Genomic DNA, 57,671 nt, shown 5'->3' on the forward strand with positions numbered 1-57,671 from the left:
GAGACGGTGTGTTCATCGAGGAGAACGAAGTGATCAGTCACCTCGCGGAGCTGGCTGCCTTGGCTCGTACCGCCACCGACGAGGGGAAGCGGCTTTACTGCTCCGTCCGGTGACGGCCCGAGAGACACCACATCGTGCTCGAGGACATGTCCCTGCCACGTCGCTCCAACATCGAACTTCGACAATGTGGTCCGTGTAGACCTGCCTGCCGGGGCCGGTACAGGTCAGCGGGCCCAGCCAGGCATAGAGCAGCATCTGCCACTCTCTCAGGGCGCGGACGAATGGCGTGAACACCCCGGACCGCGATACAGCTTCTTTGCGAAGTCCTGACCAACAAGAGTGAGGACAATGTTCTTGGGTGGGATTTTTCCGAACTGCCAGTTGAGTTCGTTCCCTCGATCACTCAAGGCCGGCGGCGGCTCTTGGATTGCGGTGTTGCCGGCTTCGGCTGCCCGGGAACTCGCCTCCGATGGGCCCGGCATCGCCCGAATCCGGCGAGGACGCCTTCTGTGTCGACACCGATTCACCAGAGGTTCAGCCGAAGACCGGCTCGAACCCGCCGTCCCCTGCCACGAAGCGGGAAGTGTCCCACTACCAACAAGCGGCCGCTCAGGCAAGCGACGATAGTCGGGTGAACGGCGTCTGCTGATCCGTTACAGGCAATCGGGTGAAAGTGCGAATTTCCGCATTTTTCAAAGTTCGAGTTGATCGATAACGTGTCGAAAGCAAGGTTATTCCGACGGCGCACGAGCCGGTGCACGTGCGCATGGCCGTGCGGCCCGAAACGTGAGAATTTCGGTCGGCAAGATCATGTTCTTGTTTACGCAGTTGGTGGCCCCGCTGACGGGAAGAAGATGATCTGCGACCACCTCTTCCTGGGGTTTCACGTTTGAGCCGCCGCCCTCGCGGGAACCAGCAGGCGCCACCTCGAAGCGATGTGCGACGCGAGGCGGCCTGAACTGGAAGAATTCGAAGAGAGGGGGTTTGCTCGATTGTTCAGCCGGGCGCCTGCCCGGTAAGTGAAACGACTGGTGTTATTCACGCTCCTGCGTGTCTGGCGATCGGCAGGCACGTTGCACTGTTCTTGCCTTCTGCGGAGTGTGGTGCGCGCCACCATTCCACGATATGCGGCGAATTGACATCTGTTCAATGAATAATCGCGGTTGAATTGCTACCTTGTGTGACGTCAGGGTGTTCTCCGGCCGGCCGGGCGTTCCCACCATTGGCGGTACTGACGATCTCCGGTGCCCGGCAGCGTGTTGTTTCCAGCCCGATGTGGACTCAGAAGTCCCGCGGGCAGGGGGAGCAAGGAACGTGACGCGGCTGAAGACCGCGGTTATCCACCTCGTAGTTTCCTGTTGATTTTGGAGGATTCATGCCGTCCGTACGAGAACGCTACGAATGCCCGAGCCCGCAACTCGTGCGGGCAGGGGATCTTCAGAATGTGCTGAACCGCCTGGCGGCTCAGCACGGCGTCCCGGGAGCTCAGCTCGCCGTGCTGCAGGACGGTGTGAAGACAGTGGTCCAGACCGGTGTCGAACACCAAGACAGACAGAGACCGATGAGAGCGTCCTCCGCTGTGCCGACCGGTTCCGTCACCAAGCTGGCCACCGCGACGGTCGTGATGGTGCTCGTCGCCGACGACGATCTGGAACTCGATCAGCCCGTCAGTGAAGTGCTCGGTGTCTCCGGTGTCTCCGGCCGGATCACGCCGCGGAACCTGTTGAGCCACACCAGTGGCCTGCCGTCCGATCCGGCCGACGTCACCAGCGCGTGCCTGCGGGAAATCCGCGCGGCGGTGCCCGTCTGCCCACCGGGGACGGCGTTCTCCTATTCGAACCTTGGCTACGCGTTGGTCGGTTCGCTGATCGAGGCGGTGACCGGGATGACTTGGCGTGAAGCCGTCGAGGCGATACTCCTGCGTCCACTGGAGATAGAGCCCGCCTACGACGGCGGCGCACGCACCGTCTCCGGGCACGCGACGGGACCGGGCGGTGCCCGTCCTGTCGAGCAGGCACTGCCGCCGATGCTCGAACCCGCCGGCGCGCTGGCACTCAGTGCCGATGACCTGATCGAACTGGGCCGGGTCCATTTGGGAAAGCCGGGCCTGCTCGACGTCGTGACCGCCGCGGACATGCATCGCCGGGTCCCCGCCGCGGATCCGTTCGGCCTCGCCGATGGCTGGGGCCTCGGAATCGCGCTTTACGAGGGCGATGACGACCTCTGGCTCGGCCACGATGGCACCGCCGACGGCACTTCTTGTCACCTGAGGATAGATCAGGCCGGTGCCTGCGTGGTCGCGTTCACGGCCAACGGCGCCGCGGGCACGGGACTTTGGCAGGACTTGCTTCCCGAACTGCGTGCACTCGGCCTCGCGCTCCCGGTCCAGCGCCCCCTCACCGTGACCCGGCCGGTGCCGTTCCCGGCCGGTGACTTCGGCACCTACCGCAACGGTGCCATCGACTACACGATCCGCCCCGACGACCACGGCGGTGCCGTCCTCGTCGTCGACGGCGAGACCTTCGCGGACTGCACGCTTCACGAGGACGCCGCTTTCACGGTCCGCGATCCGGCCACCGGCCGCGTCACGCCCTGCGGCCGGTTGCGCGGCGCGCTCGGCGCGGCGACCGCGATCGAAGTCGGCGGCCGCCTCGCCCGGCGCCGCTGAGTGACGTTCCCCCACCCCGTTTTCTCGCCCCCGGGCGGGACTCCTTGTTGTGCCTGGAAGGTGCGAAAGACGATGACCGTGCAAGACACGACGGACGGCGCCCCCGACGCCGAGAGAACCGCCGCCCTGCCGGAACTGTTCGCGGCCAGGGTGCGCTCGGCACCGCAGGCGATCGCCGTCGACGGTGCCGACGGCCGCCTGACCTATGCCGAGCTGGCGGAGCGGGCCGAGCGCCTCGCGGCTCACCTGATCCGGCTGGGCGTGCGCGCCGAAGACCGGGTCGGGCTGCTGGTCGACCGGTCGGCCGAACTCGTCGTGGCGGAATTGGCGATCGTGATCGCGGGCGGGGCCTATGTCCCTCTCGACCGGCGGGCTCCCGATGCCAGGTCGCGGTCGACACTGGCTTCGGCGGGGGTTTCGGTGCTGATCACCGATCAGCCCGAACGGGCCGCCGGTATCCACGGTGGACAGCTCGTCATCGCCGGGCAGCCGCTTCCGGAGCGGAATTCGGTTCCGCCAAGGGTGGACGCGGACCAGCTGGCGTACGTGATGCACACGTCGGGGTCGACCGGGACGCCGAAGGGGGTGGCGGTGCGGCACCGTGACGTGGCGGCGCTGGCCTCCGACAGCCGGTTCGCGGGTGACGCGCACCGCCGTGTGCTGCTGCATTCCCCGGCCGCGTTCGACGCCTCCACCTACGAGCTGTGGGTTCCCTTGCTCAACGGCGGGACGGTGGTGATCGCGCCGCCCGGCGACCTGGACGTCGAGGCGCTGCGAGGAATCCTTGTCCAGCACCGCGTCACCTCACTGTGGCTGACCGCGGGTCTGTTCCGCGTCGTGGCGCAGGAGGCACCGGACAGCTTCGACGAGGTCCGCGAGGTCTGGACCGGTGGTGACGTCGTTCCCGCCGGCGCCGTGCGGCGGGTACTGCGCGCCTGTCCCGGTCTGACCGTCGTCGACGGCTACGGCCCGACGGAGACCACCACGTTCGCGTCGGTACACCCGGTGTCCTCTGTGGACGGTGTGCCCGACGTGATGCCGATCGGCCGCCCGCTGGACGACGTCCGCGCGCACGTCCTCGACGACGTCCTCGACCCGGTGCCGTCGGGGCAGCCGGGGGAGCTGCACCTCGCCGGGGCAGGGCTGGCGCGGGGCTATTGGGCCCGGCCTGGCGCGACCGCGGAGAGGTTCGTGGCGGATCCGGACGGCGAGCCCGGCGAACGGATGTACCGCACCGGAGACCTGGTGCGGTACAACGACGACGGGGAGCTGGAGTTCCTCGGCCGCGCTGACGAGCAGGTCAAGATCCGCGGCTTCCGGGTGGAACCCGGCGAGATCGAAACGGTGCTCGCCGCCGCTCCCGGGGTGCGGGAGGTCGTGATCGTCGCCCGCGAGGAGCGGCCGGGCGTCAAAAGGCTGGTCGCCTACGTGGTCGCCCGGGCCGGGGAGGCACTCGGAGATCTGGCGGAGACGGCGGCAGCGGCGTTGCCCGATTACATGGTGCCGTCGGCGTTCGTCGTCCTCGACGAGCTTCCGTTGAGCGCGAACGGAAAGGTCGACCGCCGCGCGCTGCCCGCGCCGCCGGAGGAAGTCCGTGCGGGCGTCGCACCGCGGACGGAAACAGAACGCACCGTGGCCACGATCCTGGCGGACGTGCTCGGGGTGACCGGGATCGAGGCCGGCGACGACTTCTTCGCTCTCGGTGGCGATTCGATCCTCGCCGTGCAAGCTTTGTCGCGCCTGCGCCGGACTTTCGGCGCGGACCTGTCCGCCCGGACGGTGTTCGACGCCCCGAGCGTCGCAGAGCTGGCACGGTTGCTCGACGAGGCGCCCCAGCGCGAAGAGGCCGCCATTCCGATCACGGCGCCTTCGAACGTCCTTCCGCTGTCCCCGGCCCAGCGAAGATTGTGGTTCCTCGACGAACTCGCCGGAGCCAGCGCGGAGTACAACACCGCCGTCGGGCTCCGGCTGTCCGGCCCGCTGGACCTCGAAGCCCTGCGCGGCGCGCTCGAAGCACTCTGCGCCCGCCACGAGTCACTGCGGACGACCTTCGCATCCCTTGAAGGCCAGGGTGTCCAGCGGATCGCCGAGACCGGCGAGATCCCGTTGCGTGTCGCGGAATCACCCGCGGACGACGCCACGCTCGCCGCTGAGCTCAGCGCGCCGTTCGATCTGCGCACCGGACCGCTGACCCGGGCCGTGCTGTACCCGCAGGCGCCCGGCGAGCACCTGCTCGTCCTGTGCCAGCACCACATCGTCACCGACGGCCGCTCGATGGGGATCCTGACCGCCGAGCTGATGGACTTCTACGCCGGGATCACCCCGCCGCCCTTGTCACTGGGCTACCGCGACTACACACTCTGGCGCGAGCGTTCCGACGACGACGGTCAGCTCGGGTACTGGGGCGAGGCGCTCGACGGTCTCGAGCCGCTCGCGGTGCCGACCGACCGGCCGCGGCCCGCTCAGCGCTCCACCGAAGGCGCTGTGTACCGCCACGATCTGCCCGCCGACCTGGTCCGCGGCCTCACCGCCGCCGGACGTCCGCACGGCGCGACGCTGTTCATGACGCTGACCGCGGCCGTGCAACTGCTCCTGTCCGCTTATGGTGGCCAGCACGACATCGCCGTCGGCACGGCCGTCGCCGGTCGTGACCGGGCCGAATGGGAAGCCCTGACCGGCTTCTTCGTCAACACCCTCGTCCTGCGCTCCCAGATCGACCGGGCTCAGGCGTTCCCGGAGTTCCTCGCCGGGCTCCGGGAGACGGTGCTGGAGGCGTTCGCGCACGGCGACGTGCCGTTCGACCGGGTCGTCGAGGAGGTCCAGCCCGAACGCGATCCGTCGAGAACACCGTTGGTGCAAGCCGTCGTCGTCTTGCAGAGCCCGCTGGTCCGTCCCCGTGAAGCCGGTGGCCTGCGGGTGAGCGAATACGAGCTGCCTCGCCCGTCGGCCCGGTTCGATCTGGTGATCGAGTTCTGGCCGCACGACGACGGCCTGCGGATCACGGTCGAATACGCCACCGCGCTCTTCGACGGCGAGACGATCGAGCAGCTGACAGCGAGCCTGGATGCCCTCCTCGCCGGTATCGCCGCCGACCCCGCCCGACGCGTGGGTGACCTACCGCTGCTCACCTCGGGTGATCCGCTCCCGCCGGACGCCGCCCCGGCGGAAACCCTCACGCGGCTGTTCGATCGCCAAGCCGGACTTCGGCCGGACGCACCGGCCGTGCTCTTCGGTGACGAGCGGCTCGGCTACGGCGAATTGCGCTCCCGGGCCGACAGGCTCGCCGGACGGCTGGTCCGTCTCGGCGTGCGGCCGGAAGACCGCGTCGGCGTGCTCATGGACCGCTCGGCCGACCTGGTCGTGGGGGTACTCGCGATCCTCAAGGCGGGCGCCGCCTACCTGCCCCTGGATCTGCGTGCCCCGGCGGACCGGCTCCGGCTGCTCCTCGACGGCACGTCGGTCCTGCTCACCGACGAGACCTGGCAAGGCACCGCGAGCACCATCCACAATGGACGGATCTTGGTCCTTCCCGACCAGGGGGAGGAGCCCGCGCCCGGCCTCGCGATCGACCCGGCAGGCCTGGCCTACGTCGAGTACACCTCGGGGTCCACCGGGGAGCCGAAGGGCGTGGCCGTCCGGCACGCGGACGTGGTGGCGCTGGCCACCGACCCGCGCTTCACCGGCGGCGCCCACGAACGCGTGCTGTTGCACTCGCCGCTGGCCTTCGACGCCTCGACCTACGAACTGTGGGTCCCGCTCCTGAACGGCGGCACCGTGGTCGTCGCGCCTCCGGGGGACGTCGACGCCGACGTCGTCCGCGAGCTGACCGCACGGCACGGCGTCACCGCTTTGTGGCTCACCGCCGGACTGTTCCGGCTCTTCGCCGTCGATACGCCGGAGTGCTTCCGAGGTCTGCGCGAAGTCTGGACCGGCGGAGACGTCGTCCCGCCCGAGGCGGTGCGCCGGGTACTGGAAAGCTGCACTGGCGTCGCGGTCGTCGACGGTTACGGCCCGACCGAGACCACGACTTTCGCGACCGCGTTCCGCATGGCCTCGCCTGCCGGGGTCCCCGACGTGATCCCGATCGGGACGCCGCTGACCGGCATGCGCGTGTACGTGCTCGACGAAGGCCTGCGACCGGTACCGCGCGGCGCGCTGGGCGAAATCTGCGTCGCCGGACCGGGGCTCGCCCGGGGCTACGTCGACCGGGCGGGCGCGACCGCCGACCGCTTCGTCGCCTGCCCGTTCGGCGCTCCCGGCGAACGCATGTACCGCACCGGCGACCGCGGACGGTGGCGCACCGACGGAACCCTCGAGTTCGCGGGCCGCGGCGACGATCAGGTCAAGATCCGCGGCTTCCGGGTCGAACCGGCGGAGGTGGAACGTGCGCTGACCGCCGAACCCGTCGTGGCGCAAGCGGTGGTGCTGGCGCGAGCCACCGGCGGCCGCAAGTACCTCGTCGCCTACGTCGTCGCCGCCGAAGCCTCCACAGTGGACACTGACGCTCTCCGCGGCACGCTGGGACGAACCCTGCCGGACTACCTCGTGCCGTCGACGATCGTCGTTCTCGACGCGCTTCCGCTGAGCGCCAACGGGAAGGTCGATCGGCGCGCCTTGCCGGAACCGCGGTTCGAGTCCGCGAGCGCCCACGGTGTCGCGCCCCGGACCGAGCGGGAAGCCGTGCTCGCGGGAATCTGGGCCGAGGTGCTCGGCCTTGACCGGGTCGGCGTCGAGGACAACTTCTTCGCCCTCGGTGGTGACTCGATCCTCAGCATCCAGGTCAGCGCCCGCGCTCGGCGGGCAGGATTCGCGCTGACCACGGCCGATCTGTTCCGCCATCAGACCATCGCGGCCCTCGCTCCGATCCTGGCCGACGCGGTCGCCCTCACCGACCATGGACCCGTGTCCGGCGACGTCGTCCCGACCCCGATCCAGCGCTGGTTCTTCGACACCGTGCGGGTCCCGGACCGGTTCGACCAGGTCATCGCGGTCGACCTGGCGGACTGCGCCGACGAGTACGCGCTCGCCGCCGCCATCGCCGCCCTGACCCGGCACCACGACGCGCTGCGGACGACGTTCACCCGAGACGGCGACCAGTGGCGACTGCACAACAACGGCGTCGAGGACGGCCACTCGCTGTTGCACTGGTCGCTCTCCGGCCCGCCCGAGCGCCGGGTGCTGCGCCTGTCCGCCCACCACCTTGTCGTCGACGGGGTGTCGTGGCGGATCCTGCTCGAAGACCTCGACCAGGCCTATCACCAGGTCCTCCAGGGAAAACCGGCCGACCTCGGGCCGCGGACGACCTCCTTCCTCGAGTGGGCCGCGCGGCTGTCCGCGCACGCGGAGGCCGGCGGGTTCGACGACGAACTCGAGCACTGGCGCGGGCTGACCGCCGCCCCGATCCCCGTCGACGGAACCGGCACCAACACGGTCGCGCGGTCGCGCGCGGTCACCGTCCGGCTGACCGCCGCGGAGACGCGGTCGCTGTTGCGGGAGGTGCCGGAGGTCTACCGGACGCAGGTCAACGACGTCCTGCTGACGGCGCTGGGCCGGACGCTGCGGGACTGGACCGGCCAGGTGCCGGTGATCGATCTGGAGGGCCACGGCCGCGAGGAACTGTTCGACGGCGTCGACCTGTCCCGGACGGTCGGCTGGTTCACCAGCCTGTTCCCGGTGGCGCTGGACGTGCCCGAAGAGTGGGGCGCGGCGCTCAAAGCCGTGAAGGAAAAGCTACGGGCGGTTCCGCGGCGGGGAATCGGTTACGGCGCCCTGCGGTACCTGACGGGTATGCCCTCGGCCGTCGACCCGCAGATCAGCTTCAACTACCTCGGGCAATTCGACCTGCCTGGTGACCTCTACACCGGCTTGCACGGTGAGCTGACCCTGGACGCCGATCCCGGCGACACCCGCCCGCATCTGCTGGAGGTGGTCGGCCAGGTCAACGGCGACACCCTCGAATTCACCTGGCACTACGCGGAAGGCGTGCACGACGACGCCACCGTCACCCGGCTGGCCGATGACCTGTTGGAGAACCTGCGCGGAATACTCGGGCACTGCGCCGAACCCGGCGCGGGCGGCCGGACTCCGGCGGACTTCCCCCTCGCCGGACTCGACCAGTCCACTCTGGACGAATTGGTCGGCGACGGCCGCGACGTCGAGGACGTCTACCCGCTCACCCCGATGCAGGCGGGCATGGTGTTCCACGGCCTCGCCCAGCCCGGCGACCGGAACTACTTCGAACAGATCTCCTTCACCCTCGACGCCGTTCCCGATCCCGAAGCGCTCGGCGCGGCCTGGCACCGCGTCGTGGCGCGGACGCCGGTGCTGCGCAGCCGGATCGTCTGGGACGGCGTACCCCAGCCGTTGCAGATCGTGCTTCGCGCCGCCGACCTCCCAGTGTCCTATCCGGACTGGTCCACAGTGGACGCCGACGAGGCGATGCGGCGAAAGCTGGCCGAAGACCTCGCCGTGGGGATCGAGCTGACCCGCGGGCCACTCATGCGGCTGGTCATCGCCAAGGATTCGGCCACTTCGGTCCGGGTGATCTGGACCTTCCACCACGTCCTGCTCGACGGCTGGAGCGTCTTCGGTGTCCTCTCCGACGTCCTCGCCCTGCTACACGGCGACGAGCTGCCGAGCCGTCGTCCGTTCCGTGACTACGCGGCCTGGCTCGCCGACCAGGACGACGCCGCCGCCGAATCCCACTGGCGGGCCGAACTCGCCGGGGTGACACCGACCGCGTTGCCCGGCGACCGTGGCGCCCGCGCCCACTCGGCCAGCTCGACCGCCCGCGTCCCGGTGGAACTCGACGACGCCGCGACCGCCGGACTCCACGCGTTCGCGCGGCGGCATCGCCTGACCGTCAACACGATCGTCCAAGGTGCTTGGGCGACTTTGCTTTCACGCTACAGCGGCGAGTCCGAGGTGTGTTTCGGCGCAACGGTGTCCGGCCGCCCGGTCGAACTGCCGGGCGCGGACGACATCCCCGGCCTGTTCATCAACACCCTGCCGGTGCGGGTGAAGCTCGACCCCGAACGCGGTCTCGCCGACTGGTTGCGGGACTTGCAGGCGGCACAGGCGGAATCGCGCCGGTTCGGGCACGTCGGCCTGCCCCGGTTACAGGCATGGAGCGAGACCGGCGGCAGCCTGTTCGACAGCATCATCGTCTTCGAGAACTACCCGGTCGCGGACCTCCCGGGGCTGCGCGACGTCCGCGCGGCCGAACGCACCAACTACCCGCTCGGTGTCGTCGCCTATCCGGGGCAGCGGCTTTCCCTGGTGCTCAACCACGATCCCGAGCTCATCAGCCCGGAGCTGGCCGAACGGCTCGCCGCGCATCTCGAAACGCTGCTCCGCGAATTCGCCGTGGCACCGCATGAGCCCGTGACGCGGGTACCGATGCTGTCCGAACCGGAACTGCGGCACCTCCTCCGTGAGCGCAACGCCACGGCTCCCGAGGTGCCCGCCGGGACGGTGCCCGAACTGTTCGAGGCACACGCGCGCCGGAACCCGGACGCGATCGCGTTGGTGACCGACGAACAGACCGTCACCTACGGCGAGCTGGACGTCCAGGCCAATCGTTTGGCCAACCGGCTGCGTGACCTCGGCGTCCTGGCCGAAGACCGGGTCGCGGTGCTGATGGACCGTTCGCCCGCGCTCGTCGTGGCCGAACTCGCGATCGTGAAGGCAGGCGGCGCCTACCTGCCACTGGACCTGCGCGCACCGGCGGAACGACTTCGGCTGCTCCTCAGCGAAGCCGGGGCGGACGTCCTGGTCGCCGACCAGACCTGGCTGGCCACCGCCCGAGAAGTGCACAGCGGGGTGATCGTCACCGAAGCCGACGACTTCCCGGCGACCCCGCCCGCCGTGACCACCGATCCCGAGCAGCTGGCCTACGTCATCTACACCTCGGGGTCGACAGGAAAGCCGAAGGGCGTCGCGGCCCGGCATCGCGACGTCCTCGCCCTCGCGGCCGACCAGCGTTTCACGGCACACGACCGGGTGCTGCTGCACTCGCAGCAGGCTTTCGACGCCTCGACCTACGAACTCTGGGTGCCGTTGCTGAACGGCGGCACGGTCGTGCTGGCCCCGCCGGGCGACCTCGACGTCCACACTCTCGGCCGGATCCTCACCACGCACGCGGTGACCGGCGTCTTCATGACCACCGGCCTGTTCCGGCTCGTCGCGCAAGAAGCACCGGAGATGTTCGCCGGCGTGCGGGAGGTGTGGACCGGCGGCGACGCCGTGCCCGCCGTCGCGCTGCGCCGGGTGCGGGCCGCGTGCCCGCGGACCTTGGTGGCCGACGTCTACGGCCCCACCGAGACCACCACCTTCGCGACCGTGCACCCGCTGCCCGGCGAGATCCCCGACGTCGTCCCGATCGGCGGCCCGCTCGACAACACCCGCGTCTACGTCCTCGACGACGACCTGCGGCTCGCCCCGCCCGGCGCACCCGGTGAACTGCACATCGCCGGGGCCGGGCTGGCGCGCGGCTACCTCGGACGGCCGGGGTCAAGCGCCGAGCGGTTCGTCGCGGATCCCTACGGGCCGCCGGGGGAGCGGATGTACCGCACTGGCGACCTCGTGCGCTGGAACGACGAGGACGTCCTCGAATTCGTCGGCCGGGTGGACGAACAGGTCAAGATCCGCGGCTTCCGCGTCGAACCGAGTGAGATCGAGGCCGCACTGGGCGAGCATCCCGGCGTCGAGCAGGCGGCCGTGCTGGCCCGCGCCGACGGCGGCGTGAAGCGGCTGGTCGCTTACGTCGTCGGCGAAACCGGAGGACTGGCGGACTTCCTGGGGCGGACCCTGCCGGACTACATGGTCCCGGCCGCGTTCGTCCGGCTGGAGAAGTTCCCGGTCAACGTCAACGGCAAGCTCGACCGCACCGCGCTGCCCACGCCCGACTTCGGCGTCCGGGACCACGTGGCGCCGCGCACCGACCGCGAACGTCTGCTCACCGGGATCTGGGCCGAGGTGCTGGGTGTCGAGCGGGTCGGCGCCACCGACGACTTCTTCGAACTCGGCGGCGACTCGATCCTCAGCATCCAGGTGGTGTCCCGTGCCCGCCGCGCCGGGCTAGAACTCCTGCCCGGCGACCTGTTCGATCACCGCACCCCGGCGGCGCTCGCCGTCGCGGCGCGGACCGCCACCGAGGCCGTCGAACGCGGCCCGGTCGGCGGGCCTGTCCCGTTGACCCCGATCCAGCGCTGGTTCTTCGCGACCCAGACCGCCGATCCGGAGCACTTCCACCAGTTCGTCCACTTAGGACCTGATCAGGTGGACCCCGACGCGGCACGCAAGGCCGTGGACGCGCTGCTGGAGCACCACGACGCCCTGCGGATGCGCTTTACCCACGACAACGGCGGGCAGCACCAGGAGAACGGTCCCGTCGGTGCCGAGACGCCGTTGATCCGGCTCGACATCTCCGAACACGACGTCACCTTCGCCGTGCACCACCTCGTCGTCGACGGCGTCTCGTGGCGGGTGCTCGGCGAGGACTTCGATCGTGGCTACGCCCAGGCGCTGAAGGGCGAGCCGATCGACCTCGGCCCGCGCACCACGTCCTTTCAAGAGTGGGCGAACCGGCTCACCGAGCACGCCGCCGATGGCGGGTTCGACGACGAACTGGACCACTGGCGCGGCCTGCCCGGCAGCACCTCGATCCCGGTCGACGGCGAAGGCGAGTCCACGATCGCCTCGATGCGCGAGGTCACCGTCCGCCTGCCCGCTCACGAGACCGAAGCGTTGCTGCGGGAAGTGCCCGCGGCCTACCGCACGCAGGTCAACGACGTCCTGCTGACCGCGCTCGGCCGCGTGCTGCGCGACTGGACGGGCGGGATCCCCGTCATCGACCTGGAAGGACATGGCCGTGAAGACCTGTTCGACGGCGTCGACCTGTCCCGGACGGTCGGCTGGTTCACCACCGTCTTCCCCGTCGCGCTGGACGTTCCCGACGACTGGGGCACCGCGCTGAAGTCGGTGAAGGAACAGTTGCGCGCGGTGCCGCGGCGCGGAATCGGTTACGGCGCCCTGCGGTACCTGGCCGGCACCGCGCCGTCGATCGATCCCGAGGTGAGTTTCAACTACCTCGGCCAGTTCGGCTCCGGTCGGCTGGAATCCGACGAGAGCGAGCGTTCGGCGCGGGCGCATCTGCTCGACGTCGTCAGCCGGGTCGAAAGCGGCGAACTCGAACTGACCTGGTACTACGCCGAAGGTGTGCACCGAAAGTCCACTGTGGACCGGCTCGCGGCGGACATGCTGGCGGCGCTGCGCGAGATCATCGGGCACTGCACGCGGCCTGGCGCGGGCGGCCGGACCCCGTCCGACTTCCCGCTGGTCGAGCTCGATCAGTACACAGTGGACTCGCTGGTCGGCGACGGGCGTGCCGTCGAAGACGTCTATCCGCTCACCCCGATGCAGGCGGGGATGGTGTTCCACTCCCTGTCCCAGCGGGAAGAACGCCTGTACTTCCAGCAGGTCTCGTTCGTGCTCGAGGGCGCCGGCGACGTGGGGGCGCTGGCCAGGGCGTGGCAGCGGGTCGTCGACCGCACTCCTGTCCTGCGTACGCGGATCGCCTGGGAGAGCGTGCCGGAACCGGTGCAGGTCGTGCGCCGTCAGGTGACCGTCCCGATCACCGAGTACGACTGGCGCTCCCGCACCCCCGCCGAACGCGAGCGGGCCTGGCAGGACGCCCTGGCGGAAGACCGGGCCGAAGGGCTGGACCTCGCCGGGAACTCGCTGCTGCGGTTGACCTTCGCCCGCCTTTCGGACACGGAAACCCGGGTGCTCTGGACGTTCCACCACCTCCTGCTCGACGGCTGGAGCGTCTTCGGGGTGCTGTCCGACGTCTTCGCCGCCTACGCCGGTGACGAACTGCCCGAGCGGCCGCCGTTCCGCGACTACGTGGCGTGGCTCGGCCGCCAGGACGACGCGGACGCGGAACGACACTGGCGTGGCCAACTGGGCGATCTCGTCGCCCCTGCCCGGCTTCCGGTGGACCGGGCTCCGGCCCAAGCGCACAGCAGCCGCTCGGCGCGGTGGGTGCGGGTGCCGGTCGAACACTCCGCGCGGCTGGGCGACGCCGCACGCCGGGCGGGGCTGACGATGAACACCGTCCTGCAGGGCGCGTGGGCGCTGGTGCTCTCGCGGCTCTCCGGAGAACGCGACGTCTGCTTCGGCACCACCGTGTCCGGCCGCCCGGTCGAACTGCCCGGAGCCGACGACATCACCGGCATCTTCATCAACACGCTGCCGGTACGGGTCGGCGTCGACCGGTCTTCCGTCGCGGACTGGCTGGCGGCACTGCAAACGCGGCAGGTGGAGTCCCGCAGATACGGGCACCTGCCGCTGACGAAGCTCCAGGCGTGGAGCGGCGCCGACGGCAGCCTCTTCGACAGCATCGTGGTTTTCGAGAACTACCCGGTCGACGCCGCCGCCGGTGCGGCGCAAGGATTGCGCTTGCGCGACGTCGACGCCGCCGAGACGACGAACTATCCGCTCAGCGTCGTCGCCTCGCCGGGGGAGCGGCTGACCCTCGACGTCGGCTACGACCCCGACCTGTTCGACACCGCGACCGCCGAGCGGATCACCCGTCAGCTCACGGGCGTTCTCGACGCCTTCGCGGCGGACCTCTACCAGTCGCTCGATGACATCGACCTGCTCACGGCCGAGGACCGTCATCAGCTGCTCGTCACCTGGAACGACACCGCCCAGCCGGTACCGGAGGGCAGCCTCGCCGAGCTTTTCGCCAGGCAGGTCGCGCGTACACCCGGCGCCGTCGCGCTCACCGGCGACGACGTCCGCCTCACTTACGCGGAGCTGGACGAGCGCGCCGACCGGCTCGCCCGGCACCTGGCGTCCCTCGGCGCCGGGCCCGAAACGGCCGTCGGGGTGCTCATGGACCGTTCCCCGGACCTGGTCATCGCCGAACTCGCGATCATCAAGGCGGGCGCGGCTTACCTGCCGCTCGACACCCGCGCTCCCGCGCCACGGCTGAGAACCCTCTTGGACGGCGTGCCGATCCTCGTCACCGGCCAGACCCGGGCCGCTTCCGCCAGTGAAGTCCACAGTGGACAGGTTGTCGTCCCGGACGGCCGGACCGTGGACGCGCCGCTACCCGTCGCGGCGCCGGACAACCTCGCGTACGTGATGTACACGTCGGGTTCGACGGGGAAGCCGAAGGGCGTGGCGGTACGCCAGCGTGACGTCGTCGCCCTGGCCGCCGACCGGCGGTTCGCCGCGCACGAACGCGTGCTGCTGCACGCCTCGCCCGCCTTCGACGCCTCGACGTACGAACTTTGGGTCCCGCTCCTCAACGGCGGCACCGTCGTCCTGGCGCCGCCCGGCGACCTCGACGTGGACACTCTCCGGCGTGTCATCGCCGAACACGACGTCCACGGCGCGTTCTTCACCGCGGGCTTGTTCCGGCTTCTCGCGCAGGAGGCGCCGGAGACCTTCCGGGGCATGCGCGAGGTCTGGGCGGGCGGCGACGTCGTCCCGGCTGGCTCGGTCCAGCGAGTACGGGAGGCGTGCCCTGGCATCGTGGTCGTCGACGGCTACGGCCCGACCGAGACGACGACCTTCGCCACCTCGCACCGGATTCCCGGCGAAGTGCCCGCGGCCGTGCCGATCGGGAAGCCGCTCGACAACATGCGGGCCTACGTCCTCGACACGGATCTGCGGCTCGTACCGCGGGGCGCGTCCGGAGAGCTGCACGTCGCCGGGGCCGGGCTGGCTCGCGGGTACCACGGTGACGCGGGGCTGACCGCCGACCGGTTCCGGCCCGACCCGTTCGGCCCGCCGGGGGAGCGGATGTACCGCACCGGCGACCTCGTCCGCTGGAACGCGCGCGGGGAACTGGAGTACACCGGCCGCGCGGACGAACAGGTCAAGGTGCGCGGGTTCCGGATCGAACCCGGCGAGATCGAGGCCGCGCTGACCGCACATCCCCGTGTCGGCCAGGCCGCGGTGCTGACCAGGGAAGACCACGGGAGCAAACGGCTCGTCGCCTATCTCACCGGCGACGCGGACGACCTCGCCGAATTCCTCGGAAGGACGCTGCCGGACTACATGATCCCGGCCGCGTTCGTCCGGCTCGACCGCTTCCCGTTGAACGCCAACGGGAAGATCGACCGGCACGCCCTGCCTGCCCCGGACTTCGGCCGGACGGCCGTCCGGACCGCGCCCGCGACCGAGGCCGAACGGGCACTGGCCGGGATCTGGGCGGACGTGCTCGGCGTGTCCGAGATCGACGCCGAAGCCAACTTCTTCGAACTCGGCGGGGACTCGATCCTGAGCATCCAGGTGGTGTCACGGGCTCGCCGTGCGGGGCTGATCCTGTTGCCGCACGACGTCTTCCGGCATCCGACGCTCGCCGCGCTGGCCGCTCATTCCGGCGGGGACGCCGGGCCGCGTGCCGAGCAAGGGCCGGTCACCGGGTCGGCGCCGCTGACGCCGATCCAGCATTGGTACTTCGCCACGCAACCGGAACGGTTCGACCAGCGGGTGGTGCTGGAGTTCACCGAGGACATCGACGAAACCGCGCTGCGTCGCGCGCTGGAGACCGTCTGGGCGCACCACGACGGCCTGCGGCTGCGGTTCGGGGACGACGGTGTCCAGCACGGCGAACCGGTGGGGCCGGCGGAACTGCTCACCGACGAGATCACTTTCGACCTCGAACGAGGTCCGTTGCTGACGGCGGTACTCGACGGACGGCGGCTGACGCTGGCCGCGCACCACCTCGTCGTCGACGGCGTCTCCTGGCGGATTCTGTTGGAAGACCTGGAAACCGCCTATCGCGGTGGGGAACTCGGGCCGAAGACGACGTCGTACCTCGCGTGGGCCGAACGGCTCGCCGAGCACGCGGCTTCGGGCGGTTTCGACGACGAACTGGCGCACTGGCGCGGGATTCCAGCGCTATCCGCGGACGAAACCGACCAGGCCACGATCGCCGACGTCGGCGAAGTGACCGTCCGCCTCACCGCCGAGGAGACCCGCGCCCTGCTGCGGGACGTGCCCGAGGTCTACCGCACGCAGGTCAACGACGTCCTGCTCGCCGCGCTCGGCCGCGTACTGACGGACTGGACCGGGCAGATCCCGGTGCTCGACCTGGAGGGCCACGGCCGCGAGGAACTGTTCGACGACGTCGACCTTTCCCGCACGGTCGGCTGGTTCACCAGCATGTTCCCGGTCGCGCTGGACGTCCCGGACGGCTGGGGCGCGGCACTGAAGTCGGTGAAGGAGCAGGTCCGAGCCGTGCCACGGCGCGGGATCGGCTACGGCGCCCTGCGCTATCTGACCGGTACCGCGCCGGAGATCGATCCCCAGGTCGGCTTCAACTACCTAGGCCGCTTCGACGACGCCGAGGACGGCGTGTTCCGGGCCGGCGCTCTCGACGCCGACGTCGACCCGGCTGCCCTTGTCGCCCACAGCCTCGACATCGTCGGCCGCGTCGTGGCCGGGACGCTGGAATTGACGTGGGCACACGTCACCACCCGGCATCACCGTGACCTCGTCGAAGACCTGGCCGGGCGGATGCTGACCGCCTTGCGCGAGATCATCGCGCACTGCGCCGCACCGGAAGCAGGCGGCCGGACGCCATCGGACTTCCCGCTGGCCGCTCTCGATCAGTCCACAGTGGACTCCTTGGCGGGCGACGGCCGCACGGTCGAGGACATCTACCCCCTCACGCCCATGCAGGGCGGCATGGTGTTTCACGGGCTGTCGCAGACGGCCCAAGGCATGTACGTCGAGCAGGCGACCTTCGTGCTCGAAGGCGTCACCGATCCCGCCAGGCTCGCCGAGGCGTGGCAGCGGGTCGTGGACCGGACGCCGGTACTGCGGACGGCGTTCGTCTGGGCCGGGGTGGAGGAGCCACTGCAGATCGTGAGCCGCGCGGTGCGGCTTCCGGTGCGCCATCTCGACTGGACCGGCCTGGACGACCACGGCGGTGCCCTGCGAAGGCTGCTCGCCGAGGATCGCGAACAAGGCCTCGACCTCGCCGTCACCCCGCTGATGCGCGTGACGCTGGCGAAGATCTCGGCGACCGAAGTCCAGGTGCTGTGGACGTTCCATCACGTGCTGCTCGACGGCTGGAGCGTCTTCCAGGTCCTTTCGGACGTCTGCGGTGCCTACGCCGGGCAGCCGTTGCCCGCCCGGCCGCCGTTCCGCGACTACCTCGCCTGGCTGGGCGGCCTCGACCGGACGGACGCCGAACGCTTCTGGCGTCGCACCCTCGACGGAATCGACGGTCCGACCCCGGTCGCCGTCGATCGGACACCGGCGGCCGGGCACATCCCGTGCTCCTCCGACTGGCTGCCCGTCCGGCTGGACGAGGCCGCGACCTCGAGGCTGGACGCGTTCGTCAAACGCCACGGCCTCACCCACAACGCGGTCCTGCAAGGGGCCTGGGCCCTGCTGCTGGCGGCCTACAGCGGGCATGACGACGTCGTGTTCGGCTCCACGGTCTCCGGCCGCCCACCCGAGGTCGTGGGGGTCGACGAGATCACCGGCATCTTCATCAACACGCTTCCGGTCCGGGTCGAGGTCGACCGCGGCGCCCGGGTGGCCTCCTGGCTCGCGGACCTGCAGGCGGCGCAGGCCGAGGCCCGCCGTCACGGCCATCTGCCGCTCGCGCTGGTGCAGGGCTGGGCGGAGCTGCCGGGCGGGGTGAACCTCTGCGAAAGCCTGGTGGTGTTCGAGAACTACCCGATCACCGACGCCGAAGCCGGGCACGGCCTCACCGTGCGCGACCTCTCGGCGCGGGAGACGACGAACTTCCCGCTCACCGTGGTCGCCTCACCGGGCCGGGAGCTGAACGTCGACCTCGGCTACGACCCGGCCTTGTTCGACCCCGCCACGGCGGCCCGCCTGGCCGGCCATCTGCTCACGCTGCTTCGCGAATTGGCCGAGGACGGCGACCGGAAGGTCACCGCGATCTCCATGCTCACCCCGGACGACGAGCGGCAGCTGGCCGAGTGGACGGCGACCGGTGCGGAACCCGCGGCCCGGTCCTTGCCGGACATGTTCGGCGAGCAGGTCCGCGCCCGGCCGGACGCGGTCGCGGCCGTCCTGGACGGCGAGGAAGTCACCTACGCCGAGCTGAACCGGCGCGCGAACCGGCTGGCCAACCGGCTGATCGGCCTCGGGCTGCGGCCGGAGGAACCCGTCGGTCTCGCGACCGGGAGGGCAGGCACCGTGGTGGCCGAACTGGCCGTGGTCAAGGCGGGCGGGGCCTACCTCCCGCTCGACACCCGCGCCCCGGCCGAACGGCGGCGATCACTGCTCGACGGCGTTCGGTTCGTCGTCGCCGATACGGACTATCCGCATCCGCACACCATTCGACTGTCCTCTGTGGACGGCGAGGCGGACGGCGATCCTGATGTCACCGTCGATCCCGACCAGCTGGCCTACGTCATGTACACGTCCGGGTCCACCGGGGCACCGAAGGGTGTCGCGGTGCGGCATCGCGACGTCGCCGCCCTGGCCACGGACAGCCGATTCCGCGGCGGGGCACACGAACGGGTCCTGCTGCATTCCCCGGCCGCCTTCGACGCCACCACGTACGAGGTGTGGGTGCCGCTGCTCACCGGCGGCCGCGTCGTCACCGCGCCGGTCGGTGCTCTCGACGCGCCCGGGTTGAAGGCGCTCATCCGCGACCACGGCCTGACCGCGATGTGGGTCACGGCCGGCCTGTTCCGGGTGCTGGCACAGGAAACCCCGGACTGCTTCGCCGGACTGAGGGAAGTGTGGACCGGCGGGGACGTCGTGCCCGCCGAGGCGGTGCGGCGAGTGCTCGGTGCCTGTCCCGGGTTGCGGGTGATCGACGGCTACGGCCCGACCGAGACGACCACCTTCGCCACGGCCCATCCGATGGACGAGACGGTGCCCGACCGGATCCCCATCGGCAGGCCGCTGGACGGAACCCGCGCCTACGTCCTGGATCCGGGCTTGAGCCCGGTCCCGCCAGGAGTACCGGGGGAGCTGTACGTCGCCGGTGCCGGTCTCGCCCGGGGCTACCGGGGCCTTCCCGGCCTGACCGCCGACCGGTTCCTCGCCGGACCGGACGGACAGCGCAGGTACCGCACCGGCGACATCGTCCGCTGGACCGGTGAGGGGACCCTCGAATTCCTCGGCCGGGCCGACGACCAGGTGAAGCTCCGCGGGTTCCGCGTCGAACCCGGCGAGGTCGAGGCCGTGCTGGCCCGGCATCCCGCCGTGACGCAGGCCGCTGTCGTGGTCCGCGAGGACCAGCCCGGTGTGAAACAACTCGTCGCCTACGTCGTCTCGGACGCCGACGAGGACACCCTTCGCGCTTCCTTGGCCGGAGCGCTGCCCGAATATCTCGTGCCATCGGCGTTCGTCGCACTGGACCGGATCCCGGTCAGTGCCAACGGAAAACTCGACCGGAAGGCACTGCCCGCGCCGGTCGTGCCGGAGTCCGAGCACGTCGAACCGGAGACCGAAACCGAACAGGCGCTCGCCGGGATCTGGGCCGACGTCCTCGGCGTTGACCGGATCGGCGCCGACGACAACTTCTTCGCTCTCGGCGGGGATTCGCTGCGGAGCCTGCACATCGCGGCCAAGGCCAGTGCCTTGTTCGCCGTACGACTCACCCCGGCCGACGTCCTGACCGCGCGCACTGTCGCCGGACTGGCCGGAACGGTCGAGGAACTCATCTTGGGCGAGCTGGAAAACCTCGCCTCCGGAACGGAAGCGTGAGGACATCGCCATGACCTCGTCCCGACAGGACCGCATCGCGGCACTGCCCGCCCACCTGCGGGAGGCGCTGCGAGCGCGGATGGCGGGAACGGCCGCACCGGCGCCGGAGATCCCGGCCGCCGCCGACCGTTCCCGCCCGATCTCGCTCTCACCCGCCCAGCGACGGCTGTGGTTCCTCAGCAGGCTGCGCCCGGACGACTCCGAGTACAACAGCGCGTTCGCCCTGCGCCTGACCGGATCGCTCGACCACGCCGCGCTGGCCACCGCGCTCCGCCTGCTGGTCGCCCGGCACGAACCGTTGCGCACGACCTTCGACGAGGTCGACGGCGAAGGCGTCCAACTCGTCCAGCCGCCGTACGACGTCGCGTTGCCCGTCGTGGACGTCTCGTCCGAAGATCTCGAAGACGTCCTGCGTGCCGAGTACACGCGGCCGTTCGACCTGCGCCGCGGCCCGCTGCTGCGCGCGACCCTGGTGCGGCTCGCCGAGAACGAGCACGTGCTGCTGGTGTGCGTGCACCACATCGCCACCGACGGTGCGTCGATGGGCGTGCTGACCGAGGAACTCGGCCTGCTGTACCGCGACGGCGAACACGCGGCGCTGCCGCCGCAGCCGGTGCAGTACGCGGATTTCGCCGTCTGGCAAGGAAGCCGGTCGCCGCGCGGTGCCGGTCTGGACTTCTGGAAAGAGCAGCTCGCCGACGTCTCCCCGCTCGAGCTGCCCACCGACCGGCCGCGGCCCGCCGTCCGGAGCACCGCGGGCGCGGTGCGGGAATTCGCCGTCCCCACGGGGGTGTCCAAGCGGCTGGCGGAGCTGGCCCGGGAGTCGGAGACCACGCTGTTCACCGTGCTGCTCAGTGCCTGCCAGGCGCTGTTCGCCCGCTACACCGGGCAAGAGGACATCGCGCTCGGCACCGTCGTGCGGGGCCGCGAACGACCGGAACTCGAACGCGTCGTCGGTTTCTTCGTCAACACCGTCGTCCTGCGCACGGCCGTGGACTCTTCAGCGTCCTTCACCGAGCACCTGACCCACACGAAGCGAACCGTCCTGGACGCCTTCGGCCATGACGACGTGCCGTTCGACGCGGTGGTCGACGCCGTGCAGGCCGGCCGCGACCCGGGCCGCAACCCGGGCCGCAACCCGCTGTTCGACGTCATGGTGCTGCTGCATTCGAGCACCGGTACCGGCCTGGAGTTCCCGGGACTGACCGCCGAACCGGCGGACGTCGCGCGGGACGCGGCGAACTTCGACCTGTCCGTGGAGTTCGAGGAGTCCGATGGCGAGCTGGCCGGACTTTTCGAGTACAGCACCGAACTTTTCGACGCCGCCACGATCGAGAAGATCGTCGGGCATCTGCTGCGGCTGCTGGCGGGGATCGCCGCCGGACCCGGCCGCCGGATCGCCGACCTGCCGCTGACCGACGACGCCGAAGAGCGCCGTCTGCTCGACTGGGGGAGTAGCGAGCTGGAAGTACCCGCGGCGACGATCGTCGATCTCCTGGACCACCAGGCGGGCACCCGGCCGGACGCGACCGCGCTGGTGTGCGGCGACGTCCGGCTGACCTTCGCCGAACTCGCCGCCCGCACCGACGCCCTCGCCGGAGAGCTGGCCGCTCGCGGCGCCGGTCCGGACCGGGTCGTCGCGGTGGTGCTGCCGCGTTCGGCGGACGCGATCGTCGCGTTGTTCGCCGTGCTCAAGGCGGGTGCCGTCCATCTGTCGATCGACCAGGGCCTGCCGCCGGAGCGGATCCGGGTGCTGCTGGACGACACCCGGCCGGTGGTCGTGCTCGACGAAACCTTCGACGGCACCACCGGTGGGCCGAGACCGGCCGCGCCTCGGCTTTCCGACGCCGCGTACGTCATCCACACCTCGGGCTCGACTGGCACGCCGAAGGGCGTCGTCGTCGAGCACGCGGCCCTGGTCAACCTGCTGGCCAACCACCGCGCCGTGTTCGGCCGTGACCCCCTGCGTGTCGCGTTGACCGCGACGCTGTCGTTCGACACCTCGTGGGAAGGCCCGCTGCTGCTCGCCGACGGCCACGAGCTGCATGTCATCACCGAGGAAACCCGTCTCGATCCGGCCGGGCTGATCCGCTACGTCCGGGACGCGCGTGTCGACTTCCTCGACGTGACGCCGTCCTACCTGCGGCAGCTGCTGCCGGCCGGGCTGCTCGACGGCGACCACCGGCCGCGGTTCCTGATGGTCGGCGGCGAGGCCCTCGACGAGGATCTCTGGCGCGAACTCGCCGCGTCCGACACTGCTGCCCACAACTACTACGGGCCCACCGAGTCCACTGTGGACGCCACGAGCGCGCCGGTGGCGGGCGAGCGGCCCGTGATCGGCAGGCCGCTCGGGAACGTGACCGCCTACGTCCTCGACGAGTGGTCGCGGCTCGTCCCGGCCGGCGTGCCGGGTGAGCTGTGCCTTTCCGGCGCACAACTCGCCCGCGGGTACCTCGGCAGGCCCGGCCTGACCGCCGACCGGTTCACCGCGGATCCGTTCGGCCCGCCGGGAACCCGGCTCTACCGCACGGGCGACCGCGCCCGCTGGACCGCGGACGGGCAGCTGGAACACCTCGGCCGGGTCGACGAGCAGGTCAAGGTCCGTGGCTTCCGGATCGAACCGGGCGAGGTCGAGGCCGTGCTGCGTGCGCAACCGGACGTCACCGACGCCGCGGTGGACGCGCGCGACGGCCGCCTGGTCGCCTACGTCGTCGGCGACGCCGATCCTGTCCGGCTTCGGACCGCGTTGACCGGAATCCTGCCCGGCCACCTCGTGCCCTCGGCGTTCGTCGCCCTCGACCGGTTCCCGCTGACCCGGCACGGCAAGCTGGACCGGCGGGCCCTGCCCGATCCGGAGCACACCACTTCCACCCCGTACGTCGCTCCCCGTGACGAACGCGAGCGGCTGGTGACCGATATCTGGTCCGAGGTCCTCGGCGTCGAGCGGGTCGGCACCGACGACAACTTCTTCGACCTCGGCGGGGACTCCCTGCTCGGGATCCGGGTTCTCGCCCGGTTGCGGGACGCACTGGGCGCCGAAGTGCCCGCGCGGCTGGTGTTCACTGCGCCCACCCCGGCGCGGCTCGCCGCGCAACTGCCGTCCGCCAGGGCGTCCCGGACGACGATCCCGCTGCTGCCCCGCGACGGGGGCCGCTTCGAAGCGCCGCTGTCCTTCGCCCAGCAACGGCTGTGGTTCCTCGACGAATTCGAACCGGGCAGCACCGAATACGTGTCGCCGACCGCGCTGCGGCTGCGCGGCGAGCTGGACTTCGGCGCGCTCGACCGCGCGCTGACCGCGTTGGTCGCCCGGCACGAGTCCCTGCGCACCACATTCGCGACCGTCGACGGACGCGGCGTCCAGGTGATCCATCCGCCGTACACCGTCGACGTCCCCGTCTCCGACGGCGACCTGGACACCGCGCTCGCCGCCGCGACCGGCCCCGTCGACCTGCACGCCGGCCCGTTGCTGCGGGCGGCGCTCACCCGGCTCGCCCCCGGTGACCACGTGCTCACCCTCGTGCTGCACCACATCGTCACCGACGGCTGGTCCTCGGGCGTGCTGCTGGGCGAACTGGCCGCTTGCTACACCGCGTTCGCCCGCGGTGAGGAACCGCACCTTCCGCCGCTTTCGGCGCAGTACGCCGATTACGCCGTCTGGCAGCGGGAACGCCTGCAGGGCACCGAGTTCGACGCTCAGCTCAGCTACTGGCGCCACCGGCTCGACGGGATTCCGGCGCTGGAGCTGCCCACCGACCGGCCTCGTCCGGCCGTCCGGACCAAGAACGGCGCCCTGCACGAATTCAGCGTGCCCGCCGGGACCACGGCGCGGCTCAAGGAGCTGTCCCGTCGTCAGGGTGGCACCCTGTTCATGACCCTGCTCGCCGCCTCCAAGCTGGTGTTCGCGCGGTGGTCGGGGCAGGACGACATCGCCGTCGGTACTGTGGTTTCCGGCCGTGAGCGCACCGATCTCGAAGGTCTGATCGGCTTCTTCGTCAATACGCTCGTCCTGCGGTCCACAGTGGACTTGAAGCGCGGATTCGACACTTTCCTGGACGACGTGCGCGATACCGTCCTGGACGCCTTCGCTCACCAGGATGTGCCTTTCGACCGCGTCGTCGACGACCTCCAGCCCGAACGCGACACCAGCCGGACCCCGTTGTGCCAGGTCCTGGTCGTCCTGCACAACACGCCGGACGCCCGCCCGTCGATGTCCGGAGTGGACGTCGAGGAGCTGGCGCCGCCGGTCGTGACCGCCGGTCTCGACCTCACGATCCACTTCCAGGAGACCGCCGGACGGCTCGACGCGCTGGTCAACTACAACACCGATCTGTTCGACGCCACCACGATCGAACGGCTGACCGGCTGGCTGAGCCTGCTGCTCGACGGCATCGCGACGGCTCCGGAGCGGCCGCTCGGACGGCTGCCGTGGATCAGCCCCGCCGACCACGACCGGGTCCTGCTGGAGTGGAACGGCAAGGCGGCCGCCGAACCGGCGCCCGCCCTGCACGAACTCTTCGCCGCACAGGTGGCGCGCACCCCGGACGCCGTCGCTGTGACGAGTGGGAACACCGAGCTGACCTACGACGAACTGGACCGGCGCGCCAATCGCCTCGCCCACCGGTTGATCGCCGAAGGAGCCGGTCCGGAGCGGCTGGTGGCGCTCCGGCTGCCGCGCACGGCGGACCTCGTCGTCGCGGTACTCGGGGTGCTGAAAACGGGTGCGGCGTACCTCCCGATCGACCCGGCCTACCCGGCCGCGCGGATCGAGGCGACGCTGGCGGACGCTAGCCCGGTCTGCGTCGTCGACTCCGTCGAGGCCGAGGAATGGCCGGAGACGGCTCCGGCGGTGAAGGTCGAGGCGGACAACACCGCCTACGTCATCTACACCTCCGGCTCCACCGGTGTGCCCAAGGGCGTGCTGGTCCCGCACGCGAACGTGACCCGGCTGTTCTCCTCGACCGACGCCTGGTTCGGCTTCGGCGACCAGGACGTTTGGACGCTGTTCCACTCCTACGCGTTCGACTTCTCGGTCTGGGAACTGTGGGGAGCGCTGCTGCACGGCGGCAGGCTCGTCGTCGTGCCGCAGGACACGGTCCGCGAGCCGGAAGACTTCCTGGCACTGCTGGCCGAGCAGCGGGTGACGGTCCTCAACCAGACACCGTCGGCGTTCTACCGGCTGAGCGCGCTGTCCTCGCCACCGTTGAGTCTTCGGTACGTGATCTTCGGCGGCGAAGCGCTGGATCCCGCGCGGCTGGCGGAGTGGTACCGGCGGCATCCGGACGGACCGCGGCTGGTCAACATGTACGGCATCACCGAAACCACGGTGCACGTGACCTACCGGGCGCTGGAAGCAGGCGGATCCGGCGCGGTCGGCGTGCCGATCCCGGATCTGCGGACCTACGTGCTCGACGCGGATTTAGCACCGGTGCCGCCCGGTGTCACCGGCGAGCTGTACGTCGCGGGCGCGGGGCTGGCCCGCGGTTACCTCGATCGCCCCGGCCTGACTGCCTCGCGTTTCCTCGCAGATCCCTTCGGTGCTCCCGGAACCCGCATGTACCGCACCGGCGACCTGCTGCGCTGGACCGCCGACGGTGAGCTGGACTACCGCGGCCGGGCCGACCACCAGGTCAAGATCCGCGGGTTCCGGATCGAACCCGGCGAGATCGAAGCCGCTTTGATCGCCCATCCCGACGTCGACGCGGCCGCCGTCGTCGCGCACGGCACCGGGGACGCCCGCCGTCTCGTCGCCTATCTGACCGGTGCCGTGCCGGGGACCATCGCGTTGCGAGAGTTCCTCGGCCGCTCGCTGCCCGCGCAGATGGTGCCCGCGGTGTTCGTCCCGCTGGAGCGGTTGCCGCTCAACGCCAACGGCAAACTCGATCACCGGGCGCTGCCGGAGCCGGGCGCGCGGACCGAGAACCGCTACGTGGCCCCGCGCACCGAAGCCGAGACCGTACTGGCCGCGGTGTGGTCAGGAGTGCTGGGCGTCGACCGGGTCGGCGTCGAGGACAACTTCTTCGGCCTCGGGGGAGACTCGATCCTCAGCATCCAGGTCGTCGCCGCGGCCCGGCAGGCGGGGCTGGCCTTGACGTCCAAGGACCTGTTCCGCAATCAGACCATCGCCGAACTCGCCACCGTCGCCCAGCCTGACGCGCCTGTCGCGCCGGTCGAGGACAAGGGCGGGCCTGCCCCGCTCGGCCCGATCCAGTCCTGGCTGTTCGAGCACCTTGACGAGCCATGGCGGCTCACCATGTCCGTGCACGTCGTACTGTCCTCAGTGGACGTACCGAGGCTGATCGCCGCGCTGGGCCGGGTCGCCGGGAGGCACGACGCGCTTCGCCTGCGCTTCTCCCGCAAGGACCACGGCTGGGTGCAGGAAGCCGCGCCGGTCGAGTCGGCCGACCTCCTCCGTCAGGTCGATCTGTCCGAAGTGGACGATGTGGCCGCGGCGATGCACGCCGAGGCGGTGCGGGCACAGATCTCGCTCGACATCGTCACCGGGCCGCTCTGGCGCGCGGTACTGTTCACCTTCCGCGGTCGGGCGCCGCAGCTGTTCCTCACCGCGCACCATCTCGTCATGGACGGGGTGTCGTGGCGCATTCTGCTGGCCGACCTCGAACGCGCCTATCTCGGCGAAGAGCTGGAACCAGTGCGAACTTCTTTCACCTCTTGGGCTCGTTCGCTGGACGAGCACGTGAAAATGGGACGCCTCGACAAGGAAGTCCCGTACTGGGAAACTTCTTTTCGCGGTGCGCGAACGGACATTCCGGTTGATCGTTCGGGCCGAAACGCCGCGAAATCGGAGCGCGGCGTCTCGGTGTCACTTGGCCGGGCCGAGACCGCCGCGCTCCTTCGCGACGTTCCCGACGCGTACCGGACCGAGGTCAACGACGTCCTGGTGAGCGCGCTGGGCCGAGTGCTGTCCCAGTGGACGGGCCGGCCGAGGGTCGTGCTGGCCATGGAAGGCCACGGCCGCGAAGAACTCGCCGGGCCACTCGACCTTTCACGGACGATCGGCTGGTTCACCGCCCAATACCCGCTCGCGCTGACCCTGCCCGAAGGTGGGTGGGGCGAGGTGCTCAAAAGTGTCAAGGAACAGTTGCGCGCGGTTCCGAACAAAGGTGCCGGATTCGAGGCTTTGCGTTACTTGAGCCCCCCGGAAGCGCCGGTTTCCGCCTTGCGTACGGCAGTCGCACCGCAGATTTCGTTCAATTACCACGGCCGCTGGGATGTGGGTGCCACCGCTGAAGGATGGTTCAAAGGACGAGGCGAAAGCATCGGACAAGACATCTCTCCCGAAAGTGTCCGCCCGTATCTGCTCGATGTCATCGGCGTCGTCGAAGGCGGGGAATTGCATCTCACCTGGCAGTACTCGGATGAAATGCATGAGGAAAGCACGGTTCGAGCGCTCGCCGATGCCATGCGCGACGCCTTGCGTGGCATCGTCGCCCATTGCGCCGAGACCGGCGGGCGTACGCCGTCGGACTTCCCGCTGGCCCGGCTCGGCCAGGCAGACGTCGACCGCCTCGCCGGGGACGGCCGCGACGTAGAGGACATCTACCCGCTCACGCCGTTGCAGACGGGCATGCTGTTCCACAGCCTGGTGGACACCGGCTCGAACGCCTATTTCGACCAGTTCCGGCTTCACCTGGCCGGAGTGAGCCATCCGGAGGCACTCGCCGAGGCATGGCAACGCGTCGTGGACCGCACGCCCATCCTGCGCAGCAGCACCGCGTGGGAAGGCATGGACATTCCGGTCCAGCGCGTGCACCGCGAGGTCCGGGTCCCGGTCGGGCAGCACGACTGGCGTGGGCTCACGCCGGAGGATCAGCGGCGGGCACTGAACGAGTTGCTGGCGGACGACGTCGCGGCAGGGATGGATCTGACCGCGCCGCCGCTGATGCGCCTCGCGATCGCCCGGGTCGCCGACAGTGAGGTCCAGCTGGTGTGGACCTCGCATCACGTCCTGCTCGACGGCTGGAGCACGGCGCAGGTCTTCGGCGAGGTGTGCGAGCAGTACGCGGCCATCGTCGAAGGCCGGGCCGCGCGGCTGGTTCCCCGCCGTCCGTTCCGCGACTACCTGGCCTGGCTCGACGTCCAGGACCACGCCGAGGCGATCGACCACTGGCGGACGGTGCTGGACGGTTTCACCACGCCGACCCCGCTGCCCTACGACCGGCGGCCCCAAGAGGCCCACCGCGCCGAATCCGCGGGAGCGGTCCTGGTCGAACTGACCCCGGAGGAGTCCTCCCGGTTGCACGAGATGGCGAAGGCCGCCGCGCTGACGGTGAACTCCATCGTGCAAGGCGCCTGGGCGTTGCTGCTCTCGCGCTACAGCGGGGAAACCGACGTGTTGTTCGGCGCCACCGTGTCCGGCCGCCCGGAGGGAATGCCGGGTGTCGAGGCGATGATCGGCATGTTCATCAACACCGTCCCCGCCAGGGTGGAGATCCACGGGCGGGAGTCCGTCGTCGACTGGCTGCGTGAACTCCAGGCGGCACAGGCCGACGCCCGCCGGTACGACTTCCTCGCCCTGTCCGAACTGCAGTCGCTGACGGCCGTGCCCGCCGGTACGGCGCTGTTCGACACCGTGGTGGTCTTCGAGAACTACCCGATCGAAGACAGCGGGCAGGCGGAGGTGCGCGTGCTCGACGTCGATTCGCTGGACACGACGAATTTTCCGCTGAACCTCACCGCGTATCTGCATGACAAGCTCGGTCTCGAGTTGTCGTACGACCCGCGGTTGTTCGACGCGGCCACGGTCCGCCGTCTGGGGGGCCAGCTCGCCGGCTTCGTCCGTGCCATCACCGCCGACCCGCGGTGCCAGCTCGACGCGCTGTCCCCGCTGACCCCCGGCGAACGGCACGACCTGTTGGCCTCGGGCAGCGGTCCGGTGATCGACGTACCGCCGGGCACGGTCCTGGACGTCTTCGAAGAGACGGTCGCCCGTCTGCCGCACGAGACCGCGCTGGTCTTCCGCGACACGATTCTCGATTTCGCCGAGGTCGATGCCCGCGCCACGCGGCTGGCGCGGGAGCTGACCGCACGCGGTGCGGGGCCGGAAGAGGTGGTGGCCGTCGCGCTGCCCCGCTCGGCCGAAGCCGTCATCGCGATCCTCGCGATCTTCAAGGCGGGGGCGGTGTATCTGCCGATCGATCCGGAACTTCCGCAGGAGCGCAAGCAGTTCCTCCTGGACGACGCTCGACCGGTGGTGGTGCTCGGCGAACCGGGGCACGCTCCCGAGACGTCCGAAGGGCGACGGGCGAGCGTGGACAACGCCGCCTATGTCATCTACACCTCGGGTTCGACGGGAACGCCGAAGGGCGTCGTCATCGAGCACCGTGGCCTGATGAACATGCTCGCCGCGCACCGCCACGGCTTTCTCGGTCAGGAGCGCAGGCGGATCGCGCTCACCGCCTCGTTCTCCTTCGACACGTCATGGGAAGGGGTGCTGGCGTTGATCGACGGCCATGAGTTGCACGTGCTCGACGACGAGACACGGCTCGATCCCCGTGCCGCCGTCGGCTACCTCCGTGACCACCGGATCGACCTGCTCGACCTGACCCCGACCTACCTCCGGCAGCTGATGGACGCCGGTCTGCTGACCGGCGAACACCGCCCCGGCAGCGTGATGGTAGGCGGCGAGGCGCTCGATGAGCGGCTGTGGCGTGAGCTGGTGGACTCCGGTGTCACCTCGTACAACTACTACGGCCCCACCGAGGTGACCGTCGATGCCGTCCACACCCCGGTGACGGGGGAGCGCCCCCTGATCGGCCGTCCGCTGGCCAACCTGCGAGCGTACGTCTTGGACGCGGCCGGATCACCGGTTCCCACCGGAATGCCGGGAGAGCTGTGCCTCGCCGGTGTCCAGCTCGCCCGCGGCTACCTCGGCCGTTCCGGGCTGACCGCGGACCGGTTCGTCGCCGATCCCTTCGGCCCGCCGGGCACTCGCATGTACCGCACCGGTGACCGGGTGCGCTGGACCGCCGACGGTCAGATCGACTACCTCGGCCGGGTCGACGACCAGGTGAAGATCCGCGGGTTCCGGGTCGAACCCGGGGAGGTGGAAGCCTTGCTGCGGCAGCATCCCGCGGTCACCGACACCACGGTCGCCGCCAGGGACGGGCGGCTCGTCGCCTACGTCGTCGGCGACATCCAGAGACTGAGGGACTGGCTGCGGGATCGCCTGCCGGACCATCTCGTCCCGACGGCGTTCGTCGCGCTCGACGCGCTTCCCTTGACCCGTAACGGCAAGGTCGACCGGCGGGCGCTGCCCGCGCCCGGCAGGGACACCGCCGTCGAGTACGTGGCGCCGCGGACCGCGACCGAACGCCGTCTCGCGGGGATCTGGGCCGAGGTGCTGAAGATCGACCAGGTCGGGGTCACGGACAGCTTCTTCGAGCTCGGCGGGGACTCGATCCTCAGCATGCGGATCACGTCTCGAGTGCGTGCCGAGCTGGGTGTCGACATCTCGCCACGCGCGCTGTTCACCACGCCGATGCTCGGCCGGTTCGCCGCCGCGTTGCCGGACCAGCGGGCCGAGACGCCGCAAATTCCCGCTGTGGCACGAGATGGTGCTCTTCCGTTGTCGTTCGCCCAGCAGCGGCTGTGGTTCCTGGACGAGTTCGAGCCGGGCGGTACCGAATACCTGTCGCCCACGGCGCTGCGGCTCCGCGGCGAACTCGATCTCGACGCCCTGAACCAGGCGCTCGACACCCTGGTCGCCCGGCACGAATCGCTGCGCACGACCTTCGACGCCGTCGACGGTCGCGGCGTCCAGTTCGTGCACGAGCCCTACCACGTCGGCCTCCCGGTCGAGCTTTTCGACGAGGACACGCTGGCGCGCGAGGCGTCGCGGCCGTTCGACCTGCGCACCGGCCCGCTCCTGCGGGCCCGGCTGTTCCGGCGCACGTCCGACGAGCACGTCCTGTTGCTCGTGCTGCACCACATCGTCACCGACGGCTGGTCCTCGGGCGTGCTGGCCGCCGAACTCGACGACTGCTACACCGCCTTCGCCCGCGGTGAGGAACCGCGGCTGCCCGCGCTTCCGGTGCAGTACGCGGACTTCGCGACCTGGCAGCGCGAACAGCTCGACGGCCCCGAACTCGCCGGTGAGCTGGACTACTGGCGCGACCGGCTCGCCGGGCTCGAACCGCTCGAACTGCCAACCGACCGGCCCCGGCCCGCGGTGCGCACGACGGAAGGGGAATGGCTCGGCTTCGACGTCCCCGCGGACGTCACCGCGAAACTCCGGGAATTGGCCAAGGGGCAGGACGGCACGCTGTTCATGACCTTGGTCGCGGCCTGCCAGGTGTTGCTGGCAGGCTGGACGGGCCAGGAAGACGTCGCCGTGGGCACCGTGACGGCCGGCCGGGACCGCGCCGAACTGCAGCGTCTCGTCGGGTTCTTCGTCAACACCCTGGCCCTGCGGTCCACAGTGGACAAGCGGCGGTCGTTCCGGGAGATCCTGGCGCAGGTGCGGGAAGTGGTACTCGACGCGTTCGCCAACCAGGACGTTCCATTCGAACGCGTGGTGGACGCGGTGCAGCCGGTCCGCGACCCGAGCCGGACCCCGCTGTTCCAGGCCATGGTGGTCCTGCAGAACGTCGACGACGGGTCCGGCACCGGCACGCTGGTAGCGGGAGAGGAGCCGCTGCCCGCAGGGTCGGCGAACTTCGACCTGCTCGTGCAGTTCGAAGAGGACGGCGACGGGCTGAACGGGGCGATCAACTACAGCACCGGGCTGTTCGACACGGAGACGATCGAGCGCCTGATCGCGCGGCTGCGGACGCTGTTGAGCACGCTCGCCGCCGAGCCGGACAGCCCGATGGCCGCCTTGCCGATGCTGCCTTCGGACGAACTCGAGCAACTGCGGGATTGGAACGACACCGCACGCCACATCACGGCCGCTTCACTGGCCGAACTGGTCGAGGCGCAGGCGCGCCGGACACCCAAGGCACCCGCGCTGCTGTCCGACGACGGCTCGATCACCTTCGCGGGGCTGAACGCACGGGCGAACCGGCTGGCCCGACTGCTCACCGAGCGAGGTGCCGGGCCCGAACGGATCGTCGCGGTCCTCCTGCCGCGTTCGGTGGCGCTCGTGGTCACCGAACTGGCCGTGGCGAAGACCGGGGCCGCGTTCCTGCCCGTGGACCCCGGCTATCCGGCCGAGCGCGTGGAGTTCATGCTGCGTGACGCCGACCCGGTTCTGGTGGTGGACACCGAACTCGACGCTTCGGGGTACTCCGACACCGATCTGGGCGTGCCGGTGGACCCGGCTCAGCCCGCGTATGTGATCTACACGTCCGGCTCGACCGGGCGGCCCAAGGGCGTCGTCGTGTCCCACACCGGACTGGCCTCGTTTTCCGCCGCCGAAATCGAACACTGTGAGGTGCGCGCCGGAGATCGTGTCCTGGCGTTCAGCTCGCCCAGTTTCGACGCGTCGATCCTGGAGCTGTGCCTGTCCCTGCCCGCCGGCGCCACGCTCGTCGTGCCGCCCGAGGGACCGCTGCTCGGCGCTCCGCTCGCCGATGTCCTGCGGCGGCACCGGGTCACCCACGCGCTGATCCCGCCGGTCGCGCTGGCGACCGTGCCGGAGGCGCGTCTGCCGGACTTCCGGACCGTGATCGTCGGCGGCGACACCTGTCCCGCCGCGGTGGTGGAACGGTGGGCGCCCGGCAGGCGGATGATCAACGCGTACGGGCCCACGGAGGCCACCGTCGTCACCTCGTGGAGTGAACCGCTGAGCCCTGGTGGCACCCCGCCGATCGGCACGCCGATCCCGAACACCGAGGTGCACGTCCTGGACACCGCGCTGCGGCCGGTTCCGATCGGGACGACCGGCGAGCTGTTCGTCGCCGGCGCCGGGCTGGCCCGCGGCTACCTGAAACGGCCGGGCCTCACCGCCGACCGGTTCGTCGTGAACCCCTTCGGCGCGGCGGGAACCCGGATGTACCGGACCGGCGATCTGGTCCGGTGGACGGCCTCGGGCGCGCTGGAGTTCGTGGGCCGCGTGGACGAGCAGGTCAAGGTCCGCGGGTTCCGGGTGGAGCTCGGCGAGATCGAGACGGCGTTGCGGCGACACCCGTCGGTGCGCGACGCCGTCGTGGTCGCCCGCGAGATCGGCGGGCACAAACGGCTCGTCGCCTACGTCGTCGGCGAACCGGCGGACCTGCGCGCCTTCCTCGGCGAAACGCTGCCGGACTACCTTGTGCCGTCGATCTTCGTACCGCTGGCGGCGGTGCCGACGACTCCCAACGGCAAGGTGAACCGCGCGGCGCTCCCGGCCCCGGATCCGTCCTTGACGCAGACCGCGAGCTACGTGGAACCGCGCACCGAAACGGAATCGTCGCTGGCGAAACTCTGGGCCGAGGTCCTCGGCCTGGACCGGGTCGGTGCCACGGACAACTTCTTCGACCTCGGCGGTGACTCGATCCTGAGCATCCAGGTCGTCCACCGCGCCCGCCAGGCCGGGCTGGCGATGCGGTCGAAGGACCTGTTCACCCACCAGACGGTCGCCGAACTCGCGACGGTGGTGAAGCAGGCCGACACCGCGGTCGTGGACCGCGAGGTCGTCGTCGGCGACGTGCCGCTGACGCCGATCCAGCACTGGTTCCTCGCCTCGGAGCCCGCCAATCCGGCGCACTTCAACCAATCCGTGCTCGTCGAACTGGGCGGAGGAGTGGAGGAGGAGGCGCTGCGGCAGGCACTCGACGCCGTCGTCGCCCAGCACGACGCCCTGCGCCTGCGGTTCGAGCGGACCTCCGACGGCTGGACGCAGTACAACGAGCCGGTCGAGCCGAAGTCCGTGCTGAAGAAGGTGCCCGCCGCCGATCTGGAGGCCGAGGCCGAAAGCGCGCAGGCGGACTTCGACCTCACCCGGCCGCCGCATCTGCGCGCACTGCTGACAGAACCGGCCGAAGGGGACAATCCACAACTGTTCCTCGCCGCGCATCACCTGGTCGTCGACGCGGTGTCGTGGAGCATCCTGCTCGAAGACCTCGAAAACGCGTACCGGCAGATCGAGGCGGGGGAGAAGGCCGACCTCGGGACCAAGACGACGTCCTTCCGCGACTGGGCGCACCGGCTGCGCGAGTTCGTCGAAGGCGGTGAGCTGGACGGCGAACACGAGCACTGGGCACGCGAACTGCCCGGTCGCACGATCCCGCGCGACCGGACCGACGCGCCGCCGTCCCCACCCGAAGTGGTCAATGTCGAGATCGACGAACGGGACACCGACGCCCTGCTGCACCGGGCACCCGGCGCCTATCGCACCCGGATCAACGATGTCCTGCTGACCGCGCTCGCCAGGGCGCTCACCCGGTGGACCGGCCAGCGGGCCGTCGCCGTCGACCTGGAAGGCCATGGGCGCGAGGAGATCCTCGACGACGTCGACCTCTCTCGCACGGTCGGCTGGTTCACCACCCTGTTCCCGGTCGGGCTCACGGTCGATCCTTCCGTCGGCTGGCGTGATCTCGTCAAAGCGGTCAGGAAACAGCTGCGAGCCTTGCCCGGCAACGGTTTCGGTTACGGTGCCCTGCGCTACTTCCGGTTCCCGGACCTCCGCGACGCGGCGCCGGAGGTCGCGTTCAACTATCTGGGCCAGGGCGATCACGCCGGTGAGGGCAGCGGGCTCTACCGGCGTGCCCTCGCGCCGGTCGGCCGGGAGCAGGATCCCGCGAACCGCCCGCCGCATGTGCTCGAAGTGGTCGGCGGAGTGCGGGACGGCAAGCTGGAGTTCTCCTGGTACTACCAGCCGCACCTGAACACCCAGGCCACGGTCGCGGCGGTGGCCGCGGACTTCGCCGACGCCCTGCGGGCCATCGCGGCCGACTGCCGGGGAGACGACGCGTGAGCCGGCTGGGAAAGAACCGTGACTATCGGCTCCTGTGGACCGGGCAGGTCGTCTCCGAAGCCGGGTTCAGCACCACCATGATCGCCTTTCCTCTGGTGGTACTGGCGATCACCGGATCCGCCGCGCAGTCGGGCCTCGTCGTCGGCGCGGTGGCGATCGCCCAGCTGGTCACCGGTCTGCCAGCCGGAGCGCTCGTGGACCGCTGGCCCCGTAAGCGGATCATGCTCGGCTGTGAGGCCGTGCAAGCGATCGCGGCCGCCGGGCTCGTCCTCGCACTGTGGTGGGGGAAGGCCGGAGTCGGGCTCCTGGTCGTCGTCGCCGTGGTGATGGGAGTGTGCCGGGCACTGTTCGAACCGGCGGAGGAGGCGAGCCTGCCCCGCCTGGTGCCGAGCGAACAAGTCCCGGCCGCCGTCGCGCTGAACGCGGCGAGGACCAGCGCCGGGCAGCTGTCCGGCACCGCGCTCGGCGGCTTCCTGTTCGCGCTCGGCCGGTTCGTCCCGTTCGTCTTCGACGTCTTCACGCATCTCTTCGCGTTCGTGGCGCTGCTGTTCGTCCGGATCCCGGACCGGGTCACCGCGACCGCCCGGCCACCGGCGCATCTGGGCCGGGAAATCGTCGAAGGAGTGCGGTGGGTGTGGGGGCAGCCCCGGCTGCGCGTCACGACGTTCTGCGTGATCAGCCTGAACCTGTTCTTCTCGGCCTACTACCTGGTGATCATCGTGCTGGCCAACGACCGCGGCATGCCCTCCGGCGAGATCGGGGTGATGGCGGCGATGCTCGGTGCGGGCGGCATTCTCGGCGCCTTGGCCGCACCGTACCTGCACCGCAAGATCAGCCCGTACCTGCTGATCACCGGGGTGTTCTGGGCGCTGACCGTCCTGACCCCGCTCGCGATCTTCGTGCACAACGGCTACCTCATGGGGCTGCTGTTCGCCGCGATCGCCTTTCTCCCACCGGCGGCGAACACCGCCATCGGCACCTACCAGTTGCTGAACACCCCCGACGAACTGCGCGGCAGGCTGGGGGGAGTGCTGGGCGTGACCGGCGGCCTGGCCGCCGCGCTCGGCCCGGCGTTCGGCGGCTGGCTCGTCGAGGTGTTTCCCGGCCCGCCCGCGGTGCTCGTCTGTGCGGGCGCCATCGCGGTGATCACCGTGGTGACCGCCGTCAATCCCACCCTGCGCGGCTTTCCCGCCGCGTCCGAACCAGCCGAAGTGACCGCCGCAACCAACACCGAATAACCGAGAGAGGAAACCCGATGGACGACAACACCACTTTTCAGGTCCTGGTCAACGACGAGGACCAGCACTCCCTCTGGCCGGCGGAGAAGGAGATCCCGGACGGCTGGCGCGCGGAGGGCAAGACGGGCACCCGCCAGGAGTGCATGGACCACGTGGACGAGGTCTGGACCGACATGCGTCCCCGCAGTCTCCGTGAGCGGATGGCGGCCGAGTAGGGCGTCCACGGGTTGCCCCGGTCGGGATTCCGGCCTGGGCAACCCGTGGCCGAACTCCGGTGGTCACCCCACCACGGAACCCGCGGGATCTGATGATGAACCGTGCCGCTGCCTGAGCGAGGCCACGCTTGCGGTCACGTTCTGGGTGATCTGGCTAGCGACCAGGCGTGGTGCCATCGCGCGTTCCACAGTGGCGGGCGGTCTGCGCGAGAGTCGTTCGATGGCCACCTGAACTACTCAGCCCTCGCTCGACGGCCGTGTGGGATGGGCGGCCTCGTCGGATGGCTCCGAGGTCCACGTGTTCACTACAGGGACCGTCGGTTCGCGGCGTCAGGTGTCGACGGGTGGCAACCCGGCGGTGGGGTGCGGTTGACGGAGCACCGGATCGGCTGGGGCCCGCGTGGAGGCGCGTTCTCCTGACCGGGACGCCCGCTTCGACACGTTCCATGACCAAGGCGAACGCCATGATCAGCATCGGGGTCACCAGCGCCATCCACATGAACAATCAGGTACCCGGACCGCTTTCGAATCAATCCGGCGGCCACCGGCAGGGTGATTTTCGACCGCCGCTCGCCAAGGCCGTCAAGCGGTGAAGGACTCGGCCACTGACGGGTCTCGCCCTCGAGTCGCTGTAGCGCGCCCGCAGCTTCGAACCAGGGGCCCGGACACGAAGGTGTCCGGGCCCCTGGTGTCGCCAAAGCTGAACCATTCCTCGGGACGTGCCGTTCGGCGTCAGCGGAAAAGACCCCTCGTCGGCAGTGTGGAGGCTTGCCCGTAACGCGGAGGCCAAGTTCGTTGTTCGTTTCCGCGTTCCATGGCACGCTCTACTGTCGCGGGAAGTGGCTCAGTTGTGCTGGATCGAGCCGCCACTGACAATGCCGCCCGCGGCGCAGCTTTCGGGCGACTGACCGATGGCCTGGTGTTGCCCCGGCGACAGGATCGGAATACCGATGCCGTTGAGCGAGTCCTCGACGGGAACCTGAATGCCGATAACATTGACGTTGTTGTCGCACAAGCCGAGCGTCGCGTTGACGTTGTGGAGTAGATCGAGATTGTTCAGATTGAGCAGTCCCAACTGGCCGCTGTAGTCCGAGCCGTAGTGGCTGTCCGGGGTATCAGCGGAGGCGATGCCTCCACCCAGCAGGGCGCCGGCGACGATGGCGGCCGCGACGATGCCGATCTTTTTGAGCATGAGTTCTCCTTGATGGCGAATGCGTCGGACATACGGACAGCGCCGAAAATCTCTCGGCCCTGCTCAGGACAAAAATATCGGCGCCGTTTACCTTGCCCTGTTCGAAGCCGCTATCGTGTGACCGTCGCGAGCCGCTGACCAGCAAATGTATGACTCGATCGGGTCACTACGGTGCCGACGGCTTCTCGGCAATCGCAGGCCGTGTCGTGACAGCCGTGTAACTGCCTCGCGACTCGGCATGGTTCCTGGACCAGCGGGAACGTTACTGCGGGAGGATGATCTCCGCGCCGGGTACGCGGTAGCGCGTTTCAGGATCGCTTGGGATGGCACCAAAGTCATGCCGGCGTCCTCGACGTTGTACTGGCCGGTAGGTCACCAGTGCCCTCGTGGCCGGGGTGCCTTTGGCGGTGAAAGCGGCCCACTGTCGTCGTACTCGTCATCTTTCGGGGGTTGTGATCACAGGAAAAGTGTCGCGGCCGTTCCGTCGGGTAGTCGGACCAGATGAGCACAACGGCGAAGGAAAGCGGAACGGCGGCCGCGCTGCAGGGGATCCGGGTCATCGATATGGCGGCTGTCGTGATGGGGCCCTACGCCGCGCAGATCCTGGGTGATCTCGGCGCGGACGTGGTGAAGGTCGAGCCGACGGCCGGGGACATGACCCGCCACAGCCAGCCGCAGCGGCACGATGGCATGGGTGCGCTCGCGTTGAACGTGAATCGCAATAAGCGGAGCCTGGCCGTGGACCTGAAAAGTCCGGAGGGAAAGGAAGCGTTCGTCGCCCTCGCCCGCAGCGCCGACGTGCTGATCACCAACACCCGGCCGGGCGGTCTGCGGCGGCTGGGTCTGGACTACGAGTCTCTCGCGGCGGTGAACCCCCGCCTTGTCTACTGCAACGCCCAGGGCTTCCGCGGTGACTCGGCACGTGCCGATTACGCCGCGTACGACGAGATCGTGCAGTCGGCGTCGGGGCTCACGGACCTGATGCGCCGGGCCACCGGGGTCCCGACGTACGTACCGACCATTCTCGCCGACAAGGTTTGCGCGCTCACGATCGTGTATTCGGTGCTCGCCGCTGTTGTCCACCAGCGCGCGACGGGTGAGGGTCAGCACGTCGAGGTGCCGATGACGGACACCATGCTGGCGTTCAACCTGGTCGAGCACCTGGCCGGGCAGACCTTCCAGCCGCCGACGGGCGAGGTGGGTTTCCCGCGGTCGCTCAGTCCCGGGCACCGGGCGATGCCGACCGCGGACGGCTGGGCGTGCATCATCCCCTACACGCCGCGCAACATCCACGACTTCTTCACCGCGGCCGGCCGGGTGGAGCTGGCCGACGACGTGCGGTTCAGCAGCTCGGCCGCTCTGGCGCGACACTACGCCGACCTCTACAAACTGATTGAGCAGCTGTCTCCGAGCAGGACCACGGCGGAGTGGGCCGAGATCTGCGCGGCGAACAGTATCCCCTTCTCGCCGGTGCTGGACCTGGACCGGGCCGCCGAGGACGCGTATGTCACGGAGGGCGGCCTGCTGAAGGTCGGCGAGCACCCGACCGAGGGCCCCTATCGTGTCATCGGCAACCCGCTGCGGTTCTCCGCGACGCCGCCCTCCATCCGCTCCCACACCCCGTCGCTCGGGCAGCACACGGCGGAGCTTCTCACCGAGCTGGGTTACGACGCCGCGACGATCTCCGCGCTCGCGGACCGGGGTGTGGTCCGCGTCGACGGACACCAGCCCGGGAACACGGCGACAGGAAAGTGACCGGTAAGCGCCATGCGAGCCGACGAAGTCCTCAAGGCGGGCACCACCCCCCTCACGGCACCGCCGTACACGCGGATTCGCCGCAGATTCACTGACCGGGAGTATTTCACTGTCGTCTACCGGACGGACCCGGACGCGCTGCGTCACGCTGTCCCCGAACCTCTGCAGGTGCGAGACGACCTGGTGCGCTTCGAGGTCATGCACATGGGTGATGTGCCCGGATTCGGTCCCTACACCGAGTGCGGACAGGCGCTCCCGGTCGTGTTCGACGGTGAGCACGGTGAGTACCTGCACGCGATGTACCTCAACAGCTTCGCGGGAACCGCGGCCGGGCGGGAGGGCAGTGCCTATCCGAAGGGGCTTGGTGAACCGGCGCTGCGCGTCGAAGGCGGCGCGCTGATCGGCACCCTGGACATCGGATCACTGCGCACAGCCGTTGCGACGATGGCCTACAAGTACGAGCCCCTCGATCTCGAAGAAGCGAAGGCCCAGATCACCCTGCCGACGTTCATGGTGAAGATCGTCGCCGGCTACGGCAAGCGACCGCAGGTCTGTGACCTCGTGCGCACCCGGATCACCGACATCACGGTGCACGAAGCGTGGTCCGGCCCCGCCCGGCTGCAGTTGTTCGAGCACGTCATGGCGCCGCTGGCGGACCTGCCGGTGCGCGCGGTGGTGGCGGCCTCCCACGTGCGCACCGACCTCACCCTCGAACCCGTGCACCCGGTGCACGATTATCTGGAGGAAATTTCATGACCGAGTCCACTTCCGGCACGGTCGCCGTGATCGGGGCGGGCACCATCGGGCTGTCGTGGATGACACTGTTCGCCGCCCATGGTTGGACGGTGCGTGTCCATGATCCCCGGCCCGATCTGGCGACGGCGGTCGCGGACGGGCTCCGCCAGTTCGGGCCGACACTGCTCGAGCCCGCCGATCCCGACCGGCTCGCCCGGCTCGTCCACGTCCACACCGAGGCGGCGGAAGCGGTCGCGGACGCGGATCTGGTGCAGGAGAACGGACCGGAGGACCTGGAGTTCAAACAGCGCCTGTTCGCCGAACTCGCCGAGGCCGCGCCACCGGGCGCGCTGCTGGCGTCGTCCACCTCAGGGCTGCAGCCCAGCGACATCAGCGCGCGGCTGACCGAGGCCGGTGCCGGGCGGATGCTCGTGGCCCACCCGTTCAACCCGCCGCACCTGCTGCCGCTGGTCGAAATCGTGGGCGGTGCGCGCACCACGGAGGACACCCTCACCCGCGCTGCGGATGTCTACCGGACGCTCGGCAAGGTACCGGTGCGCATCCGTAAGGAAACCTCGGGCTTCGTCGCGAACCGCCTGCAGTCGGCGCTGTTCCGGGAAGCCGTCGACCTGGTGCTGCGGGGAGTTGTGACGCCGGCCGAAGTGGACACGATCGTCACGGAGTCCCTTGGCCCGCGGTGGGCCACCGGTGGCCCGTTCCTCACGTTCCACCTCGGTGGTGGTCCGGGGGGCTTCCGGCACTTCTTCGAGCACCTCGGACCGGGCATGGTGAGGCGCTGGAAAGACTTGGGCAGCCCCGAGCTCACCGACGAAGCGGCCCGCCGGCTCGTCGAGGCGACCGAAGACGAGTACGGCACGCACGACTACGCGGAGCTGACCCGCGCCCGAGATGTCCAAGAGATCGCCGTGCTTTCGGCGCGGGCCCGCGCCGAACGGCGTTCTTCGTCCCGAAAGGACCTCCGATGACCATCACGCAGAGCACCGGCAGCACGTTCCCCCGCTCAGGTGAGCATCCCTTCGAAACGCACACCGGGGACTTCTTCGGGTTCGAGAACCTGTTGTCGGAGACCGAACGCGGCATCGTCATGCGGGTACGCGAGTTCCTGCGCACGCGGGTCGACCCGATCATCAACGACTACTGGGCCCGGGCCGAGTTCCCGTTCGAAATCATCGACGGGTTCCGCGAGCTCGACATCGCCGGCCTGATGTACGAGGGATTCGCCGCCCACCGCGGTTCCCGGCTGCTCACCGGGTTCCTCGCCATGGAGATCTGCCGGTGCGACCCGTCTGTCAATACCTTCTTCGGGGTGCACACGGGTCTGGCGATGGGCAGCGTCGACCGCTGCGGGTCCGAGGAACAACGGCAACGGTGGCTGCCGTCGATGGCCCGGATGGAACAGATCGGCGCGTTCGCCCTCACGGAGCCTCATGGCGGCTCGGACGTCGCCGGTGGACTGGAGACCACCGCCCGGCGCGACGGAGACACCTGGATCCTCAACGGTGAGAAGAAGTGGATCGGCAACGCCACCTTCGCCGATCTGGTCGTCGTCTGGGCGCGCGACGTCGAGGACGGCCACGTCAAGGGGTTCGTCGTCGAGAAGGACACGCCGGGTTTCCACCCCACGAAGATCGAAGGCAAGATCGCTTTGCGGGCCGTGCAGAACGCGAACATCACCTTCGACGATTGCCGGGTCCCCGACGAGAACCGGCTCCAGCGGGCCAACAGCTTCCGGGACACCAGCGATGTGCTCCGCCTGACCCGCGGCGGGGTCGCCTGGGGCTCGGTCGGCTGCATGATGGCGGCGTACGAGCTGGCACTCGCCTACGCCAAGGAGCGCGAACAGTTCGGCCGTCCGATCGCGAAGTTCCAGCTCGTCCAGGACCACCTGGCCACCATGCTTGGCAACATCACCTCGTCTCTGGCCATGGTGGTCAGCCTCGCTCAGCTGCAGGACCACGGCGTCAACAAGGACGAGCACTCCGCGATGGCCAAGTCGGTGGTCACCACTCGCATGCGGGAGACGGTCGCCCTCGCGCGGGAGGTCTTCGGTGGAAACGGAATCCTGCTGGAGCACAACGTCGCCCGGTACTTCGTCGACGCGGAAGCCCTCTACAGTTACGAAGGAACTCGTGAGATCAACCAGCTGATCGTCGGCCGCGCGGTGACCGGAATGAGCGCGTTCGTCTGAGAGGCAGCGCAAGGTACGCACCTTCTTGAACGAGCTTCCGGACCTGAAGATCCTCAAGCCGAGCGTAAGTGCTGTCTTCGACCAGAAATCCCTCCAGAGAGCTGACTCCGGCGGGTTCGAGCTGTTCGCCGCGTTGCCGCGCGATAGCCGGCAGCGACACGGGTGAGGACCAGTGCCGCTCCGTATCCGTCCACCGGGAGGTAGTGGACCCGCTGGTGCAGGAAATACCGTGCGGCCCCCAGCCGTGACAACGTCGCGGCGAAAGGTTGTTCTCCGAACACGTCGGGCGGTGTGGCAAGGCTGCGCGCGACCATTCTCGCGCGGCGTCTTCGGGATCCGGCTCGGTGCTCGTCGACGAGGCTGGTGAGAGGACAGTTAGTTTCGGGGGTGCGCCTTCGGGCGCCGGAAAGGACTCGAACCGGGTAGCTGGAGGAGTGCTTCGGAGTGTCTGGGGTGCCCGAGGTGATCTAGTGTCGATTTTGGCGATCTTCCAGTGAGCTGCTTACGCTGTTCGCTGCATTGATTGCCGGCTGCAGCTAGTGTCGCGTGATCCTGCGGGTCTTACCCGTGATCAGACGGCGATCTCCGGAGATCGCCGATCTCCGGAGATCGCCGTCCAATCACGCGTAACCGCCGTCTGATCACGCGAGATCGCCGTCCGAGGAACGAAACCAAACCTCAAGCAAGCAGGATCGCGCGACACTAGTTGACGCGACCTGGTTCGACGAAGGCATTCCGGGGACCCATCTTGATCTGTCCGCCGTCCGGTGCGCGGTTGCCGTGGCGCGCTCGGGCCTGATCCGCGCCCGGTGGGCAGAGCGTGTGGTCGGCTCAAGCGAAGATCTCATCGGCGTGACGAGGCCGGTTGTCGTCGATGCTATGAGGTTAGGCCAACCGTGTAGAGCTCGTTTCCGGCAGTTTGCCACCTCTCCTCTCGGGTAGCCGCACTGTACGACAAAAAAATCGGGGGACGCAGGAATGCAGATCGACAAAAAAATGTCCACTGGTCGGTGTGGTGAATCCGCAGCGACAGAATCCGTCGCACGGCTCGGCAAGATCGGTATTCGGTCAGAAGTAGGACAACTGCGACGAGTCGTCCTGCATCGCCCTGGACGGGAGCTTGATCGAATAGTCCCGGAAAATCGTGATTCTCAACTGTTCGACGACGTGCCGTGGTTGGAAGCAGCCCAGGCGGAGCACGACAATTTCCGTTCGATTCTCGAAATAAGAGGCGTCGAGGTTGTCGAACTCCGTGATCTCATGGAAAACAGTTTGACCTACGAAGACACAATCCAGGCCTGGACTGATCTCTCCATCAGCAGCGGAATCCACGGGACACGTGTCCACGGCCAGGTCCGCGAGTACTTGACCCAGCTTTCACCCTTCGACATGTGCGAAATCCTGTTGTCGGGCCTCACTCAGGAGGAGTTCGACCTCGCCAGAGGTACGGTGCCCGACCACCTGGTCGACCTCGCCCAGCACTATGTCGTGGACCCGCTCCCGAACGCGGTGTTCGTGCGCGACAGCGGCACGTGGGTGGATACCACGTTGGTCGGTACTCGTTTCGCCTCTGGCGTCCGGCGACGGGAAGCACAGTATGTCTCCCATGCGTGGCAGCGAGCCGGTGCCCGGACGCTGAGATCCGGGGCGGAGCCAGGCCCGGCGGTCGAAGGCGGGGATGTGCTGGTGGCCGGGAACGGCTGCGTTCTGATCGGGGTGAGCTGCCGCACCTCGGCCGCCGGGGCCACCGAGCTCGCCCGTGAACTCCTGACCCAAGGTCAAGCCGGATCTGTACTGCTCATCAGGCTGCCGGAGGCCCGCAGCACCATGCATCTCGACACCGTCATGACGATGGTGGATTGGGATACGTTCCTGGTCAGCGGTGAGCACGTCGCTTCGTTGGCGGGCTTCCGCGTCCGGCTCGACCGGGCCGGGGGCGTAGCGCTCACCGCCGTGGACGACTTGTTCGGCGAACTGGCCTGCTTGCTCGGCGTGCCGGTCGTGCGGCAGGTCTCGGCCGCGGGGGATGTCTTCACGCGACGCCGGGAGCAGTGGGCCGATGGCGCCAACGTGCTGGCGATCCGCCCGGGGGTCGTCGTGGCCTATGACCGCAACCGGTTCTTCAACGACGCGCTCGAGAAGGCCGGAATCGAAGTCCTGACTCTGCCCAGCGGCGAACTGGCTCGCGGTCGTGGCGGGCCGCACTGCATGTCGTGCCCGGTTCTCCGGGACTGAAACCACCGTAGGCGTCGGCATCAGGCCGTCGCCGGCACATCACAAAGGAGATCGACGATGACCACTTTGTACGAGCGCAGCGACCCCGCCGATGCCGCCATCGGCAAGCAGACCGTGCGGGACGTATACGAACAGCTCGCGGCGGAATACGACGAGCGCATACCGGGCGCGGGGCACGCCGACGACATGTTCACCGATTCGGAGATGCGTTTCCTCATGTCGAAGGTTCATTCCGGCACGAAAGTGCTGGACATGGGCTGTGGCACCGGAAGATTCACGGTTCCGCTCGCCTTGGCCGGTGCGGATATGACCGGGCTCGATCTCACGGCGGCGATGCTCGACCAGGCACGTGCCAAAGCCAAAGCCGCGGAAGTCGACATCGAATTCCGCCAGGGCGACATGGCCTCGTTGCCGTTCCCTGACAATTCGTTCGAGGTCGTGACCAGCATGCTGGCACTGATGCATATCCCGTTGTCCGACCGGCAGAGCGTCTTCAGTGAAGTCGCTCGCGTCCTCAAGCCTGGCGGCCGGATGCTGCTGTGTGTGAAGAACGGCGTCTTCGAACGGATGTTCAGCGGTGACCGGTTCGCCGAAGTCGACGTCACCGACGTCGAGAACAAGGAACTGGTCTTCACCCAGACCCAGGCGGGCGAAGAGCTGCGGGCTCCGTGGTTCAGCTTCACGCCGGACGAGCTCACTCTGCTGTTCGCCCGCGCGGGCATGAGCGTGACGCATCTGAAGGGGAACTCCCCGATCAGCGTGTGGCTCTCCGAGCAGGCGCTCGCCGACAAGGGCATCCGTTCGGTCGTGCAGACACTGGAGGCCACGCTGTCGGACGTCCCGCCGTTCAACCACCTCGGCTACCACCTGCTGATCGAAGCCGCGAAGCCGCTGTGAGGCGATGACATGCTGTTGACCGGTGAAGACATCGCGCACCACAAGGCACCGCCCTGGGTCGAGGAAGCACACGCCGAGTTCGTGGGCGTGCTGCACGATCCCGAGTATCCGTGCTACTTCGCCGGGCAGGCCGAGCGCCAAGGGCATCTGCGGTACAGCTTCGTCGTCGGGGACGATCTGACGTCCCTGCCGTCGACGCTGGCCCGATTCGCCGACGTGTCCCGGACGGCACCGCGTAACCGGCACGTCCTGACCGTCTTCTTCGACGAGACGACGGACCTGGACACCGACGGGCGACGGTTCTGGAACGCGCTGCAGTGGCTGCACGAGCACGATCCGGCACCCTGGCCCGCGGACGTCCCGCGCGATCCCGACGACGCGGCGTGGGAGTTCTGCATCGCGGGGGAACCGATGTTCGTGTTCCCCAGCATCCCCGGCTACCGGCAGCGGCGCAGCCGCGGGGTGGGCAGTCACTTCGCGCTGTGCTTCCAGCCACGTCGCATCTTCGCCGGAGTCGAACGGCAGGACCCCGGCGGCGAAGCCATCCGCACGCGGATCTACGACCGCGTGCGCCGCTGGGACGACGTACCGCCCCACCCGGATCTGGAGTTCCTCGCCTACGGCGATCCCCAGATGCGGGAATGGAAGCAGTACGCCCTGCCGGACGGAAACGATCCCCTTCCCCGCACCTGCCCTCTTCACACCGCCTGATCAAAACAGAAAGGGCACTTCGATGACGAAGACCGCTCCGCAGCCCGAAGCCGCCACGCCCCGGTCTTGCGGAGCGGTCTTCGCCGATCCGGCATGGCGCGACGCGTGGCGACACGCCACAGTCGAGCCCGCTCTCGCCGACCGTGTCCTGACAGGACTGGACAACCACGACGACGAGGTGACCGGCGTCCCGTTGTACCGGCTCACCGGGTCCGCGCTGTGGCGAGGCTACGAAGACGACGCCGGCATGGTGGACGTGCTGCCCGGGAACGTCGCGTTCCTCTCCAGCGTGTACGCGATTTCCAACCCGCTCAACCGCCTAACCGAACCGGACGCGGTCAGGGTGCTGGACGAGGCCTTCGAACAGGCCACGGACTGGGGATGTCCTCTCCTGCTGGCCACCAACCTCGAACCCGGCCCGGTCCTCGACCACTTGCGGTCGGTGCGCCAGTCACCGGCGGAAATACGACTCGACGCGACCTGCCGCGCGGTGCTGCCCGGCTCGGAGGACGAGTTCATGGCCACGCTGGGCCGCTCCGCGCGGTCCGACATCCGCCGTCGGCACCGGCGCGCCATCGAACAGGGAGTCACGTTCCACCGGCGGTGGGGGCGGGACGCTCACGGCAAGCTGGCGGAGTTCCTGGCGCTGAGCGAACAGTCGGCGACGGAACACGGGAACCCGCCGCTCTACGACCTCGAAACCCTGCAGGCGATCGTCGAGGTACCCGGCGCCGTCCTCCTCACCGCCGAGCACGATGACAAGATCCTCGCCGGCTCGATCGCGTTCCTCCACGACGACTGCCTCCTGGTCTGGGCCGCGGGCGTCGACTACTCGGCGCTGCGGGTGTACCACCCCTACGTTTTCCTGCTCCGCGAGACGATCGCCCTGGCCATGCACCTTGGCTGCCGCGAACTCGACCTCGGCAGGGGCACCTTCGAGTTCAAGACCCGCCACGGCTTCACCCCGACCGTCCTGACGACGCTGGCCTACCCACTCGGAGACACCGCGGCGGACACCCTGACGCCGCTCCACGAGATGGACCGGCGTATCACCGCGTTCCTGGCCCTGTGATGCGGCGGTTCCCGAGCGCGGCGATGACCGCGCTGCTGGCCACCGCCTCGCTGCAGAACGTCGCCTACACCATCCTCATCCCCTTCGTCCCCACGCTGCGCGACGACTACGGGATGAGCGTCTTGATGATCGGGTTGGCCTTCAGCGGTTTCACCGCGGTGAAGGCACTGGTCCAGCCCCTCGGCGGCTGGGCCGCCGACCGGTACTCGCCACGGGCGGTGGCCATCCTGGGCCTGATGACCGCGGCGGTGGCAACTGGGGGCTTGGCCGCGACGACGTCCGCGACCGGCGTGGTCGTCTGCCGGCTGGTCTGGGGCCTCGGCGAAGGGTTCAGCATGCCGGCGCTGTACCGGCTGGTCAGTGACCTCGCCCGCGACACCGGCACCAGCCCAGGCCAGGCGATGGGATGGTTCGGTTCCGCGGCCGTCATCGGCATGACCGCCGGACCTGGCCTGGTCGCACTGCTGTCCCCAGCTTTGACGTTCTCGGGGGCCTTCATCCTCGGCACTGTCCTGACCGTGGCCAGCGCCGGACTGCTGCTCTGCGTGCAGACCAGGTCCCCGGCGCACAGCCAGGAGGCCGCGGCGCCCGTCTCCGGCGACAGTCTCCGGCTACCCCGCCGAACGCTGTGGATCATGGTCGCGGGCCTGGGTCTGATCGACCTGCTCAACAACTTCCTTTACTCCGCACTCGAGCCAGTCCTGCCGTTGTTCGTCCACGACGAACTGGGCATCGACGACCGTTCGATCTCGTTCTTGTTCTTCTGCGGGCTCGGCGTGTTCGCCGTGGTCTCCCCGCTAGCCGGGCACCTGACAGCGAAACGAGCCCCGGTGCTGCTCGCCGCCGCGGCACTCGGCCTGCAAGCCGCCGCACTCGGCCTTCCACCCCTGTTCGGCACTTATTCCGCCTACGTCACGGGTTTCCTGATCCTGATGAGCCTGCAACCCGTCGTCTTCGTCGGCGTGCGCACCGGCCTCGCGACAGTCAACGCAGGCGCCCAAGGCAAAGCGTTCGGCTGGTTCGGCCTGATCTCGGACCTCGGCTGGGTCGCGGGCCCGCTTGTCGCGACCGGGCTTCTGGCAGCCTGGCAGTCGGCCGTGTTCTTCGCCTTCGCGGGGATCGCCGTCATCGGAGCCGCTGCCGCGTTGCTTACCCATCGCGTCGGTGGGCGTAGACCACTCGATTCGTCCAGCTGGGAACCTGCCCCTGACGAGGGCAGACGTCCGGTCGGCAGCTAGCTTGAGTTTTGACCTGTTCGGCGGGGTCGTGGGTCGCTGGGCTTTCATGCTGTGCCTTACAGGTGCCTCAGCCCGGAGTTGATCACCGACGGCACGGCGGTGTAGTGGTTCTCCCTCGGGAAGATGCGGCAGGTGACCCGGAGTCCGGGATAGTCACGGAGGCGGAGCGTCTGCGCAGTCGTGTCATGGAGCCGAGGATGTCGCCCGAGGCCGTCAACGCTTCGGTGGCCTCTGCTTCCTCCGCGCCGAGGAAGAGATCTCCGCGCGGCCGCGGCCCGCGCGGGGCCGCCGATCAGATACTTGGTGAAGGCTTCGGTTCCGTTCAGCAGCGCGTAGGTGGCGAAGTGACCGCCTACGGAGTCACCGAGAAGGCCATGCTCGGTCTCGTCGAAGCGGAACTCGCGCGCCAGTTCGGGACGGAGTTCGTCGACGAGGAAGGCGAGAACCACGTGGAGTTCCCCTCTGTCTACGGCAGAGTGTTCCTCTTTCGCGAAATGGTGCACCTGCACGACTGCTGCCGACATTCATTGCTGGCCAGCATCGCCTCGAACACCGCGGTCGTTTCGTTCAAATGCTGCACCCGGGCGGCAGCATCACATGCGCCGCACCGTCCAACTCAACCTGTCGCGCCACCGACCTTTCAGTTGCAGTGGATACCACATCGTTCGATCCACATCGGACAATCCAGGTCAACGACACACCACGACCGCCAGCGACATCGCCAGATATCCCGCTGATCAGCAAGACAGGAAATGTTGGAGTGCGGCCAAGGTCGCATCAGATGCGATAACGGTACCTTCCGTTAAGGTGATCGTTGTGGCCGTAGTTTTGCAAGGTGGGTCGCACCGGGCGGCGAACTACAATCGTTCGGCGTGACGACGCTCGTCGTAGCCCTGCTGGCACTTCTGGATTTCGTCTGCGTGGGCGGTCGTCCAGTCGTACAAGTGGCCGAAGGGTTCGCGCAGGGATTCGCCGAGCGGGGTAAGGGAGTACTCGACTCCGACCGGTGAGGTCGGCAGCACGCGCCGTTCGATCATCCCGTTGCGTTCCAGGCGGCGCAGGGTCTGGGTCAGGACCCGCTGGGTGACGCCTTCGAGGCGGCGCTTGATGTCGTTGAACCGGCGCGGCTTGGCGAGGACGGTCATCACCATCATCGACCACTTGTCGGCGATCTGGTCGAGGATCGGGCGGCTGGGGCAGTCGGCCCGGTAGACGACGTCCGTGCCGGTGCTGGGAGTGGCCATGTCGGTATCCTCCACGATCCTTGAGATGCCGAAAGTGCGTTATTGACGCCGGTCTCCCGTCGCTCAAGGCTAGGTATACATCAGGAACTTAGCTGCCTGACAGGTACGGATCGGAGATTCTTCGTGCACCACGACGCCTACGCGACCCTGCGAGTGAGCCATGCGGCAGGCATCGCCCGTGTCACCCTCGACAACCCACCAGTCAACGTCCTGGACGTCGCCCTCATGGCTGACCTGCGGCGGCTGTTGACCGGGCTGCGGAACGACGACTCGGTCCGGGTGATCGTGTTCGACAGCGCCGATCCGGACTTCTTCATCGCCCACGTCGACATGTCACTCGTCGACGCGCCGGACGCCTTCGACGAACTCGCGGCCGACACACCCGACGGTGTCAACGTCTTCCAAGCCCTCGGGGAGTTGCTCCGGCACCAGCCTCAGGTGACGATCGTCAAGCTCGCCGGCCTGGCGCGCGGCGGAGGGGCGGAGTTCGTCACGGCGGCGGACATGGCATTCGCGGCGATCGGTCGCGCCGGGATCGGCCAGGTCGAGGCCCTCATGGGCATCGTCCCCGGTGGCGGAGGCACCCAGTACCTCGCCGGCCGGATCGGCCGCAACCGCGCCTTGGAAGTGGTGCTCGGCGCCGACCTGCACGACGCGCGGACCGCCGAACGCTACGGCTGGATCAACCGGGCCGTCCCCGCCGATGAACTCGACGACGTCGTCGACCGCCTGGCCCGCAACATCGCCGCACTGCCCGAAGGTGTGGTCGCCGCGGCCAAACGCGCCATCGTTCCCGCTGACCTGGCCGAGGGCTTCCTGCGCGAACACGACGCCTGGGCTGGCCAGATTGCCCGGCCCGCGGCCGAACAGTTGATCCGAGGCGGACTGGCCCACGGCGCCCAGACCCGCGACGGCGAACGCGATCTGGAGGGCTTGCTCCGCAAGCTGACCGGCTGATCAGCCGGGTACTTCTTCCGCGACAAGTGATCAACGCTCGGATGGCAAACTGACCATCAAGTCCCTTGCCGCCGGAGCCGTGCTGCTGCGGGAGAAGATCACCCGGGAACGTGACGACTTCAGGGCGAGCAACGAGCAGTTCGCCCGTGTCGTCCACGTCTTGGAGGTCGAAAACCAGCAGCTCCGCGCAGCCGGTCAACGTTCGCCCCTTGCACCGTCCCACAACGTGATTTGCCGGTAACCCGGGGGACGGACAAGACCATCCCCTGGGCGCGGGCTTCCCAGGGGTTGGCACGGATGGTCAGCGGAACAGGCGGAAGAACCCGCGCACCTGCTTGACCAGTGACTCCGGCTGCTCCAGCGCGGCGAAGTGGCCACCCTGCGGCAGCTCCTCGAACCAGCGCAGGTCGGTGAACCGCAGCTCGGCCTCCCGCCTCGACGGGCGGGTTATGTCGCGCGGGTAGACCGACAACCCCGATGGCGCGGTCACCTTGTCCCGGAAGTTGGCGAAGCTCTCCCAGTACAGGCGCGCCGACGACGTGGCCGACGCGGTGAACCAATAGACCGAGATCTCGTCGAGGATCGTCTGCCGCGACAACGCGTCCTCGGGATGGCCGTCGTTGTCCGTCCACGCCCAGAACTTCTCGGCGATCCAGGCGGCCTGCCCCGCCGGGGAGTCGGTGAGGCCGTAGCCGAGCGTCTGCGGCCGGGTCGCCTGGATCGCCGAGTACCCCCGGCCGGTGCGCTGCATCTCTTTCTCGGACTCGAGGTTCGCCAGCTCCGCGGGCGTCGGGTCGTCGAACGTGCCCGCCGCCACGGATCCCAGGTTCAGGTGCACGCCGGCGACCCGTTCGGGCGCCACCTCGCCCAGCACCGCGGACACCGCCGAACCCCAGTCACCGCCCTGCGCGCCGTACCGTTCGTAACCCAGCGAGACCATCAACGTGTCCCAGGCGCGCGCGGTGCGAGTGATGCCCCACCCCGTCGTCGACGGCTTGTCACTCCAGCCGTACCCGGGCAACGACGGCGCGACCACGTGGAACGCGTCCGCCGGGTCACCGCCGTGCGCGCGCGGGTCGGTCAGCGGGCCGAGGACTTCCAGGAACTCGAGCACCGAACCCGGCCACCCGTGCGTGAGCACGAGCGGGAACGCGTCCGGCTCCGGCGAGCGGACGTGCAGGAAGTGGATGCCCAGTCCGTCGATCGTGTCGCGGTACTGCGGGAACACGTTCAGCCGCTCGGCGAACCCGAAGTCGTAGTCCTCGGCCCAGCTGCGGCACAGCTCCTGCGTATACGCCAGCGGCAAACCCTGTGACCAGTCGTCCACCGGCTCGCGCTCGGGCCACCGTGTCCGTCGCAATCGTTCACGCAGGTCCGCGATCTCGGCTTCGGTGATGCTGACCTCGAATGGCTTGGCGGACATGGCAAGGCTCCTTACTGGTCAAGGCGTTATGGGATCGGATGCAGGTGGACCGTCATCGCGGGCTCCCACGCGTGACGTCGGTTTCGGGGCGCCGGTCGGCGGTAGGGCGCCGGGTCAGGCTGAGGACGAGTCCGGCCAGGGGGAGTGCCGCGAGCACGGCGAGGGCCACCGGCACCGGCACGACGCCGGACAGACCCGCGACAGCGGCCGGACCGATCCCGCCACCCAGGGCGTTCATGAAGTTGAGCAGGCTCTGTGCGGTGTCGCGGTCGTCCGCGGCGACCAGGTCAGGCGCGAGGCTCACCAGTACGGCTTGGGTGCCGGCGAACCCGCACACGGTCAACGCCGTGCCGGCGACAATCGGGATCGGCCCGGTGAAGATCGCGACCACGAGCACGCCGGCGACGGTGAGTGCCGCAAGCCCGGCCGACACTTGCCAGCCGGTGAACCGGTCGGTCAAGGTGCCGACCAGCCGCCCGGCCAGCACCGAACAGGCGGCGGCCGGGACCAGGAGCACGCCGGCTTCCAGGGGGCCACCGCCCGTGGCCTGCTCGATCAGGGACGGGGCGCGGAACAGCACCCCGTAGTAGCCGGCGAAGACGGTCCCGCCGATGAGCCCGGCCGCCAGGAAGCCGCGGGATGCGATCACCCGCCGAGGCACGAACCCGTCGGGGGTGCTTCGCACGCGCCACCACAGTCCCACGGCAGCGAGCGCCCCGGCGGCGGCCACGACGAGCGTGACCGGAGCGGGCAGGCCGACCGAGTGTGCCTGCAGCAACGTGATCAAGGAGCCGGCGAGTACCGACAGCACGGCCGCGCCGACGATATCGAGTCGCCCGGTCGAGCCGTTTCGGTCGCCGCTACCGCTACGCGTCAGCGCGTGCCTACTCGGCAACGCGGCCAGCAGGAGGGGCAGCGCGAGGACCGGGATCGCGAGCACGGCACGCCACCCGAGCCATACGGTCACCGCCCCGCCCAGCAGGGTCCCGCACCCCGACGCCGTCGCGCTGGCGGCCGCGATGATTCCCAGGGCGCGGATCCGTTCCCGCCCGGGAAGGGCGGTGGCCGCGGCGAAGACGGCGATCACGGTCGCGCCCGCCCCGGCGCCGCCGATCAGTCGGCCGACGATCACGACGGACAGTGTCGGCCCGGCTCCGGCGAGCGCGGAGCCCGCGGCGAGCACCACGACCCCGGCGACGAGGATTTGGAAGGGGCTCCAGCGGACCAGCAGCCGACCCGCGACCGGCATCGCGAGCGCGGAGGTCAGCGACCACGCGGCGAGAATCCATGCGGTGGCCCCGAATGGCACCGCGAATGCGCGGCTGATGGCAGGCAGGGCCACCGACGGCGCTCCCAGCGCCACGTACATCGGCAGCACCAGCATCCCCAGAGTCAGCCCCAGCCGACGCCCGTCCGGGGCGTGGTTCGATCCCCCGCTGGGGGCTCCTACGGCGGGAGTCCTCTGCGGCATCGTCGCCTCCTCCCCGGGTCTGTTTTGTGACACGTGAAAGCTACTATGAATGTCACACTACGAACGGTGAGGAGATACGTCAAATGCTTGATGCGTGTTACACCGCCTCGGCGGTCCAGACGGCCGTCGACCTGGCCAACACCTTGAGGCCGATCAAGGGAGAGGACGCGCTCGAGACCGTGGAGCAGCTCCGGGACTTCCTTGACGACCATCCCGCGGCTGAGCCTCCGAGTTCGGCCGCGAACCAAGGGACCGGTCCGCGGCATCTCACCCACGCCGACCTGGCGGAAGTCCGCGCGTTGCGCGAGACGGTGCGTGAAGTGCTCGAGCGGGCGAACGCGGACGCGGTCGAAGCGGAGGCTCTGATCAACGACGGTCTGCGCCGCAGCCGCGCCACCCCGGTACTGCGCCACGAGGACGACCGCTGGTGGACCGAGGTGACCTCCGACACCGACCGCTGCTCGGCGCACCTTGCCGCGACCACCCTCAGCGCACTGGCCTCCGTGATCGCCACGCTCGGTCCCGCTCGTCTCGGCGTATGTGCCGGGCTGACCTGCCGGGCCACTTTCGTGGACCTCTCGCGCAACGGCTCGAAGCAGTACTGCACCCGAACCTGCGCACACCGGGCCAGCGTCGCGGCCTACCGGAGCCGGCGCAGCCCGCGTTGAGCGCCGGCACCTGACCCTGCCAGGCCGGCTCTGGGGTTTCGTCCGAGCCCGCGTTCGACGAACTCGTTCGGGCCTCCGAGTGCGTCCCTCGCGATACGATCTACATCGCCGCGAAAGTCGCAATGCAGACCCGAGCCAACGCGTAGAAGGCACGTGGGTTCCCCGTCGACAAAAACGACGTCGACAACCCCATTTTTCTCGCGCTCTTCGACGCCCGCGTCCTGTGCGTCGTTCGCTGCGGCGCCTACGTCGATCTGCTCCACCAACTGCGCTCCCCAAGGTTTCTTGTCCGTTGAAAACGACGACGACGAGGAGCAACACATCGGGCTCGCCATTTCGGTCCAGGGCCTTCGCGCGATTCGACGGGCAATTCTCGACCTCGACGAGTTCCAAGCAGCGGCGGATCTCAAGCAAGATCGAGCCGAGCCATGGGGGCTGGTGACGGAGCAGGCCCTGGGCACCCATGCAACACAGCAGGACTTGACACGGAAGTCGAGTGGCCCGGCACCAGCGAACCCGCCCGCAAACAGGCCGAGCACTACGGGGCCCGCTATGCAACTGGTAGCCGAACTCGAAGACCTGACCCGCCCGGAAAGGGAGGCTCTCACAGTACCTGTATCGCCAGGGTCTCCCAGACGTCCAGGACGCCTGTCAATCTGTTTGAGTTACGCGGAGAAAAAGTAATGGATCCACGGGAGGCGCGCACGGCGGCCGCCTGGGAATCCTTCCCAGGAGCCCCGAACGAAAGCGCCGACAGCTGCACCGGACGCGCGACTGTGACAGCACATGCTTCCACGATAGAACGGACGAAGACCAATGGCGGACAACCGGTTCACCACGCACTCAGACCTTTTCGATCTGAGTGGGAAGTACGCACTTGTCACTGGCGGCACCAGGGGCATTGGGATGATGATCGCGCGCGGCCTTCTGCAGGCGGGCGCCCGCGTCGTCGTCAGCTCACGCCAGGCAGACGCGTGCGCGGAGGCACAGCGTTCACTGTCCGAATTCGGCGACGTTCAAGCAATCCCCGCCGACCTGTCCAAGTACGACGAGTGTCAGCGCCTCGCTGATCTGGTCAAGGCCGACTCGGAACGCCTGGACATCCTCGTCAACAACGCGGGAGCGATGTGGCGCGAGCCGCTGGAGACGTTCCCGGCCGAGGCCTGGGACGCGGTGATCGACCTCAACCTCAAGTCGCCGTTCTGGCTGGTGCAGGCGCTGCTGCCCGCACTGCGCAGGGCGGGCACCGCCGATGATCCCGCGCGGATCATCAACATCGGCAGCATCGCCGCCATCCACGTCGCCGAGGCGCCCAACTACTCGTACGCCAGCAGCAAAGCGGCACTCCATCAACTCACCAGGGTGCTTGCCAGGGAACTGGGCCCACAGCACGTCACGGTGAACGCGGTAGCCCCAGGAGTGTTCCCGTCGCAGATGATGGCGGCCACGATCGATGCCATCGGCGACACGATCGCGGCGAAGGCCCCCCTGCGCCGTCTCGGGCGCGACGACGACATGGCAGGTATCGCCGTGTTCCTCGCCAGCCGGGCCGGATCCTACCTGACGGGCACCATCGTCCCGGTTGACGGCGGCACCGCCACGACCGCATCAGGTACCTAGGCGCGCGAGGCTTTGTCGGCGGCCGACGGGCCCTTGAGAGTACCTCCAAGTCGGATCTCAACGGGGTACCTGCAGTACCTCCCTTCGCTTGCGGACAGGGCCTACCGTGAAGGGGTGGCCACGATAGATCTGCGCACTGAGATCAAGGAGTTCCTGAGTTCGCGTCGCGCGCGGATCACGCCCGAGCGGGCTGGACTGCGCGCCTACGGCGGCAACCGCCGGGTCAAAGGTCTGCGTCGCGAAGAGGTAGCTCTACTGGCAGGGGTATCGGTCGACTACTACGTGCGTATGGAGCGCGGCAGCCTCGCCGGTGCCTCCGATGGGGTGCTCGACGCGTTGGCCTCCGCCTTGCACCTTGACGAGGCCGAGCGCGATCACCTGTTCCACCTCGCGCGGCAGTCCAAGACGCCCGGCGGTCCACGCCGCCGGCGACCCGCCGTGACGGTGCGTCCGGCGCTTCAGCGGGTGCTCGACGCCATCACCGATGCACCGGCGTGGATTTGCACCAGCCGGTATGACGTGCTGGCCATGAATCACCTTGCCCGCGCGCTGTATTCACCGGTGCTGGCCGACACGCGACGGCCGGCGAACACCGCGCGATTCGTGTATCTGGATCCCGAGGCGGCAAAAACGTTCTTCGTCGACTATGACCGAATCGTCTGCGATGTAGCCGCGAAGCTACGTATGGAAGCCGGCCGCAATCCGCACGACGAGGAGCTGATCGCCCTGGTCGGTGAGTTGTCGACGCGCAGTGAACTATTTCGGCAGCGGTGGGCATCTCGGGACGTTCGGCTCCACCGGTCCGGACGCAAGCGTCTGCACCATCCGGTAGTGGGCCAGCTCGACCTGGACGTCGAGTCGATGGAGCTGCCTGCCGAACCCGGCCTGCTCCTGACCGTCTACACCGCGCCCGCCGGCACGGCGACCGCGGACGGTCTGGCCCTGTTGGCGTCGTGGGCGGCTAGCCAGGAGAAGCTGGCGACCGAGATCCAAGCACTCAGCTGATAGTCCAACCTTCTCAGTCAGTCTGAGTCAGCGCTGAACGATCGGCGAGAGCGTCCGGCCCACGTTGGGAAAGCCTTTCGCGTGATCGTAAGTCGACCTGGGCGCCCGCAGTTGGGGCGCAGGCAAACCCAGTTCCCTGCATTCCGGTCCGGCGCCCGCGCCGAGGTCGACGACGCAACGGGCCCCGAGGTCGTCTGCCAGCGCGAGGCAGGGCTTAAGTCCGCTCACGCACTCCGGACCCAGGCAGGACACAGTCAACTCGCAGCACCGCTGTTCGAAGGTGGCCCGCGCCGAGCCGATGATCCGCTCGATCCGGCCGAGTGGCTGCAAGCGCTCGGCGCACCAGCGCAGCTTGGCGCAGTTCCTCCTCGCGCAGCTCGACCGGGCAGACCTCCTCAGCCAGCCTCGCCGTCGGCCTGACCCGCGCGGCCTACGTCGGCACCGAGGCCGCCAGCGCGCTGACCATGCATCTGACCAAGATGGCCACCTACGGAGCCGGTGATCTGCTCACCGGCCAGTTTCGGCTCTACAGCCCGCTCGTCG

The 57,671-nt window shown here is 69.1% G+C and carries 25 protein-coding genes (1 of these 25 only partly in view); 21 read left to right on the forward strand and 4 right to left on the reverse strand.

Annotated features, from left to right (window positions below; translation table 11 throughout):
- Positions 1-1,375 precede the first annotated feature (1,375 nt).
- The 6 genes from ACM6LR_RS32700 to ACM6LR_RS32725 all read left to right on the forward strand — a co-directional run bounded on the left by ACM6LR_RS32700 (position 1,376) and on the right by ACM6LR_RS32725 (position 37,289).
- The gene (locus ACM6LR_RS32700) at positions 1,376-2,668 is read left to right on the forward strand and encodes a serine hydrolase domain-containing protein (RefSeq protein ID WP_414941780.1); all 1,293 of its coding nucleotides are present in this window, start codon (positions 1,376-1,378) and stop codon (positions 2,666-2,668) included.
- A 72-nt stretch (positions 2,669-2,740) separates the two neighbouring features.
- Positions 2,741-20,389 carry a non-ribosomal peptide synthase/polyketide synthase gene (locus tag ACM6LR_RS32705; RefSeq protein ID WP_414945171.1) on the forward strand — a complete coding sequence of 5,883 codons (17,649 nt, stop codon included), beginning with the start codon at positions 2,741-2,743 and terminating at the stop codon, positions 20,387-20,389.
- Between the two features lie 10 nt (positions 20,390-20,399).
- The gene (locus ACM6LR_RS32710) at positions 20,400-35,243 is read left to right on the forward strand and encodes a non-ribosomal peptide synthase/polyketide synthase (protein WP_414945172.1); all 14,844 of its coding nucleotides are present in this window, start codon (positions 20,400-20,402) and stop codon (positions 35,241-35,243) included.
- Positions 35,240-36,481, forward strand: coding sequence for an MFS transporter (locus ACM6LR_RS32715; protein WP_414941777.1), 1,242 nt, complete (start codon positions 35,240-35,242; stop codon positions 36,479-36,481). The genes ACM6LR_RS32710 and ACM6LR_RS32715 overlap by 4 nt, the downstream gene beginning before the upstream one ends.
- A gap of 17 nt (positions 36,482-36,498) precedes the next feature.
- Complete coding sequence (locus tag ACM6LR_RS32720; RefSeq protein ID WP_414941776.1) at positions 36,499-36,696, forward strand: MbtH family protein; 198 nt, start codon at positions 36,499-36,501, stop codon at positions 36,694-36,696.
- 446 nt (positions 36,697-37,142) lie between these two features.
- Complete coding sequence (locus tag ACM6LR_RS32725) at positions 37,143-37,289, forward strand: hypothetical protein (RefSeq protein ID WP_414941775.1); 147 nt, start codon at positions 37,143-37,145, stop codon at positions 37,287-37,289.
- A 251-nt stretch (positions 37,290-37,540) separates the two neighbouring features.
- Here the strand turns inward: ACM6LR_RS32725 and ACM6LR_RS32730 are convergent, their stop codons facing one another.
- The gene (locus ACM6LR_RS32730; RefSeq protein WP_414941774.1) at positions 37,541-37,888 is read right to left on the reverse strand and encodes a hypothetical protein; all 348 of its coding nucleotides are present in this window, start codon (positions 37,886-37,888) and stop codon (positions 37,541-37,543) included.
- A 501-nt stretch (positions 37,889-38,389) separates the two neighbouring features.
- On the opposite strand from ACM6LR_RS32730, the gene ACM6LR_RS32735 reads away from it, so the two are divergent.
- From ACM6LR_RS32735 to ACM6LR_RS32780, 10 genes are all read left to right on the forward strand, one after another.
- A complete protein-coding gene (locus ACM6LR_RS32735; RefSeq protein ID WP_414941773.1) occupies positions 38,390-39,643 on the forward strand; it encodes a CaiB/BaiF CoA transferase family protein in 1,254 nt (417 codons plus the stop codon).
- A 12-nt stretch (positions 39,644-39,655) separates the two neighbouring features.
- On the forward strand, positions 39,656-40,399 hold the full coding sequence (locus ACM6LR_RS32740; protein WP_414945173.1) for an acetoacetate decarboxylase: 744 nt from the start codon (positions 39,656-39,658) through the stop codon (positions 40,397-40,399).
- A complete protein-coding gene (locus ACM6LR_RS32745; RefSeq protein WP_414945174.1) occupies positions 40,396-41,364 on the forward strand; it encodes a 3-hydroxyacyl-CoA dehydrogenase NAD-binding domain-containing protein in 969 nt (322 codons plus the stop codon). The genes ACM6LR_RS32740 and ACM6LR_RS32745 overlap by 4 nt, the downstream gene beginning before the upstream one ends.
- Complete coding sequence (locus ACM6LR_RS32750) at positions 41,361-42,587, forward strand: acyl-CoA dehydrogenase family protein (protein ID WP_414941769.1); 1,227 nt, start codon at positions 41,361-41,363, stop codon at positions 42,585-42,587. The genes ACM6LR_RS32745 and ACM6LR_RS32750 overlap by 4 nt, the downstream gene beginning before the upstream one ends.
- Positions 42,588-43,565: 978 nt before the next feature.
- Positions 43,566-44,822 (forward strand): arginine deiminase family protein, encoded by a 1,257-nt coding sequence (locus ACM6LR_RS32755; RefSeq protein ID WP_414945175.1) that lies wholly within the window; start codon positions 43,566-43,568, stop codon positions 44,820-44,822.
- A gap of 57 nt (positions 44,823-44,879) precedes the next feature.
- Positions 44,880-45,719 (forward strand): class I SAM-dependent methyltransferase, encoded by an 840-nt coding sequence (locus tag ACM6LR_RS32760; RefSeq protein WP_414941767.1) that lies wholly within the window; start codon positions 44,880-44,882, stop codon positions 45,717-45,719.
- A gap of 9 nt (positions 45,720-45,728) precedes the next feature.
- Positions 45,729-46,430 carry a YqcI/YcgG family protein gene (locus ACM6LR_RS32765; protein ID WP_414941766.1) on the forward strand — a complete coding sequence of 234 codons (702 nt, stop codon included), beginning with the start codon at positions 45,729-45,731 and terminating at the stop codon, positions 46,428-46,430.
- A gap of 22 nt (positions 46,431-46,452) precedes the next feature.
- Entirely contained in the window at positions 46,453-47,502 is a 1,050-nt protein-coding gene (locus ACM6LR_RS32770; RefSeq protein ID WP_414945176.1) for a GNAT family N-acetyltransferase, read from the forward strand.
- Positions 47,502-48,740, forward strand: coding sequence for an MFS transporter (locus ACM6LR_RS32775; RefSeq protein ID WP_414941764.1), 1,239 nt, complete (start codon positions 47,502-47,504; stop codon positions 48,738-48,740). Before ACM6LR_RS32770 ends, ACM6LR_RS32775 begins: the two co-directional genes overlap by 1 nt.
- A gap of 197 nt (positions 48,741-48,937) precedes the next feature.
- Complete coding sequence (locus ACM6LR_RS32780; RefSeq protein WP_414945177.1) at positions 48,938-49,477, forward strand: hypothetical protein; 540 nt, start codon at positions 48,938-48,940, stop codon at positions 49,475-49,477.
- Between the two features lie 120 nt (positions 49,478-49,597).
- Here ACM6LR_RS32780 and ACM6LR_RS32785 read toward each other — a convergent pair whose 3' ends face one another.
- Complete coding sequence (locus ACM6LR_RS32785) at positions 49,598-49,984, reverse strand: winged helix-turn-helix transcriptional regulator (protein WP_414941762.1); 387 nt, start codon at positions 49,982-49,984, stop codon at positions 49,598-49,600.
- 123 nt (positions 49,985-50,107) lie between these two features.
- Here ACM6LR_RS32785 and ACM6LR_RS32790 point away from each other — a divergent pair, with 123 nt between their 5' ends.
- Positions 50,108-50,941 (forward strand): enoyl-CoA hydratase/isomerase family protein, encoded by an 834-nt coding sequence (locus ACM6LR_RS32790; protein WP_414945178.1) that lies wholly within the window; start codon positions 50,108-50,110, stop codon positions 50,939-50,941.
- Positions 50,942-51,242: 301 nt separating this feature from the next.
- On the opposite strand, the gene ACM6LR_RS32795 is transcribed toward ACM6LR_RS32790, so the two are convergent.
- Positions 51,243-52,364: an epoxide hydrolase family protein gene (locus ACM6LR_RS32795; protein WP_414941760.1), complete on the reverse strand. Its 1,122-nt coding sequence runs from the start codon at positions 52,362-52,364 to the stop codon at positions 51,243-51,245.
- Positions 52,365-52,416: 52 nt separating this feature from the next.
- Positions 52,417-53,835, reverse strand: coding sequence for an MFS transporter (locus tag ACM6LR_RS32800; RefSeq protein WP_414945179.1), 1,419 nt, complete (start codon positions 53,833-53,835; stop codon positions 52,417-52,419).
- Positions 53,836-53,918: 83 nt separating this feature from the next.
- Between ACM6LR_RS32800 and ACM6LR_RS32805 the strand changes: the two genes are divergently transcribed.
- The 4 genes from ACM6LR_RS32805 to ACM6LR_RS32820 all read left to right on the forward strand — a co-directional run.
- Positions 53,919-54,503: a CGNR zinc finger domain-containing protein gene (locus tag ACM6LR_RS32805; protein ID WP_414941758.1), complete on the forward strand. Its 585-nt coding sequence runs from the start codon at positions 53,919-53,921 to the stop codon at positions 54,501-54,503.
- An 816-nt stretch (positions 54,504-55,319) separates the two neighbouring features.
- Complete coding sequence (locus tag ACM6LR_RS32810; protein ID WP_414941757.1) at positions 55,320-56,123, forward strand: SDR family oxidoreductase; 804 nt, start codon at positions 55,320-55,322, stop codon at positions 56,121-56,123.
- A 114-nt stretch (positions 56,124-56,237) separates the two neighbouring features.
- On the forward strand, positions 56,238-57,128 hold the full coding sequence (locus tag ACM6LR_RS32815) for a helix-turn-helix transcriptional regulator (protein ID WP_414941756.1): 891 nt from the start codon (positions 56,238-56,240) through the stop codon (positions 57,126-57,128).
- 320 nt (positions 57,129-57,448) lie between these two features.
- Positions 57,449-57,671, forward strand: the 5' portion of a protein-coding gene (locus ACM6LR_RS32820; protein ID WP_414945180.1) for a hypothetical protein. Its footprint extends 110 nt past the window's final position; the window shows 223 of its 333 coding nt (coding positions 1-223); its start codon is at positions 57,449-57,451; the stop codon falls past the right edge of the window.

It is taken from the genome of Amycolatopsis sp. cmx-11-32 (assembly GCF_047608695.1).
Classification (GTDB): domain Bacteria; phylum Actinomycetota; class Actinomycetes; order Mycobacteriales; family Pseudonocardiaceae; genus Amycolatopsis.

Bases quoted from the DNA above. Each gene is read 5' to 3' on its own strand.
- ACM6LR_RS32700 (WP_414941780.1), top strand. From the start codon at position 1,376: ATGCCGTCCGTACGAGAACGCTACGAATGCCCGAGCCCGCAACTCGTG.
- ACM6LR_RS32775 (WP_414941764.1), top strand. From the start codon at position 47,502: ATGCGGCGGTTCCCGAGCGCGGCGATGACCGCGCTGCTGGCCACCGCC.
- ACM6LR_RS32780 (WP_414945177.1), top strand. From the start codon at position 48,938: ATGTCGCCCGAGGCCGTCAACGCTTCGGTGGCCTCTGCTTCCTCCGCG.
- ACM6LR_RS32730 (WP_414941774.1), bottom strand. From the start codon at position 37,888: ATGCTCAAAAAGATCGGCATCGTCGCGGCCGCCATCGTCGCCGGCGCC.
- ACM6LR_RS32720 (WP_414941776.1), top strand. From the start codon at position 36,499: ATGGACGACAACACCACTTTTCAGGTCCTGGTCAACGACGAGGACCAG.
- ACM6LR_RS32755 (WP_414945175.1), top strand. From the start codon at position 43,566: ATGCAGATCGACAAAAAAATGTCCACTGGTCGGTGTGGTGAATCCGCA.
- ACM6LR_RS32745 (WP_414945174.1), top strand. From the start codon at position 40,396: ATGACCGAGTCCACTTCCGGCACGGTCGCCGTGATCGGGGCGGGCACC.
- ACM6LR_RS32805 (WP_414941758.1), top strand. From the start codon at position 53,919: ATGCTTGATGCGTGTTACACCGCCTCGGCGGTCCAGACGGCCGTCGAC.
- ACM6LR_RS32725 (WP_414941775.1), top strand. From the start codon at position 37,143: ATGACCAAGGCGAACGCCATGATCAGCATCGGGGTCACCAGCGCCATC.
- ACM6LR_RS32710 (WP_414945172.1), top strand. From the start codon at position 20,400: ATGACCTCGTCCCGACAGGACCGCATCGCGGCACTGCCCGCCCACCTG.
- ACM6LR_RS32740 (WP_414945173.1), top strand. From the start codon at position 39,656: ATGCGAGCCGACGAAGTCCTCAAGGCGGGCACCACCCCCCTCACGGCA.
- ACM6LR_RS32705 (WP_414945171.1), top strand. From the start codon at position 2,741: ATGACCGTGCAAGACACGACGGACGGCGCCCCCGACGCCGAGAGAACC.
- ACM6LR_RS32795 (WP_414941760.1), bottom strand. From the start codon at position 52,364: ATGTCCGCCAAGCCATTCGAGGTCAGCATCACCGAAGCCGAGATCGCG.
- ACM6LR_RS32750 (WP_414941769.1), top strand. From the start codon at position 41,361: ATGACCATCACGCAGAGCACCGGCAGCACGTTCCCCCGCTCAGGTGAG.
- ACM6LR_RS32765 (WP_414941766.1), top strand. From the start codon at position 45,729: ATGCTGTTGACCGGTGAAGACATCGCGCACCACAAGGCACCGCCCTGG.
- ACM6LR_RS32770 (WP_414945176.1), top strand. From the start codon at position 46,453: ATGACGAAGACCGCTCCGCAGCCCGAAGCCGCCACGCCCCGGTCTTGC.
- ACM6LR_RS32785 (WP_414941762.1), bottom strand. From the start codon at position 49,984: ATGGCCACTCCCAGCACCGGCACGGACGTCGTCTACCGGGCCGACTGC.
- ACM6LR_RS32800 (WP_414945179.1), bottom strand. From the start codon at position 53,835: ATGCCGCAGAGGACTCCCGCCGTAGGAGCCCCCAGCGGGGGATCGAAC.
- ACM6LR_RS32810 (WP_414941757.1), top strand. From the start codon at position 55,320: ATGGCGGACAACCGGTTCACCACGCACTCAGACCTTTTCGATCTGAGT.
- ACM6LR_RS32735 (WP_414941773.1), top strand. From the start codon at position 38,390: ATGAGCACAACGGCGAAGGAAAGCGGAACGGCGGCCGCGCTGCAGGGG.
- ACM6LR_RS32760 (WP_414941767.1), top strand. From the start codon at position 44,880: ATGACCACTTTGTACGAGCGCAGCGACCCCGCCGATGCCGCCATCGGC.